The organism is Rhizobium sp. SG570 (assembly GCF_012275345.1).
In the GTDB taxonomy this organism is placed as follows: Bacteria; Pseudomonadota; Alphaproteobacteria; order Rhizobiales; family Rhizobiaceae; genus Rhizobium; species Rhizobium lusitanum.
In genome coordinates this window covers 55,382-97,372 of record NZ_JAAZQI010000022.1, presented here as the reverse complement: position 1 = coordinate 97,372, position 41,991 = coordinate 55,382, and the positions used below count along the sequence as shown (strand labels likewise).

The window sequence follows — 41,991 nt, the reverse complement described above, 5'->3', positions numbered from 1 at the left end:
CAACCCGATACGACAAACGCGACGACAACTTCCTCGCATCCGTCCAGCTAGCCTCAATTCGAATTTGGCTCCGATCTTATGAGTCGGTCACCTAGTGTCCCCGCAGCGAAGTCACGAGCCATGGACCACTCGCCGAAGCCGACTATGCCGATTCCCTGCCGTGCCGCTTCGAGCAGCGTGTCGATGTCGTTCGATCGATAACTTCCGGAAGGCAGGATTGTCTCGCGCAGAGAGCCCTTCCACATTCGCCACTCCGGTACCAGCACTGGCCCGGTATATCGAAGGAGGTTGTGATCCGCGAGCGCGCGGGGAGAGGCGGGAATCCCACGGCGATCGAGATAATCCGGTGACGCGCCGAGAACGATCCGGTGATCGCCCAGCTTGCGTGAAACAAGACGGCTGTCGCCGAGCGTGCCGAGACGCAACGCGGCGTCAAATGCTTCGCCGATGAGATCGACGTGTCGCTCGGCATAATCGACCTCAATTTCGAGACCCGGATAGCGGCGCGCAAAATCCGGCATTGCCGGCGCGAGCCATTGCCGCCCCATTGCCGCGGGAAAGGCCAAGCGCAGTCGGCCTTTGAGCTCGATACCGCCGGCGGCCGCTTCTTGCTCAGCCTCGAAAATGGCGTTGGTTGCACTCTGAATGCGTTCCGCGAGCTGGGCACCGGCTTCCGTTAGTCGAACCTGCCGCGTCGTTCTTTCGAGTAGACGCACGCCGAGGCGTCGCTCCAGCGCGGCGATGCGTTTGGACACAATGGTCGGGTGTCGGCGGAGCACGGAGGCTGCTGCGACGAATGACCCTTCTCGTGCAACGGCCACGAGTGCAGCAAGTTCGTCGGTCCGCGCTTGTTCCAGATGCATGATTATCGGATCGCCTCCAGATTGCTCGCAGAGAAGCAGCATTGCTGCACACGTTGCAGCATTATAGTGCGGGGAACCACAATTTTCCTAGCTCCGCAGTGAGGCTATCTCTGTTTCGACACGGCAGCGGCGCGGTCGCCGCCCGGATGCGAGACGAAAGAGGAAAGACGCGATGACGACTGTTAATCAACGTTTGGAATGGCGCTATGCGACCAAGAAGTACGACCCGAGCAGGAGTGTGGCCCCCGACGCGCTCTTGCGCATTGTTGAGGCCGTGCGGCTAGCACCGACGTCGAGCGGGCTTCAGCCCTTCGAGTTATTTGTGGTAAGCAACCCCGAAGTTCGCGCGCGGATTCGAGCTGCGGCCTGGGATCAGGCGCAAATCACCGACTGCTCGCATCTGCTGGTTTTTGCTGCCTGGGACGACATCACTGCTGATCGCGTCAACATGATGTTCGACCTCACCAATGAGATTCGAGGCTTCAGAAACGAAGGCTGGGAAAATTATCGCCAGAAACTGCTGGGTATCGTTGCCGCGCAGGGAAAAGAGGCCAATCATCAAGCTGCAGCGCGTCAGGCCTATATCGGCTTGGGCGTCGCCGTTATCGCGGCCGCCTTCGAACAGGTGGACTCGACACCTATGGAAGGCTTCGACCCGGCGGCGGTCGATGAGATACTGGACCTGCGATCGAGGGGGCTGCGTAGTGTAGCCATGCTATCGATTGGATATCGCGCGCCAGAGGGCGATTGGCTCGTGCATCTGAAGAAGGTCCGACGAAGCCGCGAGGACTTTGTCACCGATATCGTGTGATCCGGGCATCCGCAACTATCGCGATGGTCTATGCTTCGGGGGCGGCTTTTGACCACATCCGAAGATGCGAAGAGTAGGCGGCGACGAGCGTCTGCCGGTCCAAGCGCTTTCCCAGAACAACCAAACCGAGATCATCGCGCAGTGGCTTTCCGAAGCGATTGTCGCCGTGCGGGAACGGCTCGATCTCGCCGCGCCTCTCATGCCCTCTGCGCAAATACGAGGCGATCAGCGTCCCATGGACGTTGATGACCGTCACGTGTCGCAGTCTGCAAATGATTGTCGATCGTTCAAATGGTATGTGGCGTTGGTTTCCCGCCGCTGCCGATCGACGCGACGGATCGCCTGGGGCGACATACCGTAGAGTTTGACGAAGGCCCGCCGCATGCGCTCGGGATCTGTGAAGCCAACGGCTTGCGCTATCACCTCGATCGGTTCAGACCCGTCCTGCAATCGTGCGCGGGCTGCTTCCACGCGGAGACGTTCGACGGCCTTGGCTGGCGTCTCGCCGGTCTCCCGCCGGAATGCTCGTCCGAACTGGCGGAGGCTGAGATGTGCAGCGTCTGCAAGGCGTTCGATCGGTAGCGGCTCGTGGAGCCGATCGCGTGCGAAGGCCAACGCGATCCTTATGCGGTCGGACTCCGGCTCCATTTGAGAGATCGGGGCATATTGCGATTGCCCGCCGGCGCGGCGGTGATACACGACCAACTCGCGGGCTACCTTGCGCGCCAGTTCCACACCATGATCACCCTCGATCAGCGCCAAGGCAAGATCGATACCTGCCGTCACGCCTGCCGATGTCCAGACGCCGCGGTCGGCGATAAAGATCTTGTCGGCATCGACGTCCACGGACGGATAGCTCCGTTGCAACTGATGTGCCATCCGCCAGTGCGTGGTTGCGCGTTTTCCGTCGAGCAGTCCTGCCTCGGCCAGCAGGAACGCACCGGTGCACACACTAGCGATCCTGGATGTCCGCCTGGCAAGCTGCGCCACCGCCTGCACTTCGCCCGGTTTCAGCATAGGGGCGATGTCGCCGCCGGAAATGACGAGCGTGTTCACGCTGGCGTTGCCGGCCGCCACGGTGGTCACCGGAACGCCGCCACTGCTTGGCACGAGCCCACCGGCGCGCGATAGAACCTCAAGCCTGTAGAGCGGTCGCCCTGCGACCTTGGCCGCGGTCTCGAAGGCGGCGAACGGGCCAGCAAGGTCGAGGATCTGGTGACCCGGATAGACGAAAAATCCGACACTGTGCATGATGGCGTAATCTAAAGGATCTAGGTCCGTTGCGCCATACGCTCCTGCCTACATGATCCGCGTGAATCGGGGGACCCTTCCCATGCCCATTCTGATCCCACTCCACGAGGAGGGTTGGTGCTCCGCGCCGGTGCTTGAGTATGTGTAAATATCCGAAGATCCAGGAAGTCGGCAAGGCGATGACCTGAATGGGCACACGATCGAACGATCCGGATCAGGAAAACCAGCCGTCGCCTTCGAGCCAAAGAGCTCGTTGTTAAGATTTGGACCTGATCCGCTGATCACCATCCCGGCCTGCGGCCTTTTGGAAGGACGCAAATCAAGGCCTGACAGAAGACCGCATTCGATCACGCGTTCAAAAAGATCAAAAACGACTTGCACTACGGGCGGCAACCACAGAAGGCGACGCTGCCTCAGCTACTCGTAGTAGGAGATAAGTGCGCGACCGGCGTCATTCAACCAGTCGGCTGTCTCAACGATGTAGCCCGCAATCAGCCCGCCCGGTGTCACGAGATAGGTGATCGGCATTCCGTAAGTTGGAAATTGCCCATTGCCGTCGCCTGCCCCGTCCAATTCACCAAGCAGGCCGCTGGGATCTAGTGAAATCGAGAGACCTTGCACTCCTAAATCGGAAACAAATCCTTGAACGCTATCGCGGCCTGTCTTGTCGGTCGATATCGCCTCCACCTGGATGCGGTTTCCCATGGCTCGCTGCAATTCCGCCAGGGTCGGGAGATCGGTCTTGCAGTTTATACACCATGTCGCCCAAAAGCTCACCAAAGTCACTTTACCTGATTTTGGCGCGACTAGCTTCGGTGCCCCCGTAAGTGAGGAAAGGATCACGCTGTTCATCGCGCGTTGTGGCTCCAGTATCGTATACTGATGCCGTGCCGTCTCAAAGACGGGCGGATTGTCGATAGGATGTGCCGATACCCGGCGCGATGCCGTACTCACCGCCAGCCCTAGCCCTCCCGCGAGCAGGTTGCGACGCGTCGGTCCAGAATTCGTCGTATCGACCTTTTTGTCACGCATGGATATAGCTCCATCCCGCTTCCTGGAGTTCCACGACCCTGCCGACGCCATAAGGAACCACCTTCACCCCAAAGAGAAAGACGAGTTCGTGTCCTTCCTTCTGAGATGCAATCGCGGCCGATGAGCCGCAGACGCTTAATGTCAGGGTCGGTATCAAACGCCGAAGTGTGGCTAGCGGCTCGACGACAGTCGATGTATCGGCTCTCAGCATCTGAATACCCGAAGCATTGGCTACGATCTCTATCTCGAAAGGCTGCTTCGCATCATCATAGAGACGGGACAGGTTCATTGTTCCGCTAATCGCGTGGCCGATTACTTTTTCGTCTGCGCTATCGACCTGGAAGACGATCCGGTGACGTGTTTTTGACGAGCTTACCTTCGCGGCGCTCTCCGCATGACTGACGGTCGCGACGGCCACCCCTGCGATGCTCAGACCGAGCCCCTTAATCAAATGCCGCCGGCTCGTTCGATCAGTAGCCGAATTAAAAAGGACGATTGGGCCCACCATCGACTCACACTCTATGAGGTGTGAGTTGATCGCGCTGTAGATAAATTGCCGCCGCAGCGAAAAGTCCAATAACGATAGTGTGTATTACGTCTCCATGTAGAACGAACATTTGCGTGACAAATGCACCGATGCAAACGCAGGCAAGAAGAAGCGCGCCGTAGACTGAAAATGCCGGCCAGAGAATCAGAACCGCCCCAAGAAATTCAATCGCCGCCGTGAACAGACGGAACCATTGCCCAAGCCCGATTGTATTAAACTCGGAGATAATGTCCGTGCCTCCGAGAAATTTCATGGCGGCCGTCATCAGGAACAATGCAGCCAACGGCACCCTCAACGTCCATAGGGCGATCAGCAATTTCCGATTTCTTGTCGTTTCGAGGTTGACCGTCATCGCTAAACTCCTTGCGTCTATTGTCCCGGGTGTTATCTAAAGTTTCCGATATTCCGTCTAGTCGCTGAGGAGGAGACATATGGTTGCGAAATTGGAAACCTTCTCAGGGTCGCTTGCCGACATCAGAGCCTTCTGCACCGTCGTTGATTTTGGCACGATGTCGGCGGCAGCAAAGGAGTTGATTGAGACGAAGGGAAGCGTCAGCCGGCGTATCGCTAGGCTTGAGGCGTCGATCGGAATTAAACTGCTCGCCCGCTCGCCAAGGGCGGTCAGCATTCTGGATGAAGGTTTCGAGTTTTACGAAAAGGCGTCTGCTGCCTTAGCCTTGCTTGACGAGGCGCGTGAGACAGTCCGAACGTCGCAGGACGTCCTGCGCGGTTCAATTAGAGTGACAGCTTCCCATGACGTCGCCGCAGAAATCCTGCCCGGTTTGATCTCGGCTTTCCGCAAGAAACATCCGCAAATCAATTTCGAGATTATCGCTAGCGACACCACCCTCGATCTGATTACGAACAGGATTGACCTCGCACTGCGTGTAAAGGTTGGGGATCTTGCCGACAGCCCCTATCAAGCTGCGTTGCTAGCTGATGTCAACATCGGTCTTTTCGCCTCGCCCATCTATCTTAAAGGGCAAAGACATTTGGAAATGCCAAGCGATCTCGCTTCCCAGGAATTGATCTTGCCCCGAGAGAGGCCAGGGCCATCGCATATTTTACTCACCCGGGGACAGGAGGAAGTCCGGTTGGCACTCCGGCCGTCAATCCGTGCCAGCGATTTCGCCTGCGTTGTCAGACTCGCCGTCGCCGGAGCAGGAATAGCCTTCATGCCGACAATGCTTGCGGGTGAATGGATCGCACGCCGGGAACTTGTGCAGTTGCTTCCTGAGTGGGGGTTCCGAGGGCCGAAACTTTACGCGTTGACGGCAGCAGGAAGGCAAAAGCCAGCGCGGGTGAGGGAATTCAGAAATTTTCTCGCGCTGACGCTTAAGCCCTTTAGATCAGGCGCGACGTAGGTCGGCGTCAGAGCCGCCATTGCGTTTTCACGCGAAGTTTCAAGCGCTTATAAAGTGCATAGGCATCTTGTGATCAGGCCCCACGTTTTTAGGTCAGCCAACGGTGGCGTCGCCTGAACGGGGTGGAACCGTGGTGAGGATGTGTGTCCGGTATTTCAGGTAGCAATCGCGCCAGGGCTCTGTTGCAAAAATCCCGTTGATGTCCGAAAGATCGCCGAATTTTCAACGAGAATATCGATGAGCGATTTCAAGTGGCGTCATTTTCAGGGTGAAGTGATTTTGTGGGCGGTGCGATGGTATTGCCGATATGGGGTCAGCTACCGCGACCTTGAGCAAATGATGGGCGCACGGGGTGTGCCAGTCGATCAACCCACGATTTAAGACCTGTGAAGAAATCGGCCGATGAGCTGGCATAGGCTCAGGATGACCTCGATGGCCTGCTTCAATGTAGGGAAAGATCCGAACGTCAGATAGAATGGTTTTTGGGAGCTGGCGAACGGCCTATGGCGTGGATTTCCCCTTACACTGCCAGACTTGGCTTCCAGCGTAGTCTGATCCATTGCCGGACGCTATAGGCGAGGATGGCCCATGTTGCTTCCGCCCGCGCGTTCTGAAGACCCCGTACACGGAAGCGCCGCAGGCCTAGCGTTTCCTTCAGCCATGCATTCACGAATTCTGCCATCCGTGCCCGTTCACGCATCAGACCACGCGCCTCGGGTGTGGTCTGACGTTCTCGAAAAGAACTGACGACTGGGTCTTCCTGCGTGACGACGATGGATCGACCGTATCGCTTGTTACTCGAACAGCATTGATGTCGGCTGGGGCAGGACCAGCAATCGTTTTGGTTTGCTTGGTAGCGGATCATCTTTCTGCCGGGATGCGCCGAATGGCTGTGGCGGGCCGTTAGGTGTTTTCCTTCTGGACAAACATAAATGTCGGAGCTCGGATCGTACCGGAACTGCTCAGGCAAGAAGGCTTCTGCAACGCCGGCGCGCTGGAACCGCTGCTTCACCCTACCATCGGTTTGAACCCAAGGTCCGGCAAGCTCCACATTCATGTCATGCTCGCTTCGCGCAAAGGACAGGCTGCGATTTTCAACCTGACGGGCGACATCCGTGGCGAAGCTCGCATCGTTGAACGTGTTTTCGGCATCGGACCAAGCGTGCTGACGGAAGCGGTAGCACTGCTCGCTCAGAGTCTCGAAAACCGCGAGGCTGCCAGGTAAGCGACGTCCCAACCAACGGTCATTATGACCAAAATGGAAATTTGCAACAGAGCCGCATTTTCCTCTTCGACATTTCCTCTTCCGCGCTGCATGTGACAAAGAAAACTTCGCAGTGTCCCGTTTGGCATTTAATCTTAAGCCACCCGCTCCATGGTGACCGATTGGGGAATGACGCGCCGCAAACGGGCGGTCAAATCGCGGAGATGGCGTTCGATGCTCTCTTCGCTCGTGGCGACCGAATAGACATAGTGGTCCGGTCGGACGATCGCCGCGCTTGTCTTACGTTGTTCGAACCACCGGCCGAGAATACCGCTGTCTTCGACCAAAGGTATGATTTGGCCATTAGAGGGAACATCGATGGACCCCAGATACAGTACGGTCATTCCGAGCTGGCGGGCCTTATCGGCGAGAGAGGGCGAAAGCGCGCCGCAGCGACGGGCATCGACGATCATCCGCCACCCGCCGCCGCAGATGGTGTCAAGCAGTCCTTCTCTGCCGCAAGACATCACTTTCGGCTGCGGAAAGAGCTCGCCGGTTCCGGCACCGCTCGTCGAATCGATGAGGCCTTGACGGATTGGCGGGATGATCGACTGGCGAAAGAGCGTCCTCGGCAATCCATCGCTTTCCAGCAGGATACGCTCGTCGCGGCGTATTGCGGCTTCCGGATCGCGTTCACACAGAACCGCACCGATCTCCTTGATCTTCAAGATCAGTTCGCGAACGTGTTCACGACGCTCCTCGCCGTAGGTGTCGAGAAGCTCCGACGGGGCATTGTCTTTTAGGGCTGCCTCGATCTTCCAGCAGAGGTTGGCGACGTCACGCATCCCCTGACACATACCCTGACCAAGGATCGGTGGCTGCTGGTGCGCGGCGTCACCGGCCAGGAAGAAGCGCCCTTCTTGCCATTGTTGGGCGACCAGGGCATGAAACCGGTAGGCGGCCGAGCGCCAGATCGTCGCATCGTCCGGCGTGATCCAACGGTCCAAGAATTTCCATACCCATTCCTGCTTCTCGAGATCGCGCGGGTTTTCATCCTCCCGCAACATGATCTCCCAGCGCCGGTGGTTCTGGGGGCCGACGATGTAGGCCACCGGACGCTCGGGATTGCAGAAATGCGACGAGTTGACTGGAACGCGATCGAGCTTGTCCGGATTGACAAGAACGTCGACCACTACCCAAGGTTCATCGAAATTCAAATCTTCCAGCGTCAAGCCGAGCCGCGCACGGCTCTCGCTGGAGGCGCCGTCGCAGGCGATTGCGTAGTCTGCCGAGACGCTTCGTTCGGTCCCGTCTGGCTCCCGCAACGAAACGACGGCCTTGTCCGATACATTCGAAACGGCAGTGACTTCGGTTCCTAGTGCGACCGATACTGTCGGCCATTGCGCCGCATGGGCTCGCAGCGCTTTTTCTACGGAGGGCTGGGTGAAGACCATGGTCGGCGTATAGCCGAGCGGATAGGGTGCGCCGACCATGCCGACGCGGCGCAAAAGCTGTCCGGATGCTCCGAAATGCTCCGAAAGATCGAAGGGGGCGACATAACCCTCGATGTCCTCGCGGAGGCCGATATTATCGAACAGCCGCATGATTTCATGGTCGAGAGCGATCGCGCGGGGCTTGTCATAGACCTCGGTGGTGCGATCGACGCACAGCGTTGCAATTCCAGCCTTGCCAAGAAGATTGGCGGCCATGGCTCCAGAGGGGCCGAAGCCAATGATGATGACCTGATAGTCGTTCATTCTCATCTCTTTGATTTCAGTTGTTGAGATCGATGGAGTAGGCGCCTCGGGTGCCGGCTGGCACTTCCGGAACATTGATCGTGAGCAGGATCGTCGGGCCTGCGCCATCGTTGGAATTGCTATGGATCAGCCCGGCGGGAAAGACGACGATATCGCCTTCGCTCATCCGGCTAGTATCGAAGCCCAGACGCACGGACAGCTGTCCATGCATGACGTAATAGAACTGATCAAACGGATGGACATGCAATCCCATTCCACTGCCAGGGTGAACGAGCGAAACGAAAGCTTTGATGCTTTCGGAGCCCATCTTGCGATCGATAAGTGTTTGGGTATCGAAAGCCCTGCCTTCGGCAGCATGAGCGGTATGAACCGAGAATGCACTTTCATCGACGCGACCCTTCAGGGTGGCGAGTGCCTTTGTGGTAGCGGGTGAGGGCAAGTCGTGCGAAACCGGCGCATGGATGTCGAGCAGCCGGGCCGCACTGTCTGTTCCCATCATGACGATTGCGCGTGACCTCGGTACGAACAGGTAGTCGCCTGCTTCTAGCCGAACGACGTCGGCATTTTCCTTGAGCGAGACCTCCCCCTGAATCATGTAAATCAGCCTTTCCTCGTTCGAGGAGTTCAGGTCGATAGGCGAAGTCGCTGCCGAGAGAAGGACGTCGTCGATGCGACATGTTCCGGTCGCGCTCAGCGAGTCGAAGACGGACGTCCGGCCCTCTGGCGCGTCTTCCCCGTCAATGTCCGGTTTCAATTTTTGAACATACCGCATCGCCAAACTTCCCTGTTAGACTTCCCTGTTAGATATGAGTGGCAGCTATTCCGCTGACGTTTGTCGTCTGTTTGCGGTTGAGCGAGCCCACAATCACGACGGCGATCGTCAGGATGATCGCCGGCACGATCGGCAGCATCAGGATGTCATGGGCCGCCCATCCGCCGGATACCATCAGCCATCCGATGAAGGACGGCGAGAACGAGGATCCAAGCCGACCCACCCCGCTAGCCCAGCCAAGGCCGGTCGAACGGCTGGCCGTCGGATAGGCATCCGTCGTCAGGGCGTTGATGACGCCAAGGCCACCCATGATCGTCCAGCCGGTGACGAAGGAGCTGAACAGCAGAAGCATCTGCATATCGCGCGACGAAGCGAGAGCGATCATTCCCGGAATGATGACCAGAAAGTTGATGGCGGAGACCTTGTAGACGCCCCATCTTGCCGCCATCGGTCCGAGGACGATGGATCCAACCATGCCGCCGAGGTTGAAGACAGTCGATGCATAGGTCGCCATCGCCGGTGAGAAACCGAATTCCCGCACCAGGGTCGGTAGCCACTGGAACAGCAGATACATGGTCGACAGAATCAGGATGTAGCTCACCCACAGGATGATGGTCGTCAATGACATCCCACCTGCGAAGAGTTCGCGGAAAGTGCCAGTGGTGGGCCGTTCGCTGACCATCCAGCGCGCATTCTGCGGTATATCAGCCGCGGGTGAGATCCGCTTGAGAAGCCGATAGACATCAGGATGGGTCGGGTTGCGGGCGATCAGGAAGCGGATGGATTCCGGCAGGAGGATAATTGCGACGATCAGCGCGACGATCGTCACACCGCCCGCGACCATGAAGAGCGACCTCCAGCCGAGCGCAGGCTCGATGAAGGAAGCCAGAATACCGCCGAGCATTGCGCCTGCGGCGATACCGCCACTCACCACCAAGACGCCAGTCTGTCTGTGCTTGTTGGGCGAATATTCCGATACCAGAGCGCAAATGTTCGGAAGCAGCCCGCCAATGCCGATGCCCGCCAGAAAGCGAAACAGGATCAGCATGTTCAAGCCCTGCACATAATGGATGGCGAGGGTGAAGATGCCAAAGAAGGCCGTGCATGCGAGCGTTGCGGGACGCCGTCCCCACTTGTCGCCAGCCGGTCCGAGGACCATTGCTCCGACGGTCAAACCGATCAGCGTTGCCGTAAAAACGGATGCAAGATCGGTCTTTGGTATTTGCAATTCGGCTGACAGTGCCGGGGCGACGAGGCCCAGTGTTACGTTGTCGATGCCGTCGAGCATCGCAAGCAGCACCGCCAGCACAAATACGGCGACGCGGTATCCTCCTACAGGCATTTGGCCGAGCACCTGCTCGACATCCACTCTCGTCTGGGTATTCATATCCAGTCCCTCCTCCACAGATGGTAACTTGGTTCAATCAGGCATTTTCGGTGTTTGACGCAGGCAGCCGCTCCCCCTCCGAAACGGATTGAATCGCTAGTTCTTTATTTTCGCATCGTATTTTTCCGCGAACCGGTTTCCACTTCTCGGTGCGATGCGGTAGGCATCCTTCGCAAAGGCATAGAGATCCTGAAGACGCTTCCAGCGGGCGGTGTGTGGCGGTGTCACGCCCCAATGATCCAGCCGACCAGGTGGCCAGGCCCAGTATTCCGGGCCGTGGTACTCGTAACTATCGTCAATCTGATCGACGTCGGATGTGTATTCCAAAGGCCATTCCTCAGGCCCTGCGAAATAGGCGAAGGTGTTGTGCGCACATCCATGTCGACCGGGGCCCCACTCGATCGGGTAGCCTGCGTCGATCATTCGACCGGCGCCGCGCATCACCGCATCGAGATCCTTCATTTCGAAGGAGAGATGGTTGAGAGTGCGCCACGGCGCCCCGCAGACCACGATCGAACTGTGGTCCGGGCTGGCGCAATTCAGGAATATTTGCCGACCGGCCCGATCGCTGACGCGAAAGCCGAGGGCATCGACGAGAAAGGAAACAAGGCTTTCCGGTTGCGGGTCGTTGAAGTTGATATGGGCGATCTTGATGGGATGATCACTCGAGTCGAAACCAGACTTGTGACGGATATCGTCCGTCACCACTGCGAACGCCCTACCTTCGGGATCCTCGAAACCGAAGCCGTATCCACCGCCGACGCGATCCAGAAGGTCGGGATCTTCGACAGCAACACCTGTCGCCGCGACACGGGCGTGCAAGGCATCGACCATATCGCGATTTGCGGCATCCATCACGGTCCGACGAACGGCACCGGGGCCCTTAGCGGGGTGGATTGCCAGGATGTGATGTGCGTCGCATGTGCCGCGCAGATAAATGCTTCCATGATCGCGCGCGACGACCCGGAGCTTCCACACGTCGACATAGAACCGGGCTGCGCGCTCCGGGTCTGCCATCTCTATCTCGACGCTCTGGACACTCTTTACCGATATTCTCACCACTTGCTCTCCCACGGCATCACTTCGAGAAATCGTCGTCCTGATAGGCAACGATGTTGAGGTAGTCCTCGCGGGCCGGACCGAAGATATCGACGTTGATGGCCACTCCATCTTCGGGAGACGGCGGATCGACATAGTGGATGTGATGGGGCGGAATGCGGATCACCGTTCCCGGTTTGCAGTCGAAGGTTTGTTCCTCGACATGCAACGTGACACGACCCTGGATCACCATGAAAATCTGGTCGAACGGATGGCTGTGCGGCGAGCCCTTGCAGCCGGGCTGCAGGTAGTTATAGGTCACCATGACGCCATCGCTGCGGAAGCCACGCTGGATGATGCCGGGCTTGAGTTCACGCTCAGGGATGTCGTCCCAATTATAGGCTTTAATCGGTTTCTTCATGGCAATCTCCACTGCATCAGGACTCACACGCCAAAGCCACGTCGGCATGGAGTTTTAGAAAATCGGCGATCACGGCGGGTTCGCGGGCGGCAAATCCGCTGCGCGCAGCAAGCGCGAATTCCGGGAAGCCTGTCCGGGCAAGCGCGATGCGGCGCATCGCGCCTTCCACTCCGTCCGACAGGTGGATCAGGCCGAGGCAGAGCTTGCTCTCTGACCGCAAAGCAAGGCGCCGCAGGGGTGCGAAGAAGCTCTCGTCGGACACCACGAGCGGAACCGGGATGTGCACGAGATCGATCCGCCTGACGCACCGCTCCTGCAGGCGGTTTGACAACTCTGCCATATCCGTAAAATGCATCGGTTGGATCTTGAAGCCCGCACCGTCCCGGCAATTCATATGCACCGCGACCGGAATGGTTTCCGGCACGGCATCGATGATATTTGTAACGGAATCCAAAAGAGCGTCTGCAAGCGCACTATCTGCAGCATCGCTTTCCGCAGCTTCGGCAAGGTCGGCAAAAGGCAGCTTGATCTGGACCGCCAGGTCTGTAGCAGACGAGGGGATGTCCGTTACGACCCGCTTGATCTCGTTCATCAGCCATGCGGCGTAGGCCGCGTCCGCGTCCGGTTGCACCCGATCTCCAGGTTTGGCGAAACGCGATATCTGGAACGCAGCCAGGATGCTAAGAGAGGCGCGGACGCCAGCCGGCAGCGCGACGGCCTCCTTCAAAGCGTTGAGGGCCTCAAGAGATGCTCGGGCATGGTGCGAGAGCCCCGTTGCCCGGTCGGCTCCAGCCAGCCATGTCCTGATGTCCTCACCGTCCACGATACCCGTATCGGGATAGTAGAGAAGGCGGTTACCGAGCTGCGCGTGACATAGCTCGTAAATGTCGCACTCAGTGTGTCGCGGAAAATCGCCTACGAGATGGATACGGGTAGATTGGGGTAACCTGTCGAGTGCCATGGTTCCTCCCGGGCTCTTCAGATTTTCCGAAAGAGTGCGGGAGGTCAGATATTATGTAAAATATGCATTTATACAATGTATATAGCTTTCAACTATATAAATTGCCGCCGGTCACTTAAGATCAGCGCCGATAAGCTTGGCGATCTCGATGAAGCGCTTTGCAACCGGACTGGGCTCACGGGAATTCAAGCGATGGATCCCAAAGACGCGCGGTGTCATGTGCTCGGTCAGCGGAACAGTCACGAGAGATCCTTCGGCAAGTTCCGCTCTCACAATCTGATCGGAGAGGATAGTGACGCCATCGGTCTGCTTGACGATTTCTTTCAGAACGCCGAACGGTGCGGCCTCAATGAGATTTTGCGGGACGGGAATACCGGTGACCGTGAAGCTGGAATCGATCAGCGTGCGAATAATGCTTCCGCGCGGCGGCAAGACCCACAGGGCATGTTGCAGATCGCGCAGCGACAACGTCCTCTCCGAAGCAAAAGGGTGGCCTCTTCGAACCACAGCAGAGGTTTTTGCCGAGAATAGCGGTTCGCTGGCGACGAGTCCGACGCCGTTTGCTTCAAGGACTTCCGCCCGCATCGAAGAGATCACCACGTCGATCTCGTTTTTAAGAAGGCCCCTGATCAGGTCTTCGTCATACGCCTCCACGACGTCGCATCGGATCGGCATGAAATCGGGCACCAGCTTTGACAGGATCTCAGGAATGATGCTTGCCGTCGCCAGGGGCGTTCCGCCTACGACCATCGGACCGCTGAAGCCGAGCGACGACAGGCGGACCTCCGCCAGGGCATTTTCCAGCGCATTGTCCAGACCCTCGGCATGCCGAACCAGTATCTGCCCCGCCTTGGTCAAGGAAGCGCCGTGCCGTCCCCGAACCATCAGCTTTTCACCGACAACATCCTCCATCCGCGAAATGCTGACGGAAAGGGAAGGTTGGGCGATATTCAGGGCCTTTGCGGCAGCCAGCAGGGACCCGGTCTCCGCAACGACCTGAAGATATTTCAAATGTCGTGGATTCAAGCCTGTCATATTGGGCATCCCGATGGAATTGATATCTGCGACTGGGCCAGCCGATCGGTTGAAAGCTATTGCAGGTTTAACCGCTGCGACGAACCTGCCCTACCAGATTTCGTCGCGGGTTACTGTCCCATATAAGTCGCGTTCCAACGGCCGGATCTAATGTTTTCCTTTGCCGACATCTGCAGCATTTCTATGAAGCGTTTTGCTGCAAGTGTCCGCCCCGCGTTTTGTAGCAGTGCAATAAGCCAAGTAATTTCCAAGTTCTCAACTGGTGCATAGTCCAAGTGACTCAAGGGTGAGTTTATCAAGGCGCAATATGGCAGCAGAGTAAAGCCAACGCCAAGCCGGATGAGATCGGCGACAGGAGCGTATTCCGTTTCGACAGCGACCCTGGGCCTGCGGCCGATACGCCCGAGTTCACCATCAATCAACATCCTCAACCCATCAGGCCGTGGCGTCAAAATAAGAGGCCTGTCTGCGACCGAATTCAAAGTAATAGCTTGCTCCGTAGAGAGACCACTATCCTTGGGGCCTACCAGAAACAATTGCTCCTTCAGTAAGGGTTCGATGTGAAGCTCCGGTTCGGACAAGGGCGCCGCCAAGATGCCGACATCGATTTCATGAAAGAAAAGAGCCTCCCTCAGATGAAACGAATGAGCGCCTCGGACCCGAAGCGCCACGTGAGGGAAATTTTTGACATAGCTCGAGACCAACTCGCCAATCAGAATATGTCCCATGAACGGAGGAGCGCCAAAGGCCAATCGTCCAAACGGCGTATTGCTTGCGTGCGTCACCTCCTCCGGAACCCTGCCAATCTCATCGAGGATAGATTCTGCTCTGGCTCGGAATATCTCGCCGGCCGGCGTTAACACCAGGCCACGTCCTGTACGGTGAAACAGCTTTGCACCGAGTTCCTGCTCCAACGCTGTAATCTGTCGACTGAGTGCCGGTTGAGACATGTCGAGTTTTTCGGCGACGCGCGAAAGATTCCCGAATTCGGCGGCTTTCAGGAAGTATTCCCATCTTCGAAGGTTCATTGCCTCCTCCCAGCTGCGACCTGATATGCCTTTAAAGTTATAGCTGAACTGCCGTTCTGTCTATTGATGTGAGGCGACGCAGTTGGAATAGTCGCGATGGGTTGAGGAGCCCGCCTATCGTGAGGAGGTTATTTATGCTTAAGCGCGCAATTCTCATAGCCAGCGTCGTTACCGCGAGTGTGGTACCATCACTGGCCGGAACCAACATAACCTTTGGATCTCCGCCGATTGCTGAGGTCGAAGCGGTGTTTGTTGCGAAAGAGCTAGGCGTCTTCGACAAGAAGGGCCTCAATGTTGAGGTCTTGCCGAGCACCTCGAACCAGGCAATGGTTGCCGGTTTAGTGTCAGGATCGCATCAGATTGCCGCGATCTCGCCAACAGTTCTGCTGCAGGCGATCGATACGGGAATGGATCTTGTCGTCGTTGGCACCTGTGGCGTCACATCCGCACGCACGGCGAAAAACATGGGGCTCGCAGTCCGCGGCGGCGTCGATATATCGAAGCCGGAAGACCTTTTGGGAAAGAAAATTGGTGCTCCAGGGACCAATGGCACGATCGACGTCCTGTTCAAGCAGTGGCTCAAACTTAAGAATATCCCGGATACGAAGCTAACCTTCATCGAAGTTCCTATTCCCAACACCGCGGACGTGTTGAAGGGTGGTACGATCGATGCGATCATCGCCGGCGAGCCTTCGCTCGGGCGGGCGGTTAGCCAGTCGAACGGCAAGGTCGCATTTCATTACATGTCAGAGCTTCCTGAGAACCTGCCTTACACGACGTTTGCGACAACCCGGGAGTGGGCAAGGTCGAATCCGGACGCAATAAAGGCTTTTCAGGCAGGTCTGGCCGAAGGGGCTGCGTTCGTGAAGGCCAACCCCGACAAAACCCGCGAGATACTCTCGAAGTACACCAAGCTGCCTGTCGAGGTGCTCAACAAGTTCGAACTGCCCGAGTGCGAGACGGTACCGACCAAGCAAGGTCTCGACTTCTTTGATAAGGCAATGCGTGAAGAGGGCCTCTTGACCGGCAATATCGATACTGCCGGTCTGATCGTACCCTGAGCCGAAGCGGCCGGGGTGCATCAAGGCTCCCCGGCCATGTTCCCAGTTTTACAGGTGATATCATGGTCCAGATGACCGGCGCGGAAGCGCTGACCCGTTTGCTCGTTCCAGAAGCCGTTCCGTTCGTTTTCGGCATCGCCGGCGGCAAGTTGAACCCACTTCTTCATGCGATCTCTCGCGAACCGTCGATCCGTTATCTCGGTGTGCGCCATGAGGCATGCGGACCTTTGATGGGGGCTGCCATCGCGGCGGCCAGCGGACGAATCTGCTTGGCGCTCGGCGAAATGGGGCCGGGGTCTTCCAATCTCATCGGCGGTCTCGGCACGGCTTTCAACAACAACCTGCCGCTTCTGCTGGTCACGTCAAACAACCATCATGCCGCGTCCTATCCCAATCGCGGCATGTTCATGGATCTTGATACTCACGCGCTGCTGAAGCCGCTCACCAAGTGGAGTGCTGTCGTGCATGATGGACGCCGTTTGCCGGATCTCGTGCGCGATGCCTTCCGGCAGGCGCTGACCGGGCGACGTGGGCCAGTTCATCTCGATGTGCCACAGGAGATTTTCGCCGCCAAGTTCGACTTCGAGGAGGAAGCTCTTTCTCTTCCGCCGGAGGCTTACCGCGCTGTCGAAGGCCCCAGAGCCTCCGCCGCTCAGATCACCCGCGCGGCGGAGATGCTGGCTGAAGCGCAACGTCCGGTTCTAGTAGCAGGCGGCGGCGTCGTCTCGGCGAATGGCGGCGACCTGTTCCGCGAACTCATTGGCGTGATGAAGGCCCCAGCGCTTGCCACCCAGATGGGCATCGGAACGGTTCCGTCGGATTCGCCCTTCTTCATCGGCCACGGCGGCATTATTGGCGGGGATGCAATTCCGGCTGCGCTGGCCGAGGCGGACGTCATTCTGGCCGCCGGCTGCCGCTTCTCCTCTTGGCTCTGGGACGATGGCGGCGCGCTTGCAAAGGGTTGCGCCCAGCTCATCAACATCAACATCGATCCGATGAACCTCGGCGCGAACGCTCCCCATGCGCTCGGCATTTGGGCGGATGCAAGAAGTGCGATGGCCGATCTTATCGTGGCCCTTAAGGATCGCGCCGTTCCCGACCGGTCGAAATGGCTCGCGCGGCTGCGGGGTATCTATGCCAGCTATCGCGGCAAGCTCGACCGCATGAACGAGGACGACGGAACGATCATGCATCCGGCCCGCCTCGCCGCGGCACTTGGAAAGCTTCTGCCGACGAATTCGCTGGTTGCCTATGACGGCGGTCATACGTCCTTCTGGAGCAACGATTTGACGCCAGCGACTATCGAGCGAACCCGCTTCCATGAACCAGGCATGTGCCAGCTCGGTTTCGGCACTCCCTATGCAGTGGCGCTCAAGCTCCTCCATCCAGAGCGGCCGGTCTTCAACATCTGCGGCGACGGCGCCTTCGGCTTCACACTTTCCGAACTGGATACGGCAAGGCGCTATGGGCTGCCGATTATCAACATCATCCATAACAATGCCTCCTGGGGAGTCATCAAGATGGGGCAGCGCAAGACCTACGATTTCTCGTTTGGCACCGATCTCGACGGCGTGGACTATGCCGATGTGGCCCGCGGCTTCGGTTGCCATGGGGAGCGAGTAACGACTGTGGATGAGATCGGTCCTGCACTGGAACGTGCTATCGCCTCCGGTCTGCCGGCGGTTATAGATTGCCACGTGCGTTTCGAGGCTCATCCAAGCATGCCCTATTTCGCGAAAATGAATGCTTACGGCTTTCAGACGGGGGTTGGCGGCGGGCCGCATGCAGCTCTGGTGAAAGGAGCATAACGTGGTTGTGACGCAGCTTTCCACCCAATCGCGGTACGACGAGGGCAACTCCCCTCCGGCCTCCAGCCAAGCGCGAATTCGTGTTCGCGACGTCACGCTTTCCTATGGCTCACTGCAGATCATCGGTGGCATCAGTATCGATATCGCGCCGGGCGAGACCATTTGCGTTATCGGACCTTCCGGCTGCGGCAAGACGACGTTGCTACGCATGCTGGCCGGGCTTTCCCTGCCGACCTCCGGAAGCGTCGAACTTGACGGATCGGTTCTCGGCGGACCGAGCCGTTCCGTCGCGATCGTCTTCCAGGACTACGGAAAGGCGCTCCTGCCGTGGCGCACCGCAGCCGGCAATGTCTCGCTGGCGCTCGAAGCCCGCGGGTGCCCCGGCGCCGAGCGACCCGCGATCATTCGCGAATTGCTGGAGAAGATAGGCCTTGGCCGGCATGCCGATAAATATCCGGCGGAGATGTCCGGCGGCATGCAGCAGCGTCTGCAGATCGCCCGTTGTCTGGCGCAGGAGCCGAAGGTGCTCTTGATGGACGAACCGTTCGGCGCGCTGGACGCGATGACGCGGCAGGCGCTTCAGGACGAGGTTCTCGGGCTGGTGGCAACGACCGGCGCCACCATGGTCTTCGTCACCCATGATCTGGAAGAGGCGATCTATCTCGGCGATCGCATTATCTGCCTTCAGCCCAATCCTGGCCGCGTCGGGCGCGTGGTGGACGTTCGGCTGACGAGGCCGCGCGACCAGCTCCTGACCCGGGAGGATCCGGAATTCCTCCGTCTGCGTCGTGAGCTTTACGACCTCATCAAGGACGACCACCAATGAGGGCGGCAGGCCTCCTCAAAAATGGCTGGCGCGCGGCACTGTTGCCCGTCACGTTAATCGTTCTGGCTCAGGTCGCAGCAACCGTTACCCAACTGGAAAGCGATACTCTCGCCAGCCCATTCGATATCGCACGGGCCTTCGTTTCCGTCGTGGCCGACGGATCTCTGCTGATGGCAACGCTGGACACGCTGAAAGCTGCCGCGGCCGGCTGCATTCTGGGTGTCGGGGCGGGATCGCTGCTCGGTATCGTGCTCGGCCTTTCCCGCCTTGCCGATGATGCGCTCGATCTCACCGTTGAGTTGCTGCGGCCGGTCCCGGTCGTCGCGCTTATTCCGGTGGTCATGATGCTGCTGGGTTTCGGCGCGGAAATGGAGATCGTCATCATCGGACTGGGCCTGTTGTGGCCATCCGTCGTGTTGGCCCGGGCCGCGGTCAAGGAAGTAGAGCCGCGCCTGATGGAGGTTTCCGAAGTATTGCAACTCGGCTTCCTGGCCCGGCTGACGAAGATCGTGCTGCCCGCGATACTGCCGCAGCTCTTTATGTCGCTGAAGCTTGCGGCCGGCTACGCGCTAGTCGTGGCTGTAACGGTGGAGATTACCGCCAATCCCCTTGGTCTCGGTTATGGAATTATGATGGCGCAACAGGCGCTGCGGCCGGCTGAAATGTTCGCCTACCTGATATGGATCGGCGCCATCGGCTGGCTGATCAGCTTGCTGCTCAATTCCGCGCAGCGCGCCTTCTTTCCGGTCTTTGTGAAAGGAGAGGGCCGATGAAGCATTTTTCCCTTCGCAAGCTGTTCCTCGGCTGCGGCGCTCTAGCGCTTTTCATCTTGGCATGGAAGCTCGTTACCGACGCGAAACTCGTCTCGCCGATCTTTTTTCCCAGCCCGGAGCGGACTTATGCCGCTCTGGCGAAAGGTCTTTACGGCGGCGCGATGCTGTCGCAGACGCTGGAGACGATCCAGCGGATGCTGCTGGGCTGGTTGCTCGCCTCTTTCGTCGGTGTGTTTCTCGGCGCATTGATCGGCGTGTCCTGGCGCGCGCGGGCGTTCATTGCCCCGACGCTCGAGCTGCTCCGGCCATTGCCCGCTTCGGCCATGATTCCGATCGCTATCGCCTTTCTGGGTTTCTCCGACAACATGGTGCTGGTCGTGATCGCCTTCGGGGCGCTCTGGCCGATGCTGCTTGCGACGATCCACGGTTTCGCGGCCATGGAGCCCCGTCTCTATGAGGTGGGCGCGGTGCTTGGCCTCAACCGTGCCCAGGTGATCTGGAAGCTCGCCCTGCCAAGCGCCATGCCGATGATCCTTGCGAGCCTGAGGCTTGGCCTTAGCATCTCGCTCATTCTCGCCGTGGTCGGCGAAATGCTGGCGAGCCGCCACGGACTGGGACAGAGCATTCTGGCGGCAAGCCGCAGCTTCCAATCACCCGATCTGTTTGCCGGCATCGTCATCCTCGGTATGATCGGGCTTATCGGCAGCCGTTTGCTTTCCTTTGCCGAAAGACGTCTCCTGCGCTGGCAGGCCGTCAACCGTTAGTCTTCTTCCCTTACAACGATCGGAATCCGACATGTTCAAGCTCAACGACGCTTCCATCATCATTGATACCGCAATCGCTGAAGCGCGTGCCCGCTCGCTTGCTCCGCTCGCCGTGGCGGTGCTCGATGCAGGGGGACATCTGGTCGCCTACAAGCGTGAGGATGGTGCCGGCATCGTCCGCTTCGACATCGCCTATGGTAAGGCTTGGGGATCACTCGGCATGGGTTTCGGCACGCGTGAACTGACCGAGCGCGCTTCGAAAAATCCGGCCTTCATCACCGTGCTTGCATCGGTCAGCGCGGGGCGCATGGTGCCGTCGCCGGGCGGCGTTCTCATTCTCGACGAGGCAGGTAGCGTCATCGGCGCCGTCGGTATTTCGGGGGATATCGGAGACAATGACGAGCTGTGCGCCGTCGCCGGCATCGAGAAAGCCGGCTTCCGCGCAGCTCCGAAGCTCGTGGCTTGAAAGATTTCATACTGGCAGACGGACGCTGCAATGCAGCAGAATGTATCCACTTTCGGAAAACCAGGCTATTTCGTTCGCCTAAACCCCGTAACTGGCGAAATAGCCAGCACGGCGCAGGCAGCAACCGCTGTGGAGGCCAAAGCCGCTGCGGCCTTCCTGCCTGGTCCGACACTGGCCCGAATGCCAGACGGCAGCTGCTGCTGAAGGCATCGGAGGCACCGGCCTAGAAAAAAGACGAGTTCGTCGCGCTCATGCAGGCCGAGACCGGTTCGACCGCAAGCTGGGCTGGCTTCAACGGGATGCTTGCCGCAAGCATGATCGCCGAGGCGGCGTCGCTGACGATACAGATCAAGGGCGAGGGCATTCCCTCCGATAAACCGGTTGCCATGCCATGGCGGTGCGAGAAGCCGTCGGCGTCTGCCTGGGTATCGCGCCCTGGAATGCTCCGATCATCCTTGGCGTTCGTGCTATCGCCACCGCACTTGCCTGCGCCAACACAGTCGTGCTCAAGGCCTCGGAAAAATGCCCGGCGGTACATAGCCTGATCATCGAATGCTTTCAGTCGGCCGGCTTCCCGGAAGGCGTTGTCAATGTCGTCACCAACGCTCCGGAAGATGCAGCCGAAGTGGTCAATGCGCTTATCGACCACCCGGCGGTGCGCCGCATCAATTTCACCGGTTCGACCGGGGTCGGCAAGATGATGGCGCGTCGCGCGGCAGAACATCTGAAACCGGTCCTGCTGGAGCTTGGCGGTAAGGCGCCTGTGGTGATTCTCGACGATACCAATCTCGATGAAGCCGTTGCGGCCGCCGCCTTCGGCGCTTTCTTCAACCAGGGCCAGATCTGCATGTCGACGGAGCGCATCATGGTGGTTGACGCCGTTGCAGATGATTTCGTGAAAAATTCCAGGCCAAGGCTGCGAGGCTCGTCGCCGGCGATCCCGGCGAAGGCAAAGCGCCTCTCGGCGCGGTGATCGCAATGGAAACCATCGAGAAAGTGCAGGCGCTTGTTCAGGATGTCGTTTCGAAGGGCGCAAGTCTGGCGACCGGCGGAACAGCAGAGGTAGTCCTGATGTCGGCGACGGTGATCGATCGCGTCACCAAGGACATGCGCCTCTACGGTGAGGAAAGCTTTGGTCCGGTTGTTGCCGTCTTGCGGGCCCGCGACGAAGATCATGCCATCGAGCTAGCCAGTGACAGCGAATACGGCCTGTCGGCGTCGGTGTTTACCGGCGATGCCGCCCGTGTCCTGCGTGTCGCTCGCCGCATCAAGTCGGGCATCTGCCACGTCAACGGGCCGACCGTTCACGACGAAGCGCAGATGCCGTTCGGTGGCGTGAAGGGTCCGGCTATGGCCGTTTCGGTGGCCCGGCCGGCATAGCGGAGTTCACGGAGCTGCGCTGGATCACCGTCGAGACGCAGCCGGGGCATTACCCGATCTGATCCGGTCAGGCCGGCGGCGTCATGTCGCCGTCCTCGGTCGTTTCCAGATCGGCCCGAATGACTTCAGCAGTCTTCTCATAATGTCGCTGCAGAAGGCGCACGGCCTCTTCGCTATCGCGATCCAGGACCGCCTTCACAATATCCGCATGTTCCTGGCTCACCTTGCGCACCCTGAATGCCTTGCGGCTGGAGAGCGCACGATAACGGCCAAGCCGGTCTGCAAGCTGCTCACAGAAGCCGATCAGAGGACGCGATTGGCAGCCGCTGATGAGAATGGCGTGGAAAGCCTTGTGCAGGCGCTCCCATTCCGGGTTGCTTTCGAACCGCTCGGAATTGAGCGAGCGGGGGGCCCGATCCAGCCGGTGGTGGGCGACGATCAGGGCTTCCTCCCAAGCGGGGTCGGCATTGGCAATCGACTCGCGCAGAGCCAGGCCTTCTACCCAGCACCGGGTTTTTGTCAGTTCCCCCAGTTCTTCAAGACTGATCGGCTTTACGAAGAAACCACGCTGCTCCTTGCCGATGACGAGATCCTCGGTGGTGAGGCGGTTGAGCGCCTCCCGCAAAGGTGTTTGCCCGGCTTCATAGTGCTCCATCAAAAAACGAAGTTGCAACTTGCGGCCAGGTTCAAGGCTTGCCGACAAAATATCGCCCTTCAGCCGCTCGTAGACGCTCGTGGCAAGCGTTGCAGGGCTTTCCAGCCCCTTGTTCGGCGCATCGACGTTCATGTTAATCCCACCATTCAGATCAAATTTTCATACACACATCACACCAAAATAGCAAAATTTATAAATTATGCCTTTACGCATCGAATTTTGTATATTACTTGAGATGTCAGCACAGGAGGAGAGTTGTGGGCGAGGAAAAGGCAAAACGCTTCAGGAGCGGTTGTGGCTGCGACGGCATCGACGTTCATTGCCACGTTGTGCCATCGCGCTTTCCACTGCCGCGCGGCGGCTCCGCTATACGCGGCTGGCCGTCCATGGTTGTCTCTGGCGATTGCCATGCGACTGTCGTCATCGATGACAAGCCCTATCGTCAGGTGAGCGATGCCTGCTGGGTCGCCGAGCGGCGGCTCGAGGAAATGGATCGCGCCGGTATAGAGCTTCAGGCCCTTTCGCCCATGCCCGAGCTTTTCGGCTATTGGATCGAGACGGGCGCGGCCAACGATCTCGTGCGCCACGTCAACGACTCGATCGCTACCTTAGTAGCGGAAGGTCAGGGGCGTTTCGTCGGACTGGGCGGTCTGCCTATGCAGGATATCGATCTTGCCGTAACCGAGCTGCATCGCATCGTGAGTGAACTCGGCTTCCACGGTATCGAGATCGGCAGCAACATCAATGGTGTCGCGATTGGCGACCCGCGCTTCCACCCGCTCTTTGCGGAAGTAGAAAAGCTTGGTGCGGCGGTCTTCGTCCACGCAGTGCGGCCGGCCGGTGTGGATCGGCTCGTTGGGCCGTCGCCGCTTCAGCAGTACTTGGGTATCCTACAGACGTTGGGTTGGCGGCGGCTTCGGTGATCACCGGCGGACTGCTGCAGAAATTTCCGAAGCTTCGGATCGCCTTCAGCCATGGCGGGGGAACCTTTGCTTCGCTGTTGCCGCGCCTGGAGCAGGGCTATGCTGCATTTCCGGCAGTCAAGGACATCATGCCGGAAGCGCCCTCGGCGCAGGCGCGGCGCCTCTACGTGGACTCGCTCGTCTTCGATGCGGACACATTGCGACGTCTGGTTTCTGTCTTCGGCGAAGAGCGGGTGCTGCTTGGCACCGACTACCCCTTCAATTTTCGCGAGGAAGAGCCTGTTGCACGTATCGACGAGGCTTTCACCGATGTCGGACTGCGCGAACGCCTGACTTTCGCGAATGCGCGGGCTTTCCTCGCTCTGGATGAGGTTTGATCAGATGACCAATTTTCCTGTTTCCACTCTGCGTAGTGTCGAACTGGGTACGCCCGATCTCTCAGCTTCTGTCGATTTTTATACCCGCGTTTGGGGGTTGGATGTTGTGGCTGAAGCAGAGGACAAGGTTTTTCTGGCGGCGACGGGCGACGATTTTCACGTGTTGGAGCTGAAGCAAAGCGATCGCGCTGAACTACGCAAGATCACTTTCCGCGCACGGTCAGCAGAAGACCTGAAGTCGCTTTTCAGCAAGACCGTCGCAGCTGGTTGTGTCGTGTTGCGGGAGCTAGGGGCGGCCGATGCGCCGTCCGGCGGCGAACGCTTTGTCATTCGCGAACCGCAGGGTTCCGTGCTGGAATTCGTACATGGCGACCGCCAGAGGCAAGGGGCGATCGTTGCCAATCGGCCGTACCGCCTGGCGCATGTGAACATCAATAGTGCCCAGATCGAGGCGCTGACCGCTTTTTATCGCGATGTCCTCGGTTTCCGTCTGACCGACCGCTCAAAGCTTATGGCCTTTCTGTGCTGTAACGCCGATCACCATGCGGTGGTGCTTGCAGAGGCGCCTGCAAATGGACTGAACCACGTCGCCTTCCTGATGCCTGATCTGGAGTCGGTTATGCGCGGTTCCGGACAGGTCGTTGATCAGGGTTTCCCGATCGGTTGGGGCGTTGGCCGTCACGGGCCGGGCGACAATGTGTTTGCCTATTTCGTCGATCCGACCGGCGTGGTCATCGAATATACGGCCGAGGTCCTGCAGGTGGACGACAGCTATCGGGTGCGAGGACCGGAGGAATGGGGCTGGCCCCCCGGCCGGACCGATCATTGGGGCATCGCACCGCCAAAAAGTGACGCCTGCAAGAAGGCTCAGATTTCCATCGGATTTTCCGGCGCCTGACACCGCCGTTTCAGTTTGCAGAGGCTTTCCCGTGACGAACGACAACGATATTTCGAACCGCTATGACGTGCTGGTAGTGGGTTTCGGCCCAGCCGGCGCAGTTGCCGCCGGCATGCTCGGTGCGCGCGGACATTCCACACTGGTCGTTGACCGGCTAACCGGCATCTATGACAAGCCGCGCGCCATCGCCATCGATCACGAGATCCTGCGCCACTTCGACAATATGGGGATCGCCGACGAGGTTCTGCCTTACATCGCTCCGTTCACGGCCTCCCAGCACTTCGGCGCCGAGGGACAACTCATCCGCCGCATCGACATGGTGCCGGAACCCTATCCGCTGGGTTACACGCCAAGCATGGTATTTACCCAGCCGCCGGTCGAGGCTGTGATGCGGAAGCATGCCGAAAGCTTTGACAGCGTAACGGTCGAACTCGGCACGGAAATGGCCACTCTCGATCCGCAGGCGAACGAGGTCGTCGTAACGTTGAAGGACGCATCCGGCAAGATCCGCAAGGTTGCCGCAAAATACGTGATCGGTTGCGATGGCGCCTGGAGTCAGGTGCGTGAACAGTCCGGCATGAAACTGGAAGACCTGGTCTTCGACGAGCCGTGGCTGGTCGTAGACGTGCAGGTGCATGAGGACGCGCTCGGCAAGCTGCCGCAGACTTCGGCGCAGTTCTGCAATCCGGCGCGGCCTACGAGCTACATCATGGGCCCGAAGAACCACCGCCGCTGGGAGATCATGCTCTTGCCGGAGGAGGACCCGCGCGAAATGGAAAAGCCGGAAAACGTCTGGCGGCTGTTGTCGCCATGGCTGAAGCCTGAAGAGGGTGATCTCTGGCGCGCGGCCGCCTATCGTTTCCATGCCCTGGTAGCCGACGAATGGCGCCGCGGCCGCGTGCTAATCGCAGGCGACGCCGCGCACCAGCAGCCACCCTTCATCGGGCAAGGCATGTGCCAGGGTCTGCGTGACGTATCCAACCTTGTGTGGAGGCTAGACCGCATCCTCAAGGGACAGTCTTCCGATGCGCTGCTCGATACCTACACCGTTGAGCGAAAGCGGCATGTGCAGACGCTGACTGGCAAGATCAAGGCGATCGGCCAAACGATTTGCGAGCGCGATCCGGAAGCCGCGGCCGCGCGCGATGCCAAAATTCTAGCGGACGGCGGCGGCAAGCCGCTCACTATTACACGTCAGGAAATCGTCCCGCCCATTGAGGATGGATTGATCGCAAAAGAGGGCACTGCGGCACGGGGGCTGCTCTTCCCGCAGCCGGCGATCGTTGAAGGCGCTTCTCTGCGCCTGTTGGATAAGTTCACCGGACCAGAATGGCGGCTGATTCTCGACGGGCGTCGGGTCGGGGCAGGCGAGGGGGAAGCGCTAGCCAAATCGATCGATGGGATCTTGGTTAGGACCGTCGTGCCTCAAGGGGATGACGCCGCCGATCCGGAAGCGCTCCACGAAAAGGATGGTGTGCTTTCCGGCTGGTTCGACCGGCATAGCGTCATCGCCGCCCTTGTCCGTCCGGACCACTACGTGTTCGGAGCGGCAAGATCGGTCGCCGATCTCACTGAGCAGCTTTCGGAACTGCATCGGCGTCTCGCATGAGGCGCGGCGCGATCCGCACATGACATCTTGATACGGTTTTTGGGAGGGAAACATGACCGATCCAGCAATCCAGAAGAGCAGCCCGTGGCGTCCGTTTGCGGTGCTCATCCTGCTCTTCCTGTTTCAAACGCTGAACTTCTTCGACAAGCTCGTCTTCGGTCTGTCGGCGGTGCCGATGATGAAGGAACTGCAGATCACGCCGCAGCAGTTCGGTCTGATCGGCAGCAGCTTCTTTCTGCTGTTTTCGATCTCGGGCGTGCTTGTCGGCCTGTTCGTCATCGGTCGCGTGCCGATCAAGTGGATCCTGGTGGCCCTCGCGGCCATCTGGTCACTGACCCAGATCCCGATCTATTTCACCGGTTCCGTGACGGTTCTGGTGGTCTGCCGTATCCTTCTCGGTCTTGGCGAGGGACCTGGCCTGCCGACGGCGCTTCATGCAGCCCACAACTGGTTCAGCCCAGAGAAGCGTAGCGTTCCAAGCGCTGTTGTTCTGCAGGGCATCAGTGTCGGCCTGCTCGCGGGCGGCCCAATCCTTACCTACATCATTGTCCAGTATGGCTGGCGAACCGGCTTCCTGTTTTGCGGAGTGATCGGTATCTGCTGGGTTTTCGCCTGGATGTTCATCGGCGGAGAAGGCCCTTACGCGGCGAGCAACGAAAAGACCGCCGCAAGTCAGCCTTCCGAGACACCAATCCCAGCCCGCAAGCTGTGGCTCGATCCGACCGTCATCGGTGTCATCATCATGTCGACCATGTCCTACTGGATCGTCGGCATGTCCGCGACTTGGCTGCCGCCATTCCTGCAGCAAGGGCTGGGCTATAGCCAGGTGCAGACCGGCAGCGTGATTTCCGCGGTGTATATCTTCCAGTCGCCGCTTCTGCTGATTGGCTCGTGGATCGCGCAGCGTATGCTTCAGCGCGGTGTCAGCAAGCGTAAGACGCTCGGCAGCGCCTCGGGTTATGCCCTGCTCGTCAGCGGTCTCGCCCTGATCGGCTCCGTCCATGTCAGTGGCGTGTTCCAGCTTGTGCTGATTGCGATCGCCTTCGCCGCCCCGAGCCTCACCACCATCTATGGCCCGATCACGCTCGGTGCCGTCGCTCCGGCCGTTCAGCGCGGCAAGCTCATCGTGGTCATCTATTCCGCAAATGCCGTCTCGGCCCTCGCGTCGAATGCGATCACCGGCATGATCGTCCAGCAGGCAGGCCCCGAGCATCTGTCCAAAGGCTATGCGAACGCGATGATGTTCACCGCCGCAATCCTTATCATCGGTGCGATTTCTGCCTTCGCGCTGATCTTCCCGGACCGCACCATCCAGCGTTTCGGCGAACGCAGCCGTATTTCTGATCACATGCAGCGGGCCTGATGGCTCGGCACTTCCAAGCACTTAAGGAGAAGACTAAATGAGACTGTCCACCGTCAGAATAGCCGGCCGCACGACATGGGGCGTTGTCGATCAAGATAGCTTCCATGATGTCGGCACCGTGCTAGCCGATCGTTATGCCGATCTCAAGGCAGCCATCGCGGCCGGCCTGGCGGGCGTGGCGGAGGCAACCGCCTCCGCCAACGCGACACCGCTTGCGGATATCGAATGGCTGCCCGTCGTCCCTAACCCGGACAAGATCCTCTGCGTCGGGCTGAACTACGAAATGCACCGCCAGGAAACCGGCCGTTCCGAAGTCGAGAACCCGACTATTTTCGCGCGTTATTCTAATAGCCAGATCGGGCATCTGGCGCCTATCGTGCGTCCGAAGGTATCGACCGACCTCGATTACGAAGGTGAGCTTGCCATCATCATCGGCAAGCCCGGACGATATATTTCGCGTGGCGACGCGCTCAACCACGTCGCCGGCTATGCCATCTACAATGATGGCAGTATCCGCGATTTCCAGCGGCATACGCATCAGTTCACCCCGGGCAAGAACTTCCCGGATACCGGCGCTTTCGGCCCCTGGATGATGACGCCGGATGAACTCGGCCCGTTGCCGGATCTGCGGATACAGACCCGCCTCAACGGCCAGGTGGTGCAGGATGCGACCTTCGGCCAGATGATCTTCGATATCGCGCGCCAGATCGAATATTGCTCGAGCTTTACGCATCTCGAAGCAGGCGACGTCATTGCCAGCGGCACGCCGGGCGGCGTTGGCGCCAAGCGTAATCCGCCGCTCTGGATGAAGCCGGGCGATATCGTCGAGGTCGAAATCGACAAGCTCGGCACTCTGCGAAACCCGATCGTCGATGAGGCGTGACCACCTCCCCTTGCAATAGGGAGCGGGTTTAGGATCTAGCAGATGCCAAGCTCGGCCGGACTCTAGATGAGACGAATTTGGGCCAAAATCAGCGAGTGGAACAGCTTCCGAAGTTGAAATCTTACTTCATCAGCGAGACCGCACGCACAAGCACGAAGGATGCACAGCAAATTTTAGGCTCCAAGAGCATCTGAACGAAGCAAATTTACGTGGAAAAAGTCATGTGCCCAGTGAGGGGTTCGGCCGTTGCATGCAGGAGCTGATGGTGCCACTGTCATCTGTAGAAAGTTGTGACATTTCATCATCTGGTCACCTGGGGTTATTTTCTCGAGGGCCGCAGCCCGCAAAAACATCCGCGCCATCTTGAAACCTTCGCCCAGTCGCTTGCACTTGCCAGGCTCCGTTTCACGCTTTGGGAGAGTTTACCAGGGCCAAGACATAGGACTGTCTCGACCCTCGCTGGGAGGAACTCAGCTGCCCTTGCGATCCGCAAGCTGCGGAACAAACATATCGCTCCACTTGCTCGGTACGGTCTTGATTAGGCCGGCGCGGTGCATGAAGTCAGCAAAATTCATGATCCCGTTCGGAGTCGTATCGAACTTTGCGTCCTTGTCCTCGATCATCTCCTGCGCATCCGCGGGTTCGACCTTGACCTTGGAGCTCTTAGAGAAGATTTCCGCCGCCATCTTCTTGTCCTTGGCAATCAGGTCGTTGGCCTCATCGAGGGCATCGATGAAGGCTTGCGTCATCTTGGGGTTGGCATCGACGAACTTCTTCGGTGCGAAGGTGACGTCGAGCGTGATGTTGCCGAGATAATCCGTCGAACTCAGCACCCGGTGTATGTTGGGCGACTTGGCTTCGACATACTGGAAGGGAGGCGAGGTAAAGTGTGCGTTGATTTCGGTTTTCCCGCTCATGAGAGCGGCCAGCGCTTCGGGATGCGGAAGGCTGACGGTGAGAGGATCGAGTTTCGCGTAATTCTCTTCGCCGAACTCCTTCGCGACGATCATCTGCAGCACGACGGCGGCAAGCGAAGTCTTGATGCCGGGAAGTGCAATCTTGTCGGCGCTGCTGAAATCCTTGAGCGACTTGATCTCGGACTTGTTGGTGTTGAGCCACAGTGAAGTGGAGCTCATGCCCGAGACGCCGACGACCTCGACGTTGGGGATGCCCTTTGCCTTGGACCACAGCGTAACGAAGCCGGGCGCACCCGTGCCGGCAAAATCCAGGGTGCCGGCCATCATGGCATCGTTGATGACGTTGCCGCCATCCAGCGACAGCCAGGAAACCTTGACGTCGCCAAGACCGGCTTCCTTGGCATGCTTCTCAAGAAGCTTCTGGTTCTCCATGACGATCAACGGCAGATAGAGAATGCCGAAGCCCTTGGAAATCCTGACTTCGCTGACCTCCGCATGCGCAGCGGTGGCGATCAGCCCGGCTGCAATCAGACCTAATAATGCTAGTTTCAGTTTCATGCCTTTCTCCTCCTTGTAAACATGAACTCTTCGTTTGATGACTAGTGTTGCATGCCCCAGCGGCGAACCGTCTTGCGCTCGATGGCTGCAAAAATGATGTTTTCGACGAAAAGGCCGATCAGGATGACGGTAAACAGGCCGGCGAACACATTTGCCGTTTCAAGCTGATTGCGGTTTTCGTAGATGAACCAGCCAAGCCCGCCCGAGCCGGACGACACGCCAAAAACCAGTTCCGCCGCGATCAGGGTACGCCAGGCGAATGCCCAGCCGACCTTCAGGCCGGTCAGAATCGCGGGAAAGGCCGCGGGTATAAGGATGAGCCGGACGAGCTTGAGGCGCTTGAGGTGATAATTCTGGCCGACCATCTTCAAGGTGGGAGAGACGGAGCGGAAGCCGGCATGGGTGTTGAGTGCGATTGCCCATAGGACCGAGTGAACCAGAACGAAGATGACGCTGCCCGAGCCGAGGCCGAACCAGATGAGTGCCAGAGGCAGAAGCGCAATTGCCGGAAGCGGATTGAACATCGAGGTCAATGTCTCGAGCAGGTCCGCACCCAGCCGTGAGCCGATTGCCAGCGTGGTCAGCAATGAGGCAAGAACGATACCGATGCCGTAACCGATGACCAGCGTTCTGAGCGATACGATCATACGATCCGGAATGACGCCGTTGACGATATTGGCGACGAAGGCTTCAACCGTCTGCCCGAATGTCGGGAAAAGAAGAGGATTGGCAAGCCAGCGGCCATAGATCTCCCATATGGCGGCCAGAACCAGGAGAATGAAGGCTTTCCGCAGGAAACCCAATCGATAGACGCGTTCGAACGCACTGACAGACTTCGCGACAATGGGAGCGTTACCGGAATCCACGTCGTTGATGACTTCCGGTCGGAAGGTGAAGAGATCGGTCATTATGGTCATCCCGTTAGTGTGATGCGAACAGCATGTCGTTGATGCGGGTCTCGAGTTCCGCCTGCCTGGCGGTCCCGAGTTGATCCGGCGCGATGCTGTTGACCTCGGCCTTGACCTCGCCAGGATGAGGCGACAGCAGCAGAATGCGCGTCCCGACGCGGATCGCCTCTTCAATCGAGTGGGTGACGAAAAGAACCGTGAATCTGGTATCGTCCCACAGACGCAGCAGCTCGTCCTGCATCTTGCGGCGCGTAAGCGCGTCGAGAGCGGCGAAAGGCTCGTCCATGAGAAGGACGTCGGGCTCCATCGCCATTCCGCGTGCAATCGCCACGCGCTGCTTCATGCCGCCCGAAAGCATGTGCGGATAGTTGTTCATGAACTTGGCCAGTCCCACTTTTTCGATGTAGGACTCCGCGCGGTCACGCGCTTCTGCACCCGAAAGACGACCAGACGCGGTGAGCGCGAATATGACGTTCTCAATAACGGTCTTCCACGGAAGAAGCTGATCGAATTCCTGAAAAACCATCATGCGGTCCGGACCGGGCTCGGCAACCGCACGGTCCTTAACAGTGATTTTACCTTCAGTTACCGGAAGATAGCCGCCGATCGCCTTTAGCAGCGTGGATTTTCCGCAACCTGAGGGCCCAAGAAGAATGAAGCGGTCGGAATTGTGCACATCGAAGCTCACGCGGCGAGTCGCTGTGATCAACGCATCAGGCGTCTTGTATTGTATGGTTACGCCTTCAACGCGCAGCAAAGGTGCCGGCGTCACGCCAGTGGATAGCATGTCCATCAATCCTCCCGAAATATAGTGCGCACTCCTCTAGTGCGATTTGGACGTTAGCAAGCTATTCTGACTCTTGTCTGACTCAGGCAGTGGGAGGCGTGAGAGCGTGCGAGTTTTGATCGTGGAGGATACAGAAGACATAGCCAAGGCGATATCCATCCGCCTGGAAAATGCAGGCCACGCCGTGGACCTGGAAACGAATGGAGCCGATGCCATCGATCTTCTGAACGTCCAGACGTACGATCTGGTCATTCTCGACCTGACGCTGCCTGGCTGCGACGGGCTTGATGTTCTGCGCAACATTCGCTCCCGCCGCGTGAAAACGCCGGTTCTCGTACTCACCGCTCGTTCGGAGGTCAATGAGAAGATCAGTGCTCTCGATCTGGGTGCCGATGACTATCTGACCAAGCCGTTCGATTACGGTGAGCTGGAAGCGCGAGCGCGAGCCTTGATGAGACGTAATGATGGGCTGCCGGATAATAGCATCTCTTTCGGCCCTCTCGTGCTGGACCGCAAGGCGCGTGTGGCGGCAGTCGATGGCGAGCCGCTCAGCCTCACGCGGAGAGAGTTGACCGTTCTCGAAATACTCGCTTCAAGGCCGGAGAGAATTTTCTCCAAGGAAGAACTGGTCGATCAGCTTTTCAATTTCGATCAAGATCCCAGCTCCAACGCCGTCGAGCAATTCGTCGCCAGGGTAAGGCGGAAGCTCAGTGGCTCCTCCGTGGAGATCCGAACACTGCGGGGCCTAGGGTATCAAATTGTTCATAAGTGAATTCAGTCGATCGATCAGGGTTAGAATACTTGGGCTGGTCGCGGGTGTTCTTGCCGGCGGTGCGGTCATTTTAGGCTGTATGGCCTATTACGCTGCCGGCACCGCAGCGCAGGAAGCCTATGACAGGCTCCTTGGAAACGGTGCGGTCCAATTTGCAGAAAATGTCTTCGTGCAAGGCGGTGTCGTGACGTTGGACCTTCCGGCCTCGGCCATCTCAGGCCTTGCAGCCTACGATCTGATCTTTTATCGCATCGTCGATCCACGCGGCATCGTCGTTGCCGGCAGTGAAGATCTTTCCATCGCGGCACCGCCTCGGGAGACGCAGAAGGAGCTGGTTTTCGAGGATGGCGTATACGCGGATCAGCCCGTGCGTATGGCCACTATTTCGAAGAAAATCGAAAATCCCGCCGTGACCGGCTGGGCGGAGATTACAGTTGCACAGACGATACACGCCCGCACCGCTCTCGCCCGCAGACTGACATATCAGGCGCTCGGCGTGATCGCCGTGATGTTCCTGCTGGCCGTATCGGCGACCGCTCTCTCGCTGCGATTTGCCCTGAAGCCGCTCATCGAGATCGAGCAAGAAATACAATCTCGCGACCCGGATGATCTATCCCCCATCCATGCCAAGCCACCGGTTGAAATACGCAACCTCGTCCAGTCCATCGATGAATTCATGCGCCGGCTGTCTGGCCGGATGGCGATGTTCCAGAGGTTCATCGGGGATGCCGCACATCAAATGCGCACACCGCTTGCGGCCCTGGACGCGCAAGTGGAAATGCTATCGCATGCCAAGTCCAACGTCACGATCAACGAAGCGATATCGCGCATAAGGGAAAGAAACAACGAGCTAGGTCGACTTACCGGGCAATTGCTCGACCATGCCATGATCCTCCACCGGAGCGATTTGAGTAGGCTCGACCCGGTTGAGATAAACGAGTTGGTCAGGCTCGTCATGGCGAAGGTGGTGCCCCTTTCGATGTCGCGGGAAATCGAGATAAGCTTCACGCCCGCGAGCTCTGATATCGTGCTTTCCGTCGATCCTGTGAGCGTCCGGGAGGCAATCTCCAACCTCATCAATAATGCCCTGGCTCACGGAGCGACCTCCAGGCTGGAAGTTGAGGTCGAACCTCTTGCAACAGGCGTGAGCATCGTCATCCGTGACGACGGAGACGGTTTCGACGCCGATCCCCAATCGCTGCTTGCTCCATTCGAAAAGGGGCCCAAATCCCGTGGTTCGGGACTCGGCCTGACCATCGCGTCCGAGGTCGCGAAAGCCCACGGCGGCTCGCTGCATTTTCGACGAGATAATGAGTTCACCGTTGTTCAGCTCGTTCTGTCGGCGTCGTGAGAATTCGGAAAGCATGCCGCAGTCCGTGACGATCCGCGCATTAACTTGGCAGCTGTGGGCTTCGCGTTCAAATCCCATCAAGAGCAGAGACCTCCGTTTCTGTTCTGACCCTAAGACGATGAAAACCTCGAGGCCGCTATACCTGGGTGTTGTAAAAGTTGGGGGAAGCCCCGCCCACGTGAACGATAAGCTGCGTGTCGGCATTGTCCGTGATTTTGAGCTCCATAACGCTGCAGTCGTCGTGCTCTCCATTCGCCGCGACTTCGCGACCTTCGATCACGGCAAGCTGCTCGTGTGCTGGCAGTTCGGCCCAAAATCCATCCGTGGAGAGTAAGTAGGCGCCAGGCAAGCTGTCCACTTCCAGGATTTCCGGGGTCATATATTCACGTGAACGAAAGCTCTTGGTGAGGAGATGTCTGGCCGGTATCTTCGATAGTTCTTCAACTGCGACATATCCGAGCGCATTGGCAAGCGTGTGAGGCTGCGTCCGCCAGTGAATTCTGTCGCCTCGATCAATCTGGCCTAGAAGACAATCGCCCGCATGGATAACTGTCATTCGTGTTCTCGTGCCAGCATGCATGATAGCAAAACTGGCTGAGCCCCGAGGATAACGCGCGCGCAAATCAAGATGGATTCCGCGCAGCTGTTTCGAAAAGTCATTGAGATCAAGCGCTCCTTGTAGACCGTTGAACCAGTCGATCACTTCCCGCACGATCGCTTCGGCATATTCCCCACTGTTTTCGCCTGCGGTAGAGCCATCGACGATGATGGCCATCACGCCGCTGGTATTTTTGCCAATTCCTGCATGGTCGCGATTGTCTGCAGTCATTGTGCCCTTGCGGCTATACCAGTTTGCTTCAACGCGCATGGGTGCCACCGTCTGCGCAGTGGCTTATGGCAACATAGCGCTCGCGCACAATAGCTACGCGACCGGCCTGCCCGCGCAAATTTCCGTCAAGGAAATCGTCAAAGTCGCGATGCTTGAGGAGCGCCTGGAATTGTTCAGCGATGTATGTCTTGACGTCGAGATCGGCATTCGCCAGTTCCTGACCAAGTTCCTCTCTCCCATCAACGACAAGAAGTATGTCCTCGGCATCTCTGCTGGAATAAAGGTCGTCACCGCCCCTGCCGGCGAATGCTTCCAGCTTCGTCGCTATAAAGAGGACAGGTGTGAGGAGCCGGATGGTGAGACTTTCAGTGAGTTGGTGATCCTCAGCGGTTTCGATACCTTTTGCGTACCAGCGATTGCTAAAGCCAAGGATCGCTTCATCATCCGGCATGAAATCGACTTTGAGCGGGCCGAGCCGCATTCGGCAGATGACGTCGTCATCCGAGGACTCTTTGAACCCCCTTTCTCGCAGCTGTTCCAATAGTTGGCCCCATTCGGCAAGTCCCGCAAGATCGACAATAAGGTCGATATCGTCGGTGGCCCTGACATCTTCGAGGGTCACCGGGTCCGTGATGAAAAGTGCGGTCGTACATCCTCCGACGAATACAAGGCGATCGCGCAAATCCTGCTCCAGCGCCGTTGCTACGACTTTCAACATTTCGAGCAGCTGGCCGCGGACAGTCGTCATTTATCGAGTATCCTTTTCGAGAGCCGATCGCTTGCCAAACCAACTTCTCGTTGGTTTCCAAGGCGGATCGCGTCGCAGAGTGCCAGATATTCGTAGAGGCGCACGTCCTTTTGGACTGCTTCCGGTACACTCTTGAATAGCGGTTCGACAGACTGGCCCATTTCGCGGGCGCTTGGGTGCGGCCAGACGTAAATATAGTTGCCAGCGCTGACCAAAAGGCCCTCGAGCATAGGTGCCGCAAAGGCGGTTGGAATGCCCCGCTGCATTGATCCGGGCTTTGCCGGAAAGGCGAATTTCAGGCCGTGGACGATGAAATTGAACAGATTCCTCCGGCTCGGCTTGGGTCGGCCAAGGTCTCGATCTTTGCTGGCAATGCCAGACGCTAGACTCCTCTTGATCGACGCATTGACCTCCGTCTTGCTTATGCCGAGGGATGCCTCCAAATTTCGGACGGAATATGGGTCATCGCCCTGCGCCTCCAGGCGCACGCCTTCGACCCCTTGCTCCTGTTCCTGCTCCTGGAGGCTGATGAGCTTGAGCAGTATGACGATGTCCTGGCTTTTCATAAATCGTCCTGACTGGTGTCCTCTGTCCTAGGACCAAGGACAGAAAAGCACGCCACATCACTGTTGTCAAAGCCTGCGCTGCCTCTCCAACCTTTGTGAGCATTGACTCTGACCTGATGTCCGGAGCGAAAGAACAATAGACCAGGTTATCGGCGGGAGCGAGAGACCCGTCTCAGCATGATCATTGTTGGCGGAGGCCGATCTATTGAGGCGTCCCAATCCCGCTCTTGATGGATGGCTTCCTGGTCTGGCCCCGGATCTCCGTCGATCAACCCGCTGACGGGGTCCGCTAGCGAGCTGCGGCCGCTTCGGCTGCGCCTTCGCGGTGATCGCGACCGGTTCCGGACACTGACGGGAGCCATCGAGCGGGAATGGCCCGCTCCGAAGATGGAGCCTCAGATGAACACCAATCTTTCCCTCGCGCAGAACTACGCCTTCCAGCTCTCCCGTACCCTGATGGTTCCAGTCACGCTTTTCAGGTCCGGCGACGAGTTCGGCGTTCTGCCGAGCGACGAACTCGATGACGAAGACGATCTGGAGATCGTGCATGAATTCCATCCCTGGCCGGCTCAATGAGCCGGCATTTTTCTTTCCGAGGTGCCGCTTGCGAGCGGCAGGCGGCAAGGGAAGCTTCGCCGCGCCTTGGCACCGACGGTAGATGCCAAGCTGCAGATCAGCAGATTGCCATGGCGCGCCCTTGCCCCTTTGCTCTTCGCGGACTGCCGGAAACGGTCCCGCAAATTGCGGAAAGAATGAGTCTGGAGAGAACGGACGCGAAAGCGCCGGGAAAATAATGAAGAAACAGAAGCTGGAAGAACTTCGGGACCGTGTCCTGTGCGCAGCCTTGTTGGAACAGGCTGGCTTTGCCATCGACGTCAAGGAAAGCACTCGCAAGGCTGCAAAGTACCGGCGCGGTGCGGAAATCGTCATCGTCATCCATGGGGGGCGAGGATGGTTCGATCCGCTGTCCGACGCGAAAGGCGATGTCTTCGGTCTCGCGGAGCATCTGGATGACGTCACCTTCGTCGAGGCGCTCGACCGGGTGGCCGACCTGGTCGGCGTCATCGCCCGGGATCCTGTTTGGTCTCGCTCGGCCGGAAAGCCCGCTCCTTGCATTTCCGTCCTGGAACGCTGGGCAAAACGACGTCGCCCGTGGCAGGGATCGATGACATGGCGCTATCTGCGCACCGAGCGCTGCCTCCCGGTAACGATCATCGAGGAGGCCATCCGCAGCGATGTTCTCCGGGAAGGCCCTTACGGCAGCATGTGGGCCGCACATGTCAATGACGATGGTGGTGTCACCGGCTGGGAGGAGCGCGGTCCCGACTGGCGCGGCTTTTCCTCAGGCGGCTCTAAAATTCTCTTTCGCCTTGGCTCATCTAACGCCCTGCGTCTTTGCGTCACCGAAGCGGCGATCGACGCCATGAGCCTTGCGGCATTCGAGGGGCTTCGCGAGGGCAGCCTCTATCTCAGCACCGGCGGTGGATGGTCGCCGGCGACGGACTCCGCGGTCCGCAAGCTGGCCGCACGTCCTGGTGCTGTTCTGGTCGCGGCTACCGATGCCAATAGCCAGGGCGAGACCTTTGCCGGCCGCCTCCGTGACATTGCCAGCGAGGTGGGCTGCGACTGGTTGCGACTGACGCCGCCGGCCGAGGACTGGAATGATGCGCTGAAAGCGTGGGAAGAAGAAAAGAAGGAAGGGAAAGCGAGGGCAGGAAGAGGAGGCCTGCCGCATGCCCGCCAACCGCGTCAAGGGTGAAGCTTCGCCCGCTCGGCCGCGGCCCTTGACCCGCCCGGACGGAGAGGCGGCGTGGGGGGAGGGGTTATGAAGGACTGAAGAAGGATGGTGAGCCGATAGGGCAGCACCGCACTTCGGTCCGGACAGGGCCAAAGGAGCCGTCAATGAATACCCCTTCCGCAATCCGTAAAGTCTACAAGGGCATCGCCGACCGCCATCAGATGTTCCGCATGTTCGATCGGTATGCACAGCGTCCTCATCGCTTCGGCGGTGACGCGAGCGCGCTTTATGCCGGTGAATGGTTCGAAATCACCGAGCGCGAACACGACTATATGTTCGAGATCCTGCCGCCGCTGTGGATCCGTGGCTCGATGTTCGCAATGCGCGAATTCCTGACCGGGCCTGTCACATCAGTGTTCTTCGCGCTGCGGATCGACGGGATCATTCGTCACTTCCATGGATATTGTGATCTCTCCGACGACCGCTCGGTGGAAGATATGCGGCTGGCGATCATCGAGCGGGAAACGCGCCCGGTGAGGGCGATGACGCGGCAAGAGCGTCTAGAGCACATCTGGAGCGCCACGGCAGACGGCTATCGCGGCTACACCGATGAAACCTCCTCGGACTATCCGCCGGGGCATCGCGTCATCACTCTCTTCAGCGCGGCCGGATCTTCCCGATTGAAGCTGCTTGACGACCTGACCGACGATGAGATCGCCACCAAACTACCCGTCCAACTGCGCCATCTTCCCGATGCGGCAGCCGCAGCGTGAGGAGATGCGTGCCATGCTTTTCTTTCCGATTGCATCCGTACGGGCGGTGATCGCCCGCGGTCGCGCCGACGCGGAAGCGAACGGCGGCTTTCGCAATCCCCACTATGGCCTTCATCCCGGTCGCGACGAACAACCGGGCGTCTGGTTGGTCGGTGATCACGGTGTCTACCTTTGCTCGAATGCAAACTGCCGGACGGCGAAAAGCCTTTCGTTGCATATGCGCTCGAATGCGATCCTCGCACCAATGACGACTGGTTCGAGGTCAAGCGCAAGACCTTCGGTGGCGACGACGGCGTCGAATTCATCGACGCCGCGCAGCTGGAGGCCATGATCGCCGCCAACCCCAACGCGAGGCATCTCGGCATCACCTTTGACGCGGACTCGATGGAGCTCTTCATCATCGAGTGGTCGTAACGTCCCCGCTGCAGCGAGGTCTTCAACATCAATCAGCGTCCCTTCGCCGCCAATCGTCCTGGCGGAACGATGACGCGCGCTTTCACAAGGAGATTTTATCATGAGCAACGATCCCTTCACGCTCGACATGTTTGGCAATACCGCACTCTCGTCCGGCCTTGGCCTCGGCGTGACCGCTTTTGGTGACTTTTCGCCTGCGGCCGCAAATGACGACGATCCCGATCCGACGCCGCCGGCGCCAGCACCGGCATCCGCACCTCCCAGGGCAGCCGTACCCTCCCGGCCCACGAGGCTTCGGGCAAACTTCTATCTCGAGGGTGACCGCGGCCTACCTTCGTCCTGGAAGGATCGTGCCCGCGCCAATGTTGCGGCGATCCTCGTTGCCAATAACATCTCAAAGCAGGACCGGCCGGCGACACCCAAAGAGCAGGCGCAATTGATCTACTTCACCGGCTTTGGCGCCGGCGAACTGGCCAACGGCATGTTCCGCCGACCGGGTGAGGTCGATTTCCGGCGAGGCTGGGACGATCTCGGCTCCTCGCTTGAGACTGCTGTCTCTGAAGCCGACTATGCCTCGCTCGCCCGCTCCACTCAGTATGCGCATTTCACCCCGGAGTTTATCATCCGGGCGATCTGGGCGGGTATCCAGAAGCTTGGTTGGCGCGGCGGCCGGGTGTTGGAGCCGGGCATCGGCACGGGCTTATTCCCCGCCCTGATGCCGGAAGCCTATCGCGACGCGGCCTATGTGACCGGGATCGAGCTTGATCCGGTCACCGCCCGTATCGCCAGCCTGCTGCAGCCTAGAGCGCGGATCATCAATGGTGACTTCGCCCACACAGACTTGGCGCCGATCTACGATCTCGCCATCGGCAATCCACCCTTTTCCGATCGCACCGTCCGCTCGGACCGCGCCTATCGGTCGCTCGGCCTACGCCTGCATGACTACTTCATCGCTCGGTCGATTGACCTCTTGAAGCCCGGCGCGCTCGCCGCTTTCGTCACCTCACATGGCACGATGGACAAGGCTGATGCGACGGCGCGGGAGCATATCGCCAGATCCGCCGATCTGATCGCGGCCATTCGCCTGCCTGAAGGCAGCTTCCGTCGTGATGCCGGCACGGATGTCGTCGTCGACATCCTCTTCTTCCGCAAGCGCAAGGCCGGTGAGCCGGAAGGCGATCAGACCTGGCTCGACGTGGACGAGGTTCGCCCCGCAACCGATGACGAGGGCACGATCCGCGTCAACAGGAGGTTTGCAAGCCATCCCGATTTCGTTCTCGGCACCCACGCTCTGACGTCGGGACCATTTGGCGAAACCTACACCTGCTTGCCGCGCGCTGGAGAGGTTCTTGAGGCTGCCCTCGCCGCCGCTATCGATCTTCTGCCGGCCGATCTCTATGACGGCGAGCCAACGCCCATCGATATCGATCTGGAGGACGAGCTCGGGGAGATCGTCGATCTGCAGCCCAAGGACAATGCTATCCGCGAGGGCAGCTTTTTCCTCGACCGGACAAAGGGTCTGATGCAGGTGCTCGACGGCGCGGCCGTGCCTGTCACCATGCGCAACAGTCGCTCCGGCGACGGGATCTCAGAGAAGCATATCCGGATCATTTCGAAACTGATCCCGATCCGTGACGCCGTGCGCGAGGTTCTGAAGGCGCAGGAAACCGACCGGCCTTGGCGTGACAGCCAAGTTCGCCTGCGCATCGCCTGGTCGAGCTTCGTGCGCGATTTCGGGCCGATCAATCACACTAATGTCTCGATCCAGGAGGATGCCGAGACAGGTGAGGTGAAAGAGACCCACCGACAGCCGAACCTTGCACCTTTCCGCGACGATCCGGATTGCTGGCTGGTCGCCTCGATCGAGGATTACGATCTGGAGACCGACACGGCGAAGCCAGGTCCGATATTCGCTACCCGTGTGATCGCTCCGCCGATGTCGCCTGTCATCACCAATGCGGCTGATGCGCTGGCGGTCGTACTCAACGAACGCGGCCATGTCGACCTCGATCATATCGCGGAGCTGCTACATCTCGACGTGTCCACAGTGATCGCTGATCTCGGCGACGAGGTGTTTCGCGACCCGGCTGACGGATCATGGAAGACGGCCGATGCCTATCTCTCCGGGCCGGTCCGTAACAAGCTCGCCGCCGCGCAGGCCGCAGCTGAGCTCGATCCGGTCTACGAGCGAAATGTACGGGCGCTTCAGGATGTTCAGCCGGCCGACCTTCCACCCTCCGACATCACCACTCGTCTCGGGGCACCGTGGATTCCGGCCGCCGATGTCGTCGCCTTCATCAAAGAGAAGATGGAAGCCGATATCCGCATCCATCATATGCCGGAACTCGGATCGTGGACGGTGGAGGCGCGGCA

The 41,991-nt window shown here is 58.9% G+C and carries 41 protein-coding genes and 6 pseudogenes (1 of these 47 running past the window's edge); 25 read left to right on the top strand and 22 right to left on the bottom strand.

Annotation, left to right across the window (positions count from 1 at the left end):
• Positions 1–95: pseudogene (locus tag FHT28_RS30765) on the top strand (IS5/IS1182 family transposase); the annotation flags it as partial.
• On the opposite strand, the gene FHT28_RS30760 reads toward FHT28_RS30765, so the two are convergent.
• A complete protein-coding gene (locus FHT28_RS30760; protein ID WP_168598281.1) occupies positions 54–863 on the bottom strand; it encodes a LysR family transcriptional regulator in 810 nt (269 codons plus the stop codon). The pseudogene FHT28_RS30765 and the gene FHT28_RS30760 overlap by 42 nt on opposite strands.
• A 172-nt stretch (positions 864–1,035) precedes the next feature.
• Between FHT28_RS30760 and FHT28_RS30755 the strand changes: the two genes are divergently transcribed.
• Entirely contained in the window at positions 1,036–1,674 is a 639-nt protein-coding gene (locus tag FHT28_RS30755) for an NAD(P)H-dependent oxidoreductase (protein WP_168598280.1), read from the top strand.
• A 28-nt stretch (positions 1,675–1,702) separates the two neighbouring features.
• Here the strand turns inward: FHT28_RS30755 and FHT28_RS30750 are convergent, their stop codons facing one another.
• From FHT28_RS30750 to FHT28_RS30730, 5 genes are all read right to left on the bottom strand, one after another.
• The gene (locus FHT28_RS30750; RefSeq protein WP_168598279.1) at positions 1,703–1,930 is read right to left on the bottom strand and encodes a hypothetical protein; all 228 of its coding nucleotides are present in this window, start codon (positions 1,928–1,930) and stop codon (positions 1,703–1,705) included.
• Entirely contained in the window at positions 1,927–2,925 is a 999-nt protein-coding gene (locus FHT28_RS30745) for a GlxA family transcriptional regulator (protein ID WP_168598278.1), read from the bottom strand. The genes FHT28_RS30750 and FHT28_RS30745 overlap by 4 nt, the downstream gene beginning before the upstream one ends.
• Positions 2,926–3,342: 417 nt before the next feature.
• Positions 3,343–3,957 (bottom strand): TlpA disulfide reductase family protein, encoded by a 615-nt coding sequence (locus FHT28_RS30740; RefSeq protein ID WP_168598277.1) that lies wholly within the window; start codon positions 3,955–3,957, stop codon positions 3,343–3,345.
• Positions 3,950–4,465, bottom strand: coding sequence for a hypothetical protein (locus FHT28_RS30735; RefSeq protein ID WP_168598276.1), 516 nt, complete (start codon positions 4,463–4,465; stop codon positions 3,950–3,952). The genes FHT28_RS30740 and FHT28_RS30735 overlap by 8 nt, the downstream gene beginning before the upstream one ends.
• A gap of 4 nt (positions 4,466–4,469) precedes the next feature.
• The gene (locus FHT28_RS30730) at positions 4,470–4,856 is read right to left on the bottom strand and encodes a DoxX family protein (protein WP_168598275.1); all 387 of its coding nucleotides are present in this window, start codon (positions 4,854–4,856) and stop codon (positions 4,470–4,472) included.
• A gap of 79 nt (positions 4,857–4,935) precedes the next feature.
• On the opposite strand from FHT28_RS30730, the gene FHT28_RS30725 reads away from it, so the two are divergent.
• On the top strand, positions 4,936–5,868 hold the full coding sequence (locus FHT28_RS30725) for a LysR family transcriptional regulator (protein WP_168598274.1): 933 nt from the start codon (positions 4,936–4,938) through the stop codon (positions 5,866–5,868).
• Positions 5,869–6,105: 237 nt separating this feature from the next.
• Positions 6,106–6,246: pseudogene (locus tag FHT28_RS30720) on the top strand (IS6 family transposase); the annotation flags it as partial.
• A 142-nt stretch (positions 6,247–6,388) separates the two neighbouring features.
• On the opposite strand, the gene FHT28_RS30715 reads toward FHT28_RS30720, so the two are convergent.
• Complete coding sequence (locus FHT28_RS30715; RefSeq protein WP_246704994.1) at positions 6,389–6,925, bottom strand: transposase; 537 nt, start codon at positions 6,923–6,925, stop codon at positions 6,389–6,391.
• Here FHT28_RS30715 and FHT28_RS36520 point away from each other — a divergent pair.
• A pseudogene (locus tag FHT28_RS36520) lies at positions 6,926–7,093 on the top strand (IS6 family transposase); the annotation flags it as partial.
• A gap of 134 nt (positions 7,094–7,227) precedes the next feature.
• On the opposite strand, the gene FHT28_RS30710 reads toward FHT28_RS36520, so the two are convergent.
• The 8 genes from FHT28_RS30710 to FHT28_RS30675 form a co-directional block, all read right to left on the bottom strand.
• Positions 7,228–8,829, bottom strand: coding sequence for a bifunctional 3-(3-hydroxy-phenyl)propionate/3-hydroxycinnamic acid hydroxylase (locus FHT28_RS30710; protein WP_168598272.1), 1,602 nt, complete (start codon positions 8,827–8,829; stop codon positions 7,228–7,230).
• A gap of 16 nt (positions 8,830–8,845) precedes the next feature.
• Complete coding sequence (locus tag FHT28_RS30705; protein WP_168598271.1) at positions 8,846–9,424, bottom strand: cupin domain-containing protein; 579 nt, start codon at positions 9,422–9,424, stop codon at positions 8,846–8,848.
• 205 nt (positions 9,425–9,629) lie between these two features.
• Complete coding sequence (locus FHT28_RS30700; protein ID WP_168598270.1) at positions 9,630–10,988, bottom strand: MFS transporter; 1,359 nt, start codon at positions 10,986–10,988, stop codon at positions 9,630–9,632.
• Between the two features lie 96 nt (positions 10,989–11,084).
• Entirely contained in the window at positions 11,085–12,005 is a 921-nt protein-coding gene (locus tag FHT28_RS30695) for a VOC family protein (RefSeq protein ID WP_168598269.1), read from the bottom strand.
• A 61-nt stretch (positions 12,006–12,066) separates the two neighbouring features.
• A complete protein-coding gene (locus tag FHT28_RS30690; protein WP_168598268.1) occupies positions 12,067–12,447 on the bottom strand; it encodes a cupin domain-containing protein in 381 nt (126 codons plus the stop codon).
• Between the two features lie 16 nt (positions 12,448–12,463).
• Entirely contained in the window at positions 12,464–13,408 is a 945-nt protein-coding gene (locus FHT28_RS30685; RefSeq protein WP_168598267.1) for a hypothetical protein, read from the bottom strand.
• A gap of 111 nt (positions 13,409–13,519) precedes the next feature.
• On the bottom strand, positions 13,520–14,443 hold the full coding sequence (locus FHT28_RS30680; RefSeq protein WP_168598266.1) for a LysR family transcriptional regulator: 924 nt from the start codon (positions 14,441–14,443) through the stop codon (positions 13,520–13,522).
• Positions 14,444–14,553: 110 nt separating this feature from the next.
• Positions 14,554–15,471, bottom strand: a complete 918-nt coding sequence (locus FHT28_RS30675; protein WP_168598265.1) for a LysR family transcriptional regulator — start codon at positions 15,469–15,471, stop codon at positions 14,554–14,556.
• Positions 15,472–15,605: 134 nt separating this feature from the next.
• Here FHT28_RS30675 and FHT28_RS30670 point away from each other — a divergent pair, with 134 nt between their 5' ends.
• The 7 genes and pseudogenes from FHT28_RS30670 (at position 15,606) to FHT28_RS30640 (ending at position 22,611) form a co-directional block, all read left to right on the top strand.
• On the top strand, positions 15,606–16,532 hold the full coding sequence (locus FHT28_RS30670; protein ID WP_168598264.1) for an ABC transporter substrate-binding protein: 927 nt from the start codon (positions 15,606–15,608) through the stop codon (positions 16,530–16,532).
• Between the two features lie 62 nt (positions 16,533–16,594).
• Complete coding sequence (locus FHT28_RS30665; protein ID WP_168598263.1) at positions 16,595–18,340, top strand: thiamine pyrophosphate-binding protein; 1,746 nt, start codon at positions 16,595–16,597, stop codon at positions 18,338–18,340.
• A gap of 1 nt (position 18,341) precedes the next feature.
• On the top strand, positions 18,342–19,166 hold the full coding sequence (locus FHT28_RS30660) for an ABC transporter ATP-binding protein (protein WP_168598262.1): 825 nt from the start codon (positions 18,342–18,344) through the stop codon (positions 19,164–19,166).
• A complete protein-coding gene (locus tag FHT28_RS30655; protein WP_168598261.1) occupies positions 19,163–19,939 on the top strand; it encodes an ABC transporter permease subunit in 777 nt (258 codons plus the stop codon). The genes FHT28_RS30660 and FHT28_RS30655 overlap by 4 nt, the downstream gene beginning before the upstream one ends.
• Positions 19,936–20,703, top strand: a complete 768-nt coding sequence (locus tag FHT28_RS30650) for an ABC transporter permease (RefSeq protein ID WP_168598260.1) — start codon at positions 19,936–19,938, stop codon at positions 20,701–20,703. Before FHT28_RS30655 ends, FHT28_RS30650 begins: the two co-directional genes overlap by 4 nt.
• Positions 20,704–20,734: 31 nt before the next feature.
• On the top strand, positions 20,735–21,169 hold the full coding sequence (locus FHT28_RS30645; RefSeq protein ID WP_168598259.1) for a heme-binding protein: 435 nt from the start codon (positions 20,735–20,737) through the stop codon (positions 21,167–21,169).
• Positions 21,170–21,199: 30 nt separating this feature from the next.
• Positions 21,200–22,611 (top strand): annotated as a pseudogene (locus FHT28_RS30640) (aldehyde dehydrogenase).
• Positions 22,612–22,616: 5 nt separating this feature from the next.
• Here FHT28_RS30640 and FHT28_RS30635 read toward each other — a convergent pair.
• Entirely contained in the window at positions 22,617–23,336 is a 720-nt protein-coding gene (locus FHT28_RS30635) for a GntR family transcriptional regulator (RefSeq protein ID WP_168598258.1), read from the bottom strand.
• A 125-nt stretch (positions 23,337–23,461) separates the two neighbouring features.
• On the opposite strand from FHT28_RS30635, the gene FHT28_RS36515 reads away from it, so the two are divergent.
• The 6 genes and pseudogenes from FHT28_RS36515 to FHT28_RS30610 all read left to right on the top strand — a co-directional run bounded on the left by FHT28_RS36515 (position 23,462) and on the right by FHT28_RS30610 (position 29,257).
• On the top strand, positions 23,462–24,127 hold the full coding sequence (locus FHT28_RS36515) for an amidohydrolase family protein (protein WP_348645043.1): 666 nt from the start codon (positions 23,462–23,464) through the stop codon (positions 24,125–24,127).
• Positions 24,082–24,504, top strand: a pseudogene (locus FHT28_RS36510) (amidohydrolase family protein); the annotation flags it as partial. The gene FHT28_RS36515 and the pseudogene FHT28_RS36510, both read left to right, overlap by 46 nt.
• Positions 24,505–24,508: 4 nt before the next feature.
• Positions 24,509–25,402, top strand: coding sequence for a VOC family protein (locus FHT28_RS30625; protein ID WP_168598257.1), 894 nt, complete (start codon positions 24,509–24,511; stop codon positions 25,400–25,402).
• Between the two features lie 31 nt (positions 25,403–25,433).
• Entirely contained in the window at positions 25,434–27,011 is a 1,578-nt protein-coding gene (locus FHT28_RS30620; RefSeq protein WP_168598256.1) for a bifunctional 3-(3-hydroxy-phenyl)propionate/3-hydroxycinnamic acid hydroxylase, read from the top strand.
• A 52-nt stretch (positions 27,012–27,063) separates the two neighbouring features.
• Complete coding sequence (locus tag FHT28_RS30615) at positions 27,064–28,374, top strand: MFS transporter (RefSeq protein WP_168598255.1); 1,311 nt, start codon at positions 27,064–27,066, stop codon at positions 28,372–28,374.
• Positions 28,375–28,411: 37 nt separating this feature from the next.
• A complete protein-coding gene (locus FHT28_RS30610; protein WP_168598254.1) occupies positions 28,412–29,257 on the top strand; it encodes a fumarylacetoacetate hydrolase family protein in 846 nt (281 codons plus the stop codon).
• A 470-nt stretch (positions 29,258–29,727) separates the two neighbouring features.
• Here the strand turns inward: FHT28_RS30610 and FHT28_RS30605 are convergent, their stop codons facing one another.
• Genes FHT28_RS30605 through FHT28_RS30595 form a run of 3 tightly spaced genes read right to left on the bottom strand, consistent with a single transcriptional unit; the run spans position 29,728 to position 32,433 of the window.
• Positions 29,728–30,732: an ABC transporter substrate-binding protein gene (locus tag FHT28_RS30605; protein ID WP_168598253.1), complete on the bottom strand. Its 1,005-nt coding sequence runs from the start codon at positions 30,730–30,732 to the stop codon at positions 29,728–29,730.
• Between the two features lie 41 nt (positions 30,733–30,773).
• Complete coding sequence (locus tag FHT28_RS30600; protein ID WP_168598252.1) at positions 30,774–31,640, bottom strand: ABC transporter permease; 867 nt, start codon at positions 31,638–31,640, stop codon at positions 30,774–30,776.
• 13 nt (positions 31,641–31,653) lie between these two features.
• Positions 31,654–32,433 carry an ABC transporter ATP-binding protein gene (locus FHT28_RS30595; protein ID WP_168598251.1) on the bottom strand — a complete coding sequence of 260 codons (780 nt, stop codon included), beginning with the start codon at positions 32,431–32,433 and terminating at the stop codon, positions 31,654–31,656.
• Positions 32,434–32,533: 100 nt separating this feature from the next.
• On the opposite strand from FHT28_RS30595, the gene FHT28_RS30590 reads away from it, so the two are divergent.
• A complete protein-coding gene (locus tag FHT28_RS30590) occupies positions 32,534–33,199 on the top strand; it encodes a response regulator transcription factor (RefSeq protein WP_168598250.1) in 666 nt (221 codons plus the stop codon).
• Positions 33,186–34,550, top strand: coding sequence for a sensor histidine kinase (locus tag FHT28_RS30585; protein WP_234903903.1), 1,365 nt, complete (start codon positions 33,186–33,188; stop codon positions 34,548–34,550). Before FHT28_RS30590 ends, FHT28_RS30585 begins: the two co-directional genes overlap by 14 nt.
• 136 nt (positions 34,551–34,686) lie before the next feature.
• On the opposite strand, the gene FHT28_RS30580 is transcribed toward FHT28_RS30585, so the two are convergent.
• From FHT28_RS30580 to FHT28_RS30570, 3 genes are read right to left on the bottom strand one after another with little or no spacing between them, the layout of a single operon-like run.
• Positions 34,687–35,418 (bottom strand): hypothetical protein, encoded by a 732-nt coding sequence (locus FHT28_RS30580; RefSeq protein ID WP_168598249.1) that lies wholly within the window; start codon positions 35,416–35,418, stop codon positions 34,687–34,689.
• Complete coding sequence (locus tag FHT28_RS30575; protein WP_168598248.1) at positions 35,408–36,127, bottom strand: hypothetical protein; 720 nt, start codon at positions 36,125–36,127, stop codon at positions 35,408–35,410. Before FHT28_RS30575 ends, FHT28_RS30580 begins: the two co-directional genes overlap by 11 nt.
• Positions 36,124–36,693: a hypothetical protein gene (locus FHT28_RS30570; RefSeq protein ID WP_168598247.1), complete on the bottom strand. Its 570-nt coding sequence runs from the start codon at positions 36,691–36,693 to the stop codon at positions 36,124–36,126. The genes FHT28_RS30575 and FHT28_RS30570 overlap by 4 nt, the downstream gene beginning before the upstream one ends.
• A gap of 399 nt (positions 36,694–37,092) precedes the next feature.
• Between FHT28_RS30570 and FHT28_RS30565 the strand changes: the two genes are divergently transcribed.
• The 5 genes and pseudogenes from FHT28_RS30565 to FHT28_RS30545 form a co-directional block, all read left to right on the top strand.
• Positions 37,093–37,269 (top strand): hypothetical protein, encoded by a 177-nt coding sequence (locus FHT28_RS30565; protein ID WP_168598246.1) that lies wholly within the window; start codon positions 37,093–37,095, stop codon positions 37,267–37,269.
• A gap of 217 nt (positions 37,270–37,486) precedes the next feature.
• Positions 37,487–38,452, top strand: a complete 966-nt coding sequence (locus FHT28_RS30560; protein WP_168598245.1) for a DUF3991 and toprim domain-containing protein — start codon at positions 37,487–37,489, stop codon at positions 38,450–38,452.
• 143 nt (positions 38,453–38,595) lie between these two features.
• Positions 38,596–39,204, top strand: a complete 609-nt coding sequence (locus tag FHT28_RS30555; protein ID WP_168598244.1) for a DUF1419 domain-containing protein — start codon at positions 38,596–38,598, stop codon at positions 39,202–39,204.
• Positions 39,205–39,217: 13 nt separating this feature from the next.
• Positions 39,218–39,618, top strand: a pseudogene (locus FHT28_RS30550) (DUF3085 domain-containing protein).
• A 100-nt stretch (positions 39,619–39,718) separates the two neighbouring features.
• Positions 39,719–41,991, top strand: the beginning of a protein-coding gene (locus FHT28_RS30545; RefSeq protein ID WP_168598243.1) for a DEAD/DEAH box helicase family protein. It continues 2,824 nt past the right edge of the window; 2,273 of the gene's 5,097 nt are visible here — the first part of the coding sequence; the start codon lies at positions 39,719–39,721; the stop codon falls past the right edge of the window.

Coding starts and splice junctions, on each gene's coding strand:
- FHT28_RS30735 (WP_168598276.1), bottom strand. CDS start 4,465: ATGGTGGGCCCAATCGTCCTTTTTAATTCGGCTACTGATCGAACGAGC.
- FHT28_RS30655 (WP_168598261.1), top strand. CDS start 19,163: ATGAGGGCGGCAGGCCTCCTCAAAAATGGCTGGCGCGCGGCACTGTTG.
- FHT28_RS30650 (WP_168598260.1), top strand. CDS start 19,936: ATGAAGCATTTTTCCCTTCGCAAGCTGTTCCTCGGCTGCGGCGCTCTA.
- FHT28_RS30710 (WP_168598272.1), bottom strand. CDS start 8,829: ATGAACGACTATCAGGTCATCATCATTGGCTTCGGCCCCTCTGGAGCC.
- FHT28_RS30745 (WP_168598278.1), bottom strand. CDS start 2,925: ATGCACAGTGTCGGATTTTTCGTCTATCCGGGTCACCAGATCCTCGAC.
- FHT28_RS30645 (WP_168598259.1), top strand. CDS start 20,735: ATGTTCAAGCTCAACGACGCTTCCATCATCATTGATACCGCAATCGCT.
- FHT28_RS30575 (WP_168598248.1), bottom strand. CDS start 36,127: ATGACGACTGTCCGCGGCCAGCTGCTCGAAATGTTGAAAGTCGTAGCA.
- FHT28_RS30680 (WP_168598266.1), bottom strand. CDS start 14,443: ATGACAGGCTTGAATCCACGACATTTGAAATATCTTCAGGTCGTTGCG.
- FHT28_RS30595 (WP_168598251.1), bottom strand. CDS start 32,433: ATGGACATGCTATCCACTGGCGTGACGCCGGCACCTTTGCTGCGCGTT.
- FHT28_RS30685 (WP_168598267.1), bottom strand. CDS start 13,408: ATGGCACTCGACAGGTTACCCCAATCTACCCGTATCCATCTCGTAGGC.
- FHT28_RS30705 (WP_168598271.1), bottom strand. CDS start 9,424: ATGATTCAGGGGGAGGTCTCGCTCAAGGAAAATGCCGACGTCGTTCGG.
- FHT28_RS30755 (WP_168598280.1), top strand. CDS start 1,036: ATGACGACTGTTAATCAACGTTTGGAATGGCGCTATGCGACCAAGAAG.
- FHT28_RS30690 (WP_168598268.1), bottom strand. CDS start 12,447: ATGAAGAAACCGATTAAAGCCTATAATTGGGACGACATCCCTGAGCGT.
- FHT28_RS30570 (WP_168598247.1), bottom strand. CDS start 36,693: ATGAAAAGCCAGGACATCGTCATACTGCTCAAGCTCATCAGCCTCCAG.
- FHT28_RS30675 (WP_168598265.1), bottom strand. CDS start 15,471: ATGAACCTTCGAAGATGGGAATACTTCCTGAAAGCCGCCGAATTCGGG.
- FHT28_RS30740 (WP_168598277.1), bottom strand. CDS start 3,957: ATGCGTGACAAAAAGGTCGATACGACGAATTCTGGACCGACGCGTCGC.
- FHT28_RS30625 (WP_168598257.1), top strand. CDS start 24,509: ATGACCAATTTTCCTGTTTCCACTCTGCGTAGTGTCGAACTGGGTACG.
- FHT28_RS30610 (WP_168598254.1), top strand. CDS start 28,412: ATGAGACTGTCCACCGTCAGAATAGCCGGCCGCACGACATGGGGCGTT.
- FHT28_RS30725 (WP_168598274.1), top strand. CDS start 4,936: ATGGTTGCGAAATTGGAAACCTTCTCAGGGTCGCTTGCCGACATCAGA.
- FHT28_RS30600 (WP_168598252.1), bottom strand. CDS start 31,640: ATGACCGATCTCTTCACCTTCCGACCGGAAGTCATCAACGACGTGGAT.
- FHT28_RS30670 (WP_168598264.1), top strand. CDS start 15,606: ATGCTTAAGCGCGCAATTCTCATAGCCAGCGTCGTTACCGCGAGTGTG.
- FHT28_RS30605 (WP_168598253.1), bottom strand. CDS start 30,732: ATGAAACTGAAACTAGCATTATTAGGTCTGATTGCAGCCGGGCTGATC.
- FHT28_RS30635 (WP_168598258.1), bottom strand. CDS start 23,336: ATGAACGTCGATGCGCCGAACAAGGGGCTGGAAAGCCCTGCAACGCTT.
- FHT28_RS30700 (WP_168598270.1), bottom strand. CDS start 10,988: ATGAATACCCAGACGAGAGTGGATGTCGAGCAGGTGCTCGGCCAAATG.
- FHT28_RS30730 (WP_168598275.1), bottom strand. CDS start 4,856: ATGACGGTCAACCTCGAAACGACAAGAAATCGGAAATTGCTGATCGCC.
- FHT28_RS30555 (WP_168598244.1), top strand. CDS start 38,596: ATGAATACCCCTTCCGCAATCCGTAAAGTCTACAAGGGCATCGCCGAC.
- FHT28_RS30615 (WP_168598255.1), top strand. CDS start 27,064: ATGACCGATCCAGCAATCCAGAAGAGCAGCCCGTGGCGTCCGTTTGCG.
- FHT28_RS30715 (WP_246704994.1), bottom strand. CDS start 6,925: ATGAATGTGGAGCTTGCCGGACCTTGGGTTCAAACCGATGGTAGGGTG.
- FHT28_RS30665 (WP_168598263.1), top strand. CDS start 16,595: ATGGTCCAGATGACCGGCGCGGAAGCGCTGACCCGTTTGCTCGTTCCA.
- FHT28_RS30565 (WP_168598246.1), top strand. CDS start 37,093: ATGAACACCAATCTTTCCCTCGCGCAGAACTACGCCTTCCAGCTCTCC.
- FHT28_RS30760 (WP_168598281.1), bottom strand. CDS start 863: ATGCATCTGGAACAAGCGCGGACCGACGAACTTGCTGCACTCGTGGCC.
- FHT28_RS30580 (WP_168598249.1), bottom strand. CDS start 35,418: ATGCGCGTTGAAGCAAACTGGTATAGCCGCAAGGGCACAATGACTGCA.
- FHT28_RS30695 (WP_168598269.1), bottom strand. CDS start 12,005: ATGGCAGACCCGGAGCGCGCAGCCCGGTTCTATGTCGACGTGTGGAAG.
- FHT28_RS30560 (WP_168598245.1), top strand. CDS start 37,487: ATGAAGAAACAGAAGCTGGAAGAACTTCGGGACCGTGTCCTGTGCGCA.